General features: G+C 67.9%; 46 protein-coding genes. 17 read left to right on the top strand and 29 right to left on the bottom strand.

Features of this window, described 5'->3' with window-relative positions; genetic code table 11:
- Positions 1–155 precede the first annotated feature (155 nt).
- The 3 genes from tyrS to ACM6LR_RS38185 are packed head-to-tail and all read right to left on the bottom strand — an operon-like array spanning position 156 to position 3,532.
- A complete protein-coding gene (gene tyrS / locus ACM6LR_RS38195) occupies positions 156–1,430 on the bottom strand; it encodes a tyrosine--tRNA ligase (RefSeq protein WP_414942605.1) in 1,275 nt (424 codons plus the stop codon).
- A 32-nt stretch (positions 1,431–1,462) separates the two neighbouring features.
- Complete coding sequence (locus tag ACM6LR_RS38190; RefSeq protein WP_414942608.1) at positions 1,463–2,098, bottom strand: DNA-3-methyladenine glycosylase; 636 nt, start codon at positions 2,096–2,098, stop codon at positions 1,463–1,465.
- 18 nt (positions 2,099–2,116) lie between these two features.
- Positions 2,117–3,532 carry a serine hydrolase domain-containing protein gene (locus tag ACM6LR_RS38185; protein ID WP_414945526.1) on the bottom strand — a complete coding sequence of 472 codons (1,416 nt, stop codon included), beginning with the start codon at positions 3,530–3,532 and terminating at the stop codon, positions 2,117–2,119.
- 32 nt (positions 3,533–3,564) lie between these two features.
- Here ACM6LR_RS38185 and ACM6LR_RS38180 point away from each other — a divergent pair, with 32 nt between their 5' ends.
- Positions 3,565–4,257 carry a TetR/AcrR family transcriptional regulator gene (locus ACM6LR_RS38180; protein WP_414945525.1) on the top strand — a complete coding sequence of 231 codons (693 nt, stop codon included), beginning with the start codon at positions 3,565–3,567 and terminating at the stop codon, positions 4,255–4,257.
- A 202-nt stretch (positions 4,258–4,459) separates the two neighbouring features.
- Here the strand turns inward: ACM6LR_RS38180 and ACM6LR_RS38175 are convergent, their stop codons facing one another.
- From ACM6LR_RS38175 to ACM6LR_RS38165, 3 genes are all read right to left on the bottom strand, one after another.
- Positions 4,460–4,873 carry an Imm1 family immunity protein gene (locus ACM6LR_RS38175; protein ID WP_414945524.1) on the bottom strand — a complete coding sequence of 138 codons (414 nt, stop codon included), beginning with the start codon at positions 4,871–4,873 and terminating at the stop codon, positions 4,460–4,462.
- On the bottom strand, positions 4,870–5,436 hold the full coding sequence (locus tag ACM6LR_RS38170; protein ID WP_414945523.1) for a DddA-like double-stranded DNA deaminase toxin: 567 nt from the start codon (positions 5,434–5,436) through the stop codon (positions 4,870–4,872). Before ACM6LR_RS38170 ends, ACM6LR_RS38175 begins: the two co-directional genes overlap by 4 nt.
- Before the next feature lie 324 nt (positions 5,437–5,760).
- Positions 5,761–6,330 (bottom strand): XRE family transcriptional regulator, encoded by a 570-nt coding sequence (locus ACM6LR_RS38165; RefSeq protein WP_414945522.1) that lies wholly within the window; start codon positions 6,328–6,330, stop codon positions 5,761–5,763.
- A 50-nt stretch (positions 6,331–6,380) separates the two neighbouring features.
- On the opposite strand from ACM6LR_RS38165, the gene ACM6LR_RS38160 reads away from it, so the two are divergent.
- Complete coding sequence (locus ACM6LR_RS38160; RefSeq protein ID WP_414945521.1) at positions 6,381–6,539, top strand: hypothetical protein; 159 nt, start codon at positions 6,381–6,383, stop codon at positions 6,537–6,539.
- Positions 6,540–6,605: 66 nt separating this feature from the next.
- Here ACM6LR_RS38160 and argH read toward each other — a convergent pair whose 3' ends face one another.
- The 7 genes from argH to argC form a co-directional block, all read right to left on the bottom strand.
- A complete protein-coding gene (gene argH, locus ACM6LR_RS38155; protein ID WP_414942598.1) occupies positions 6,606–8,021 on the bottom strand; it encodes an argininosuccinate lyase in 1,416 nt (471 codons plus the stop codon).
- An 85-nt stretch (positions 8,022–8,106) separates the two neighbouring features.
- Positions 8,107–8,628 (bottom strand): arginine repressor, encoded by a 522-nt coding sequence (locus tag ACM6LR_RS38150; RefSeq protein WP_414942597.1) that lies wholly within the window; start codon positions 8,626–8,628, stop codon positions 8,107–8,109.
- The gene (argF, locus tag ACM6LR_RS38145) at positions 8,625–9,551 is read right to left on the bottom strand and encodes an ornithine carbamoyltransferase (RefSeq protein WP_414942596.1); all 927 of its coding nucleotides are present in this window, start codon (positions 9,549–9,551) and stop codon (positions 8,625–8,627) included. Before argF ends, ACM6LR_RS38150 begins: the two co-directional genes overlap by 4 nt.
- Before the next feature lie 15 nt (positions 9,552–9,566).
- The gene (locus tag ACM6LR_RS38140; RefSeq protein ID WP_414942595.1) at positions 9,567–10,760 is read right to left on the bottom strand and encodes an acetylornithine transaminase; all 1,194 of its coding nucleotides are present in this window, start codon (positions 10,758–10,760) and stop codon (positions 9,567–9,569) included.
- Positions 10,757–11,677, bottom strand: a complete 921-nt coding sequence (gene argB, locus ACM6LR_RS38135; protein WP_414942594.1) for an acetylglutamate kinase — start codon at positions 11,675–11,677, stop codon at positions 10,757–10,759. Before argB ends, ACM6LR_RS38140 begins: the two co-directional genes overlap by 4 nt.
- Positions 11,674–12,834: a bifunctional glutamate N-acetyltransferase/amino-acid acetyltransferase ArgJ gene (gene argJ / locus ACM6LR_RS38130; RefSeq protein WP_414942593.1), complete on the bottom strand. Its 1,161-nt coding sequence runs from the start codon at positions 12,832–12,834 to the stop codon at positions 11,674–11,676. The genes argB and argJ overlap by 4 nt, the downstream gene beginning before the upstream one ends.
- Positions 12,831–13,859 carry an N-acetyl-gamma-glutamyl-phosphate reductase gene (gene argC / locus ACM6LR_RS38125; RefSeq protein WP_414942592.1) on the bottom strand — a complete coding sequence of 343 codons (1,029 nt, stop codon included), beginning with the start codon at positions 13,857–13,859 and terminating at the stop codon, positions 12,831–12,833. The genes argJ and argC overlap by 4 nt, the downstream gene beginning before the upstream one ends.
- A gap of 101 nt (positions 13,860–13,960) precedes the next feature.
- On the opposite strand from argC, the gene ACM6LR_RS38120 reads away from it, so the two are divergent.
- Entirely contained in the window at positions 13,961–14,926 is a 966-nt protein-coding gene (locus tag ACM6LR_RS38120; protein ID WP_414942591.1) for a helix-turn-helix transcriptional regulator, read from the top strand.
- 42 nt (positions 14,927–14,968) lie between these two features.
- Here ACM6LR_RS38120 and ACM6LR_RS38115 read toward each other — a convergent pair whose 3' ends face one another.
- Positions 14,969–15,463: a helix-turn-helix domain containing protein gene (locus ACM6LR_RS38115; RefSeq protein ID WP_414942590.1), complete on the bottom strand. Its 495-nt coding sequence runs from the start codon at positions 15,461–15,463 to the stop codon at positions 14,969–14,971.
- 494 nt (positions 15,464–15,957) lie between these two features.
- The gene (locus ACM6LR_RS38110) at positions 15,958–17,547 is read right to left on the bottom strand and encodes an alpha/beta hydrolase (protein WP_414942589.1); all 1,590 of its coding nucleotides are present in this window, start codon (positions 17,545–17,547) and stop codon (positions 15,958–15,960) included.
- Between the two features lie 185 nt (positions 17,548–17,732).
- On the opposite strand from ACM6LR_RS38110, the gene ACM6LR_RS38105 reads away from it, so the two are divergent.
- On the top strand, positions 17,733–18,425 hold the full coding sequence (locus tag ACM6LR_RS38105) for a DNA alkylation repair protein (RefSeq protein ID WP_414942588.1): 693 nt from the start codon (positions 17,733–17,735) through the stop codon (positions 18,423–18,425).
- Here ACM6LR_RS38105 and ACM6LR_RS38100 read toward each other — a convergent pair.
- From ACM6LR_RS38100 to infC, 8 genes are all read right to left on the bottom strand, one after another.
- Positions 18,406–21,789, bottom strand: a complete 3,384-nt coding sequence (locus ACM6LR_RS38100; RefSeq protein ID WP_414945520.1) for a tetratricopeptide repeat protein — start codon at positions 21,787–21,789, stop codon at positions 18,406–18,408. The two genes, ACM6LR_RS38105 and ACM6LR_RS38100, sit on opposite strands and share 20 nt — an antisense overlap.
- A gap of 101 nt (positions 21,790–21,890) precedes the next feature.
- Complete coding sequence (gene pheT / locus ACM6LR_RS38095; protein WP_414942586.1) at positions 21,891–24,461, bottom strand: phenylalanine--tRNA ligase subunit beta; 2,571 nt, start codon at positions 24,459–24,461, stop codon at positions 21,891–21,893.
- Entirely contained in the window at positions 24,462–25,526 is a 1,065-nt protein-coding gene (pheS, locus tag ACM6LR_RS38090) for a phenylalanine--tRNA ligase subunit alpha (RefSeq protein WP_414942585.1), read from the bottom strand.
- Positions 25,527–25,764: 238 nt separating this feature from the next.
- Positions 25,765–25,944, bottom strand: a complete 180-nt coding sequence (locus tag ACM6LR_RS38085; RefSeq protein WP_414942584.1) for a hypothetical protein — start codon at positions 25,942–25,944, stop codon at positions 25,765–25,767.
- A gap of 16 nt (positions 25,945–25,960) precedes the next feature.
- A complete protein-coding gene (locus tag ACM6LR_RS38080; protein ID WP_414942607.1) occupies positions 25,961–26,803 on the bottom strand; it encodes a TrmH family RNA methyltransferase in 843 nt (280 codons plus the stop codon).
- Entirely contained in the window at positions 26,800–27,177 is a 378-nt protein-coding gene (gene rplT / locus ACM6LR_RS38075) for a 50S ribosomal protein L20 (protein ID WP_414942583.1), read from the bottom strand. The genes ACM6LR_RS38080 and rplT overlap by 4 nt, the downstream gene beginning before the upstream one ends.
- 62 nt (positions 27,178–27,239) lie before the next feature.
- Complete coding sequence (gene rpmI, locus ACM6LR_RS38070) at positions 27,240–27,434, bottom strand: 50S ribosomal protein L35 (RefSeq protein WP_005163285.1); 195 nt, start codon at positions 27,432–27,434, stop codon at positions 27,240–27,242.
- Positions 27,435–27,504: 70 nt separating this feature from the next.
- Positions 27,505–28,080 (bottom strand): translation initiation factor IF-3, encoded by a 576-nt coding sequence (gene infC / locus ACM6LR_RS38065; RefSeq protein WP_414942606.1) that lies wholly within the window; start codon positions 28,078–28,080, stop codon positions 27,505–27,507.
- A gap of 268 nt (positions 28,081–28,348) precedes the next feature.
- Here infC and ACM6LR_RS38060 point away from each other — a divergent pair, with 268 nt between their 5' ends.
- From ACM6LR_RS38060 to ACM6LR_RS38050, 3 genes are all read left to right on the top strand, one after another.
- The gene (locus ACM6LR_RS38060) at positions 28,349–28,708 is read left to right on the top strand and encodes a DUF1844 domain-containing protein (RefSeq protein ID WP_076157053.1); all 360 of its coding nucleotides are present in this window, start codon (positions 28,349–28,351) and stop codon (positions 28,706–28,708) included.
- Between the two features lie 138 nt (positions 28,709–28,846).
- Positions 28,847–29,476: a GntR family transcriptional regulator gene (locus ACM6LR_RS38055; RefSeq protein WP_414942582.1), complete on the top strand. Its 630-nt coding sequence runs from the start codon at positions 28,847–28,849 to the stop codon at positions 29,474–29,476.
- On the top strand, positions 29,473–30,468 hold the full coding sequence (locus ACM6LR_RS38050; RefSeq protein WP_414942581.1) for a 1-aminocyclopropane-1-carboxylate deaminase: 996 nt from the start codon (positions 29,473–29,475) through the stop codon (positions 30,466–30,468). Before ACM6LR_RS38055 ends, ACM6LR_RS38050 begins: the two co-directional genes overlap by 4 nt.
- Positions 30,469–30,537: 69 nt before the next feature.
- Here ACM6LR_RS38050 and ACM6LR_RS38045 read toward each other — a convergent pair whose 3' ends face one another.
- Genes ACM6LR_RS38045 through ACM6LR_RS38035 form a run of 3 tightly spaced genes read right to left on the bottom strand, consistent with a single transcriptional unit; the run spans position 30,538 to position 32,656 of the window.
- Positions 30,538–30,921 (bottom strand): RidA family protein, encoded by a 384-nt coding sequence (locus tag ACM6LR_RS38045; RefSeq protein ID WP_414942580.1) that lies wholly within the window; start codon positions 30,919–30,921, stop codon positions 30,538–30,540.
- The gene (locus ACM6LR_RS38040) at positions 30,918–31,682 is read right to left on the bottom strand and encodes an IclR family transcriptional regulator (protein WP_414945519.1); all 765 of its coding nucleotides are present in this window, start codon (positions 31,680–31,682) and stop codon (positions 30,918–30,920) included. The genes ACM6LR_RS38045 and ACM6LR_RS38040 overlap by 4 nt, the downstream gene beginning before the upstream one ends.
- Positions 31,679–32,656, bottom strand: coding sequence for a sugar kinase (locus ACM6LR_RS38035; RefSeq protein WP_414942578.1), 978 nt, complete (start codon positions 32,654–32,656; stop codon positions 31,679–31,681). Before ACM6LR_RS38035 ends, ACM6LR_RS38040 begins: the two co-directional genes overlap by 4 nt.
- Before the next feature lie 269 nt (positions 32,657–32,925).
- Between ACM6LR_RS38035 and ACM6LR_RS38030 the strand changes: the two genes are divergently transcribed.
- From ACM6LR_RS38030 to ACM6LR_RS37985, 10 genes are all read left to right on the top strand, one after another.
- Positions 32,926–34,230 carry an amino acid deaminase gene (locus tag ACM6LR_RS38030; RefSeq protein ID WP_414942577.1) on the top strand — a complete coding sequence of 435 codons (1,305 nt, stop codon included), beginning with the start codon at positions 32,926–32,928 and terminating at the stop codon, positions 34,228–34,230.
- A 33-nt stretch (positions 34,231–34,263) separates the two neighbouring features.
- Positions 34,264–35,856 carry an N-acyl-D-amino-acid deacylase family protein gene (locus ACM6LR_RS38025; RefSeq protein ID WP_414945518.1) on the top strand — a complete coding sequence of 531 codons (1,593 nt, stop codon included), beginning with the start codon at positions 34,264–34,266 and terminating at the stop codon, positions 35,854–35,856.
- Positions 35,857–36,033: 177 nt separating this feature from the next.
- Positions 36,034–37,422, top strand: coding sequence for a GntP family permease (locus ACM6LR_RS38020; protein WP_414945517.1), 1,389 nt, complete (start codon positions 36,034–36,036; stop codon positions 37,420–37,422).
- A gap of 27 nt (positions 37,423–37,449) precedes the next feature.
- Positions 37,450–38,580 (top strand): lactonase family protein, encoded by a 1,131-nt coding sequence (locus ACM6LR_RS38015; RefSeq protein WP_414945516.1) that lies wholly within the window; start codon positions 37,450–37,452, stop codon positions 38,578–38,580.
- A 12-nt stretch (positions 38,581–38,592) separates the two neighbouring features.
- Complete coding sequence (locus ACM6LR_RS38010; RefSeq protein WP_414942573.1) at positions 38,593–39,876, top strand: extracellular solute-binding protein; 1,284 nt, start codon at positions 38,593–38,595, stop codon at positions 39,874–39,876.
- Entirely contained in the window at positions 39,877–40,836 is a 960-nt protein-coding gene (locus ACM6LR_RS38005) for a carbohydrate ABC transporter permease (RefSeq protein ID WP_414942572.1), read from the top strand.
- Positions 40,827–41,693, top strand: coding sequence for a carbohydrate ABC transporter permease (locus ACM6LR_RS38000; protein ID WP_414942571.1), 867 nt, complete (start codon positions 40,827–40,829; stop codon positions 41,691–41,693). Before ACM6LR_RS38005 ends, ACM6LR_RS38000 begins: the two co-directional genes overlap by 10 nt.
- Before the next feature lies 1 nt (position 41,694).
- Complete coding sequence (locus ACM6LR_RS37995; RefSeq protein ID WP_414942570.1) at positions 41,695–43,101, top strand: beta-N-acetylhexosaminidase; 1,407 nt, start codon at positions 41,695–41,697, stop codon at positions 43,099–43,101.
- Positions 43,102–43,148: 47 nt separating this feature from the next.
- The gene (locus ACM6LR_RS37990; protein ID WP_414942569.1) at positions 43,149–43,751 is read left to right on the top strand and encodes a hypothetical protein; all 603 of its coding nucleotides are present in this window, start codon (positions 43,149–43,151) and stop codon (positions 43,749–43,751) included.
- A gap of 197 nt (positions 43,752–43,948) precedes the next feature.
- Positions 43,949–45,202, top strand: a complete 1,254-nt coding sequence (locus tag ACM6LR_RS37985) for a choice-of-anchor Q domain-containing protein (protein WP_414942568.1) — start codon at positions 43,949–43,951, stop codon at positions 45,200–45,202.
- A gap of 256 nt (positions 45,203–45,458) precedes the next feature.
- Here the strand turns inward: ACM6LR_RS37985 and ACM6LR_RS37980 are convergent, their stop codons facing one another.
- From ACM6LR_RS37980 to ACM6LR_RS37970, 3 genes are all read right to left on the bottom strand, one after another.
- Positions 45,459–46,007 carry a snapalysin family zinc-dependent metalloprotease gene (locus tag ACM6LR_RS37980; protein WP_414942567.1) on the bottom strand — a complete coding sequence of 183 codons (549 nt, stop codon included), beginning with the start codon at positions 46,005–46,007 and terminating at the stop codon, positions 45,459–45,461.
- 379 nt (positions 46,008–46,386) lie between these two features.
- Positions 46,387–47,055, bottom strand: coding sequence for a response regulator (locus ACM6LR_RS37975; protein WP_414942566.1), 669 nt, complete (start codon positions 47,053–47,055; stop codon positions 46,387–46,389).
- A complete protein-coding gene (locus ACM6LR_RS37970; RefSeq protein ID WP_414942565.1) occupies positions 47,052–48,668 on the bottom strand; it encodes an ATP-binding protein in 1,617 nt (538 codons plus the stop codon). The genes ACM6LR_RS37975 and ACM6LR_RS37970 overlap by 4 nt, the downstream gene beginning before the upstream one ends.
- Positions 48,669–48,946: the final 278 nt, after the last annotated feature.

Genomic DNA, 48,946 nt, shown 5'->3' with positions numbered 1-48,946 from the left:
ATCACCTTGAGGTGAGAGCTTGGTTCGTGTCCCGCGGCCACCCGGTTTCCCTGGCGACTTGGAGAACTTTACATGGCCCCCAGGGGCCCGAAACAGGGGGGTACCTTAACGACATTTACGCAGGTCAGGGCCCCTGTTTCGGGCCAGGGCCACGGTCAGCCCCCGACGCGCACACCGGCGACGTTGCGCTTGCCCTTGCGGACCACGAGCCAGCGGCCGTGCAGAGCGTCGTCCGCGGACGGCCTCCACTCCTCGTCGGCGATCTTCGTGTTGTTGACGTACGCGCCGCCTTCCTTGACGGTGCGGCGCGCGGCGCCCTTGCTGTCGACGAGCCCGGCGGCGATCAGCAGGTCGACGATCGTCGACTCACCGCTCGGGTCCGCCGTGCCGTTCGGCACCTCGGCCATGGCGGCGTCGAGGGTCGACGAGTCGAGTTCACGCAGCTCTCCCCTGCCGAAGAGCGCCTGGCTCGCGGCGATGACCTGCCGGGTCGCCCCCTCGCCGTGCACCAGGGTCGTGAAGTCCTCCGCCAGCTTCCGCTGCGCGGATCGCAGGTGGGGGCGTTGTTCGGTGTCCTCGGCGAGGGCCGCGATCTCCTCCTGCCCGAGGAAGGAGAACATCCTCAGGTAGCGGACGACGTCGGCGTCGGCGACGTTCAGGAAGTACTGGAACCACGCGTACGGCGAGGTCATCTCCGGGTCGAGCCAGACACTGCCGCCGCCGGTGGACTTCCCGAACTTGCGTCCCTCGGTGTCGGTGACCAGCGGCGCGGTCAGCGCGTGGGTGTGCCCGCCGTCGGTCCGGCGGATCAGGTCGACGCCGCCGACGAGGTTGCCCCACTGATCCGAGCCGCCGATCTGCAGCTTGCAGCCGTACTCGCGGTACAGGTGCAGGTAGTCCTGCGACTGGAGCAGCAGGTAGCTGAACTCGGTGTAGGACATGCCGTCGGCTTCGAGGCGGCGCTTCACCGTCTCGCGGTTCAGCATGGTGTTGACCGGGAAGTGTTTGCCGACATCGCGCAGGAACTCGACCACCGTCTGCTTCGCGGTCCAGCTCAGGTTGTTCTCGATGACCGCGCCGGTCGGCGAGTCGTCGAAGTCGACGAACCGCTCCAGCTGACCGCGGATCCGGTCTGCCCACTCGGAAACGGTGTCCAGTGTGTTGAGAGTGCGCTCACCGGTATCGCGTGGGTCGCCGATCATCCCGGTGGCGACGCCTGCCAGCACGATCGGCCGGTGTCCGGCGCGCTGGAAGCGCGAGAGCATCAGCAGTGGGACCAGGTTGCCGGCGTGCAGGCTCGGTGCCGTCGGGTCGAATCCGCAATAGAGCGTGAGGGGTCCTTGGTCGAGGTCTCGCCGCAGTGCGTCGGTGTCGGTGGATTGCGCGATCAGGCCGCGCCAGGTCAGCTCGTCAAGGATGTGCTCGCTCACGCCTGTAGATCCTCCCGCACCAGGTCAACCGACTATCGGCCGGGGGCCGCCGCCCGCCGCTTGCCGCCGCGGCGATACGCCGAGACCGCGGGCGAGCCGTCGATCCAGAACCGCCACGGCGTGTCCATCGCCATCGCGACGCCGACGCGCGGCCCGCTGCGGATGGACGATTCGGGAACGCGTTCACCGGTGTACAGCCGGACGGGTGACGCGGGGTCGGTCAAGTCGGCCCCGTTCTCGGCCCGGTCGATGCCGAGCACCGAAGTGAGGATGGCCGGGCCTTTGGCGAGTTCGCCGTTGCCCCGCGCCGACGGCCTGCGCGCCTTGGCGATGTCCGCGCCGGACACCACCTCTCCGGCCCGCAGCAGCACGGCGCCCGGTTGCCCGTCTTCGGTGCCGACGACGTTGGCGCAGAAGTGCATGCCGTAGACGAAGTACACGTACAGATGCCCCGCCGGCCCCCACATGACCGCGTTGCGCGGGGTCTGGCCGCGATAACAGTGCGACGCGGGATCGTCGAGTCCGCGATAGGCCTCGACCTCGACCAGGCGGACGGCGACCGTGCCGTCCGGACCGGTCGCTTCGATCACCGCGCCGAGCAGGAGCGTGGACAGCTCCACCGGATCCAGCGCCAGTTCCCGCCGGGTGAACTGTCTCCCGGTCACCACGTTCCGCACTCCCCGACCTTAACCGGAGGCTCCGACAGATTCGACACCCGCACGGAACGCCGGGATTCTCGGCGCCACTCGCATGCCGGTGTAGCAGTATTCGGTGCCGTCGGGGAGTCTCGAGAACAGCACCGGCATCCAGTCGTCGCCGAACATCGAGTTCCTCCCGGCGAAGACGTTCTTCGACACGGGCACCAGATCCGCCTCGATCGGCGGTGCGATTCCCTTGAGCGCATCAGCGAATTCGTAGACGAAGCGCAGCTTCCCGTCCTTCTCGGTGACGGTGATGATGACACCTTCGCGGCGATAGGTACCCGCGAAGGGTGCGACGTTCACCGAAGGCGGCGACGGCGGCGGAGCGAAATCGGCGGGCACCTGGACTCCGGCGAGTTCGCCGAGCAGTTCCCGTGACAGGGCGGTGTACAGCCGATCGGTCGTGCCGTGGTTGGTGAGCAGGGCGAAGGCTAGCTCGGCTTCCGGAACCACCCGCAGGTAGGAGCGCTGCCCGATCGAGGAGCCGTTGTGCCCGAAGCCGGGAACACCGTTCCAGTCGTAGATCGACAGGCCCAGGCCCCAGCCGTCGGAACCGAGCGTCCACTTGTCGGGTACCTCGACCTCGCGACGCCGCATCGCGGTCACCGTCTCCTCGGCGAGTACGCGAGTCCCGTCGGCCGCGGTGCCATCGAGCAGCATCAGCGCGAAGCGGACCACGTCACCGGCGGTGGCGAGGACCCGGCCGTAGGGACCGGCGTTACGCGGCATGAGATCCCAGGCGGCCGTCGGCTCCGGGTCCTGCCCGAGATGCCCCATCGCCACCCGGAACCGCAACGCCTCTTCGGGCAAGGTCATCGTCTCGGCGAGCCCGAGAGGCGCGACGAGCCGTTCCCGCAGGGCGTTGTCCCAGGTCAGACCGGTGAGTACCTCGATGATCCTGCCGAGCACGTTGTACCCGACACTGCTGTAGGACGCCGCCGTCCCCGGCGGGCAGTCCATCGCCACACCCCTCGCCGCTTCGACGTACTTGGCGAGACAGTCGTCGCCGCGCCCGGTGTCGTCGGTGAAGTCGCAGGTGAGGCCGCTGGTGTGGTTCAGAAGCCGCCGGGCGGTGATCGTCTTGGTCGCGTCCGGATCGACCGTCGCGAACTCCGGCAAGACCTCGACCACCGGTGCGTCGAGATCCAGCCGTCCCTCTTCGGCCAGCCCCATCACCAACGCGGCCGTGTAGACCTTCGCGACCGAGCCGAGCTGGAAGACCGAGTCGGTGGTGGTCTCGACGCCGGTCCCCCGGTGCAGGATCCCGCTCGCGAGTTCGTGGATCTCGCCGTCGGTGAGTACGGCGAGGGTCGCACCGGGAACGCGGTGTTCGGCCCGCAGGGCATCGAGGCGGGACTGCCAGTGGGCAAGGTCGAATGATGTCCGTACACTGTTAGGCATAATGAACACTGTACGGGAAGGTGAGACAGCGAATGTCGGTCTGGGCTCGTCCTCCGAAACGAAAGCGTGAGCAACCGTCGCTGAACAGGGAACAGATCGTTTCCGCGGCCATCAAACTGCTCGACGCCGAGGGCATCGACGCGCTGAGCATGCGGAAGCTCGGGATCCGGCTCGACGTGGCCGCCGCGTCGATGTACACCCACGTGGCCAGCAAGGACGAACTGGTCGAACTGGTAGTCGACGAGATCTACGGCGAAGTCGCACTCCCGGAGTCCGGTCCGTGGCGAGCGGCGGCGACGCGGTTCGCGCGAGACCTGCGCTCGGTGTTCCTCCGCCATCCCTGGATCGGCTCGCTGCTCGGCGAGGCGGGGGTGGCGTATCTGGGACCGAACGTCCTGCGGTTGTCCGAGGCGGCGCTGGCGCTGTTCGAGGACGCCGGGTTCTCGCTGGACGACGCCGATCTGGCGTTCAACACGATCATGGCGTTCGTCGTCGGGCGGGCCACCAGCGAAGCCGCGTGGCTCACCACGCTCAAGCGCAGCGGGCAGAGCGAGCAGGAATGGAAAGATCGGCTGTGGCCCGCCGCCGAGCAGGCCGTGCAGGACCACCCGCGGCTGAAGAAGCTGTACGCGGCCCAGCGGGAACGGAAGCCCGGCGAGACCAACGACTCCGACTTCGAGCGTGGCCTTTCCTGCGTCCTCGACGGTTTGGCGGTCAACGCGTGAAGGCCCCCTTCTCTCGGTTCAGCGAGGGAAGGGGGCCTTCTGTAGTGCCTGTTTCTGATCTGCGCAAAGGCGCCAGATGGGTCGGTGACGAGCGAAAATCGAACCTATTAGTACCGGTCGCTACCGGCCCTTATCGGTACGCCGGTGTACCCAGCGTGTACCGGCACGCAAACCGTTGGCCCCCGCCTTTGACGGCCAAGTGCTACAGCGGACCATGCTGCTCGGTCCAGTTCACGCCGGACGGCCGTTGCCCGCCGGAAGTCAGGAAGTCATGGGCGGCCTGCCGGGCGACGTCTACGGGGATCTCCGCGTCGTCCGGGTACTCCCGAGGGTTGTTCATAAAGTAGTAGAGAACCTGTCCGCCCGGCGGTAGCGGGAACGTCCCGCTCTTCGAGTGCGCCCCGTTCGGTGCGTCGTCTCCGACGTACTTCAGGCTTGCCCGTTCGCCGTGGAGGCCGATCTCAAGCCATGACTTCTCCGGGTCGCCGTCCGTGTACAACTCGGCGAGCGTCGGCCCGTCCATGGTCGCCACGGCGTCTAGAACGCGGTCGAGATCGGCCCCAGTGGTGACCGTGGTCGCTCTGGTCACCGTGCCGTCATACCAAGCTTCGATCATGGCTTCTTTCTCTGTCCGAGGTAGGTGGCACCGATGGGCTGCCCGTCTGGCATGGTCCCGTACACGGTGAGCGCGCTGCCTTGAGGAAGGATCTTGAGAATCAACGTCTCACAGCCGAACGGGCCTTTGCACACCTCGTTGTTGACGACGACGGTTGCACTGGTGATGCCCTTGTTCTGCATGCGAACGGCTAGCTTGACCTCGACGTCGGCAGTCGTGGAAGGCATCCGCCGGGCGCCCTGGTCCTTGAAGAACTGGACGGCTGCGGCTTCCATGTCGTCACGACCGCTCACGATGTACCCGGCATCCCCTTCGCCTGAGTCCGTGACCCACTGCCCGTGTGTCTTCTGCCCCTCCCGACGGTCGACGCGCGGCGGAAGATCTCGCTTCAGTTCATCCACGCGGTCTTGTGAAACCGGGTCGGGCTTCGTCTGCGTGGTTGTGGTGTGCACACCAGGCCGGCCGCGGGCTCCCTCTTCCCGCTTCGGACCTGTGAACTCGCTGTTTGCAGGTGTTGCCGATGCGCCGATCTTGCCGAGATATGCCGAGATGTTCGCCTTCACGGTCCTGAAGTGGCTGACCGCCTGCTCTGCGGACTGGCGTAGCTCGTCGTACCGGCCAGGCAAAGCTCCTATCTCAGGGTTAGCGGTGCCGTAGACGGCCTGCCCTAGATGCTCGGCAGATTCTCCGAAGCCCCCGGCGGCCCGCTGCGTTGCCTGCTCTGCCTTTTCAAGGGACGCGACGGCAGCCCGCAGCGCTGCGGCGACTTCTTCGATTTCGCTCCAGTCGCACCCCTGTCTCCCCGTGTCGGATCATGACACGGGTATGACCGAGGGGGCGAATCAGCCGAGAACCGGGGCTAGCCGCTGTAGCAGCCAACCGGCGATTCAGCGAGATTCGGTGTCCTTCGGGTCGACGGCCTCTTTCGCCAGCTTCGCTCCAAGTTTCTTCGCGTTCGGCGCCGTCGTCGGGTCGTCAGCGACCTGTAGCGACGTCGGCCAATCCCACTGCAACAGCCGGGAAACCTCGGACGCTACGCAGAGCCTCCGAACCTTCAGGTCCGTGTCTAGCGCCCGCGCTACTACTTCGGCGTTCTCTCTACCCGGCAAGAAACCCAACACGGAAATCGCGTTGGCCCGCAGGGTCGATGTCTTGCCCTCGATCGCCCAAGTCCGGAAGTGGCCGATGGCGTTCTCGGACAAGTTCGGGCAGATCGCCGCATCGATAGAGCTGGACGTCGGCCCTTGGGCGAACACGTCAGGCTCCCCAACATCGACGGCCGCCAAGACGCGTTCGCGCTCCTGCGGAGTGTCGATCTTGATCAGGCGAGGATGGACAAGGTCGGTCCTCTTCATGCCGTCTCCTAGCACTCGCTCGTACGCGGTCAGCAACTCCCCGCGATCAAGGCGGCCGAACTTGACACGGGCGGCGCCTACAGGATGCACAACCTTCGTCACTACTTCGCGTCCCGGCTGATCGAAGACGGTCCGCCCATCGGGGCGCCTCCATGGAACTGGTCCGCGACTACCTGGGACACGCTTCCATCATCACCACGTCCGAGACGTGCGGGCACCTGTTCGAGCAGGCCCACGAACACGCCCGCTCGCTCATGGATGACGTGTTCTCAACTGTTGTGTACCCGCTGCGTACCGCCGAAGGCCAGTAACCGTGTTAGTGCAGGGCAGACGGCTACCGGCCTCCGGGGCTACAGAAGGGGGCCTCACGCGAGAGGTCAGCTCAGCCAGGCACGGTGTTCGGTGACCCGCGCGACCAGCCGGTCCCGCTGTTCGGCGACCCGCTCGGGAGCGGTTCCGCCACGGGCGTTGCGCGAGTTCACCGAGCCCTCGACGGTCAGCACCTCGCGTACGGCGGGCGTCAGCGCCGGGTTGATCTTCTCGAACTCTTCGTCGGTCAGTTCGTCGAGGCCGACACCGCGGCCTTCGGCGACGCGGACGCTCTCCCCCGCCGCTTCATGCGCGACACGGAACGGAACCCCTTGGCGCACAAGCCATTCGGCGATGTCCGTGGCGAGGGTGAACCCGGCGGGCGCCAGTTCGGCGAGCCGGTCGGTGTGGAAGGTCAGCGTCTCGAGCATGCCCGCGATCGCCGGGAACAGCAGTTCCAGCTGCTCGACGGAGTCGAAGACCGGCTCCTTGTCCTCCTGCAGATCCCGGTTGTACGCGAGCGGCTGCGCCTTGAGCGTCGCGAGCAGCCCGGTCAGGTTGCCGATGAGCCGACCGGCCTTGCCACGAGTCAGCTCGGCGACGTCCGGGTTCTTCTTCTGCGGCATGATCGAACTGCCGGTCGCCCAGGCGTCGTCGAGGGTGACGTAGCAGAATTCGGCGGTGTTCCAGATGATCACCTCTTCGGCGATCCTGGACAGGTTGACCGCGAGCATCGCGACGTCGAACGCGAACTCGGCGACGAAGTCCCGCGAGGCGGTGCCGTCGATCGAGTTGTCGACGCTGGTGTCGAAGCCGAGTTCCGCGGCGACGGCCTCGGGGTCGAGCCCGAGCGAGGAACCCGCGAGCGCGCCGGAACCGTAGGGCGACTCGGCGGTGCGAGCGTCCCAGTCACGCAACCGGGTGACGTCGCGCAGCAGCGACTGGCCGTGCGCGAGCAGGTGGTGCGCCAGCAGGACCGGCTGGGCGTGCTGCAGGTGGGTGCGCCCCGGAAGGATCGCGTCCGGGTGCCGCTTCGCCTGCGAAACCAGCGCGTCGACGACGCCGAGGGTGCCGGCGACCACCCGGCGGGCGGCGTCACGCAGCCACATCCGGAACAGCGTCGCAACCTGGTCGTTGCGCGAACGGCCCGCCCGCAGCTTGCCACCGAGTTCGGTACCCGCCCGCTCCAGCAGACCGCGTTCGAGCGCGGTGTGGACGTCCTCGTCGGCGACGGTCGGGGTGAACGCGCCCGAGGCGACGTCCTGCGCGAGCGTGTCCAGCGCGGCGAGCATGCCCGTCAGCTCGTCTTCGGTGAGAAGCCCGGCCTTCCGCAGCACTCGCGCGTGGGCCCTCGACCCGGCGATGTCGTACGGCGCCAGCCGCCAGTCGAAATGGGTCGACGCGCTCAGCGCCGCCATCGCCTCCGCCGGCCCGCTGGCGAACCGGCCGCCCCACAGCTGCACCGGCTGCTCATTCCCGCTCACAACACTCCTCGAATTCTTGGGTTTTCTTCAGGCGACTGACTGGTCGAACGTAGCGCCTGTGCTGAAGTCGTACAGTGTGCGCTCGTCAGGCGTCACCTTCGGTCTCCTCACCGCCGTCCGCTGTGGACGACCGTCGGGCCAGCGCCATGAAACGCTCGGCCAGGTCCTTGCCGGACAACGGTTCCCTCGCGATCACCGCGACCGTGTCGTCGCCTGCGATCGATCCGACGACCTCCTCCAGCGCCGCCCTGTCGATGGCGCTGGCGAGGAATTGGGCCGCACCCGGCGGAGTGCGCAGCACCGTCAGGTTCCCCGACGAGTCCGCCGAAACGAGCAATTCGGCGAGCAACCGCGAAAGCCGGGACGTGCCACCTTGCACTCCTCGTACCGGGCTGCCGTCCTCCGGGATCACGTACACGGGAGCGCCGGAGTCAGCGCCCCGCAGCTTGACCGCGCCCAGTTCGTCGAGATCCCGCGAAAGCGTCGCCTGGGTGACGTCGATGCCTTCCGCCGCCAGGAGCTTCGCGAGTTCCGTCTGGCTGCGGATGGCCATCGTCGACACGAGTTCGGTGATCCGGGCCTGCCGGGTGACTCTGCCGCCGGTCATCGTCGCTTCTCGTCCAGGAGCCATACCAGCAGCGCCTTCTGCGCGTGCAACCGGTTTTCGGCCTCGTCCCAGACCGCGCTCGACGGGCCGTCGATGACCTCGTCGGTGATCTCCCAGCCGCGGTGCGCGGGCAGGCAGTGCAGCACGATCGCCTCGTCCGCGGCTCGGCGCATCAGCGCGGCGTTGACCTGCAGTTCACGGAACGGGCCGACGCGGTCGAGGCCGTCGTTCTCCTGCCCCATCGACGTCCACGTGTCGGTGACGACGACGTCCGCGCCTTCGACAGCGGCGTACGGATCGGTGAAGACCGTGGTGCTGCCGCCGGTCTCGCTCGAACGGTGCTTGGCGTCGAGCATGACCTGCTGATCCGGCTGGAAGCCCTCCGGAGAGACGACGCGCACATGCATTCCGGCCGTGGTCCCGCCCAGCAGTAGCGAATGCGCCATGTTGTTGGCTCCGTCGCCGAGGTAGACCAGGGTGAGCCCGGCGAGCTTGCCCTTGCGTTCGCGGATGGTCATCAGGTCGGTGAGCACCTGGCACGGGTGGAATTCGTCGGTGAGCGCGTTGATCACCGGGATACCCGCCGCCGAGGCCATCGCGTCGATGCGCTTCTGGGCGAAGGTCCGCCACACGATCGCGTCCAGGTACCGCGAAAGCACCCGCGAAGTGTCCTCAATGGTCTCTTCGCGGCCGAGTTGCATGGAGCGTCCGTCGACGATGACCGGGTTACCGCCGAGCTGGGCGATGCCCACCTCGAACGAGAACCGGGTCCGGGTGGAGTTCTTCTCGAAGATCGCCGCGACGGACTTGCCCTCCAGCGCGCGGGAGCTCAGCGGCTCGGCCTTCAGCTGGTCGGCGAGATCCAGGATCTCGGCCTGTTCGGCCGGGTTGAGATCGTCGTCACGGAGAAAGTTGCGGAGCATGCGTTTGTCTCTGTCCTAGGTGGTGGTGGAATCGAGCGCCCCGGGAAGGGCTTCGAGGAATCCCTTGGCCTCGTCGGCGCTCAGGATCAGCGGTGGTGCCAGTCGGATGGTGTCCGGGGCGATAGGGTTGACCAGGTAACCCGCCTCCTGTGCGGCCTTGGCGACCGCCGCCGAGACCGGTTCGCGCAACGCGATGCCGAGCAGCAGCCCGGCGCCGCGGACCCCGGCCACCAGCGGATGGCCGAGTTCCTCGACCCCGGTCGCGATGTCCTTGCCCAGCGCGGAAACGTGGTCGTTCAGGTTGTCCTTGGCGATGGTCTTGAGCACAGCGAGTCCCGCGGCGCAGCAGATCGGGTTTCCCCCGAAAGTGGTCCCGTGCTGCCCCGGCTTCATGAGTTTACCCACCTCGCCGACGCCGATGACCGCGCCGATCGGCAGGCCACCGCCGAGTCCCTTCGCCAGGGTGATGACGTCCGGGACGATGCCGGTGTGCTGGAAGGCGAACCACGAGCCGGTGCGGCCGATGCCGGTCTGCACCTCGTCGAGGACCAGCAGGGTCCCGGTCGCCTTGGTGATCTCCCGCGCGGCCTGGAGGTAACCGTCCGGCGCCGGGACGACACCCGCTTCCCCGAGGATCGGCTCGAGGAACAACGCCGCCGTTTCGTTGTCCACTGCGGCGCGAAGCGCGTCGACGTCTCCGTAAGGAACGTGAACGACGCCGGGAACCAGTGGCTCGAACGCGTCGCGCTTCGACGGCTGACCGGTCAGTGTCAGCGCGCCCATGGTACGGCCGTGGAAGGCTCCCTCGCAGGCGACGATCTTCGTGCGCCCGGTGAGCCTGCTGATCTTCAGCGCGGCTTCGTTGGCTTCCGCGCCGGAGTTGACGAACAGCACCTTCGCGTTACCGGGCAGGCCAGCGACGTCCAGGAGGGTTTCGGCCAGTTCGACAACGACGGGGTTCACGTACAGGTTCGAGGTGTGCCCGAGTTTCGCGACCTGCTCGGTGACCGCGGCGACCACAGCGGGGTGGGCGTGGCCGAGCGCGTTGACGGCGATTCCGCCGAGCAGGTCGATGTACGGTTTGCCGTCGGCGTCCCAGACCTTCGCGCCCTCGCCGCGGACCAGCGTCAGCGAAGGGGTGCCGTAGTTGTCCATAAGGGACGACTTCCAGTGCTCCTGGCCGTCTACATTGGACTTGAGCGTGGTCACGGGAGCTCCGTTTCGGGGAAGACCATGGTACCGATGCCACGGGAGGTGAAGACCTCCAGCAGCACCGAGTGGGCGATCCGGCCGTCGATCACGTGTGCCCGGCGGACACCGCCGCGGATGGCGCGCACGCAGGCCTCCATCTTCGGGATCATGCCGCTGGCGAGACCGGGCAACAGGGTTTCGAGGCGGTCCACGCGGATGCGATCGACCAGCGAACCGCGATCCGGCCAGTTGGCGTAAAGGCCTTCGACGTCGGTGAGGACGACGAGTTTCTCCGCGCCAAGCGCGGCGGCCAGCGCACCGGCGGCGGTGTCGGCGTTGATGTTGTGCACGACGCCGTCGACATCCGGGGCCACGGTGGACACGACCGGGATCCGGCCGGCGTTGACGATATCGAGCACCGCGTCCGGGTTGACCTCGGAGATCTCGCCGACCAGCCCGATGTCGACCGGCACACCGTCCACAGTGGCCTGTTTGCGCTCGGCGGTGAACAACCGCGCGTCCTCGCCGGAGATACCGACCGCGTGTGGGCCGTGCGCGTTGATCAGCCCGACCAGTTCGCGGCTGACCTGGCCGGTGAGCACCATGCGGACGATGTCCATCGTCTCGGGCGTGGTGACGCGCAGGCCGCCCTTGAACTCGCCTTCGACGCCGAGCCGGTTGAGCATCGCGGTGATCTGCGGGCCGCCGCCGTGCACCACCACCGGACGCAGCCCGGCCATGCGCAGGAACACCATGTCCTCGGCGAAAGCCTGCTTGAGGCTCTCGTCGATCATGGCGTTGCCGCCGTACTTCACCACGACAGTGGCGCCGTGGAAGCGCTGCAGCCAGGGCAGGGCCTCGATGAGGATCGCGGCCTTCTCCGCGGCCGTCGCGAGCCGTTCGTCCGCGGGTACCGTGGATTCGGAAGGGCTCATGACGAGTACGCGCTGTTCTCTTCGACGTACGCGTGCGAGAGGTCGGTCGTGTAGATCGTCGCCTCGCCTTCGCCGAGCCCCAGGTCGACGACGATCCGGATGTCACGGCCGGAGAGGTCCGCCTCGGAACGGTCCGCGGCGGGGGTGCCCTTGGCGAACAGGGTGACGCCGTTGATCGTGATGGCGACCTTCTCCGGGTCGATCTCCGCGGGCACGCGGCCCAGTGCCATGGCGATGCGGCCCCAGTTCGGGTCCGAACCGAACAGCGCGGTCTTGACCAGGTTGTCCTCGGCGATCGTCCGGCCGACAGCGATGGCGTCCGTCTGGCTCGCCGCACCGGTGACCGTGACGTCGACGTACTTGGTCGCGCCTTCGGAGTCCGCGCGCAGTTGCAGCACGAGGTCGAGGCTGACGGCGGTGAGCAGTTCGGTCAGTTCGGCCTCGGTCGGCTCGACGCCGCTGGCGCCGGACGCGAGGACGAGCACGGTGTCGTTGGTGGAGGTCCCGCCGTCGACGTCGAGCCGGTCGAAGGTGACACCGGTGGCGGCGCGCAAGGCCCTGTCGAGGACCTCGGGCGTGACGACCGCGTCGGTGGTGAGGACCGAGAGCATCGTCGCGAGGTTCGGGGCGAGCATGCCCGCACCCTTGGCGAACCCGCCGACACTCCAGCCGCTGTCGTGCTTCGCGTCCGCCTGCTTCGGCTTGCTGTCGGTGGTCATGACCGCGGTGGCGGCGTTGAGATCGCTTTCGGCGCCGGTGCCGAGTTCCTTGAAGGCGGTGTCCACGCCGGAAAGCAGTGCTTCCATCGGCAGGCGCTCGCCGATCAGGCCGGTCGAGCAGACCGCGACCTCGATCGCGCCCGCCTCGCAGAGTTCGGCGACCTTCTCGGCGGTCTTGTGCGTGTCCTGGAAACCGCCGGGGCCGGTGGCCGCGTTCGCGCCGCCGGAGTTGAGGACGACGGCCTTGAGTCGCCGCTGCTTGAGCACCTCTTGCGACCACAGCACGGGCGCGGCCTTGATCACGTTGCGCGTGAACACGCCGGCCGCGACCCGCAGCGGGCCGTCGTTGACGATGAGCGTGAGGTCGAGCTTTCCGGCGGCCTTGATCCCGGCGGCGACGCCCGCGGCCCGGAATCCCTTCGGCTGGGTGACGGTCACGGAGCGACTCCTACGGTCGGAAGTCCGGTGGTCTCGGGGAGGCCGAGCGCGAGGTTCATGGACTGGACGGCACCGCCGGCGGTGCCCTTGGTGAGGTTGTCGATGGCCGCGACCACGATCAGGCGCCGGGGGTCGGCGTCGACGGTGACCTGCAGCTGGACGTTGTTCGAGCCGACCACCGATGCCGACGACGGCCACTGGCCAGGCGGCAGCAGCTGGACGAACGGCTCGGCGGCGTAAGCCTTCTCGTACACCTCGCGGGCGCCGTCGGCGTCCAAATCGGACTTGAGCGCGGCGCTCGCGGTGGTGAGGATCCCGCGCGGCATCGGGGCCAGCACGGGGGTGAAGGACACCTTGACCTGCTCCCCCGAGACCGCCGAGAGGTTCTGCGCGAATTCGGGCGTGTGGCGGTGGGCGCCGCCGACGCCGTACGCGGTGGCCGAACCCATCACCTCCGAACCGAGGAGGTTCGGCTTGAGGCTCTTGCCCGCACCGGAGGTCCCGGTGACGGCGACGACGTTGACCTCCGGTTGGACCAGGCCCGCGGCGAGGGCCGGGGCGAGGGCGATCGAACCGCCGGTCGGGAAACAGCCGGGGACCGCGATGCGCTTGGTCCCGGCGAGGCGCTCGCGGGCGCCGGGGAGTTCGGGGAGCCCGTACGGCCACTGCCCGGCGTGGTCGCCGCCGTACCAGCGCTGCCAGTCGGCCTCGTTCGCGAGGCGGTGGTCCGCGCCGAGGTCGACCACCAGGACGTCCGGACCCAGCTGGGCGGCGATGGCCCCCGAGTGCCCGTGCGGCAGGGCGAGGAAGACGACGTCGTGCCCGGCCAGGGTCTCCGGGGTGGTCTCCAGCAGGACACGGTCCGCCAGCGGAGCGAGATGCGGCTGGTGCTGGATCAGTGGGGTCCCCGCGGAGCTGGCCGCGGTCAGCGCGCCAATCTGGACTTCGGGATGGGTCAGCAACAGGCGCAGGAGTTCGCCACCCGCGTACCCGCTGGCTCCGGCTACCGCGATCTTCACCGTCATACGCATGATTATGCACAGGCGTGCAAGTTCAATCAAACATAGTCATGTGGGTCACCCGATATAGGCCAGCTCGTGTCCCTTATACGGGGCATCCTTGCCGCATGACAGACACGCCCGCCCGGTTGCTCAGCCTGCTGTCGCTCTTGCAGACACCCCGTGAGTGGCCTGGCAGCGAGCTCGCCGAACGGCTGGAGGTCAGCCAGCGGACCATCCGGCGCGACATCGACAGGCTGCGTGAGCTCGGCTACCCCGTCGAGGCGTCGCGAGGTTCCGACGGCGGCTACCGGCTTGGCGCGGGCGCGGCGATGCCACCGCTGCTGCTCGACGACGAGGAGGCCGTCGCGATCGCGGTCGGTCTCCGTGGCGCCGCCGGACAGGCGATCTCGGGGATCGAGGAGTCGTCGGTGCGGGCACTGGCGAAGCTCGAGCAGGTGCTGCCCTCGCGGCTGCGTTACCGCGTCGGCGCGCTGGGCGCCGCGACCGTGCCGCTGCCCGGCACCGGCCCCGCGGTGGACCCGGAACACCTCACCGTCTTCGCCGGCGCGATCGCCAACACGGAGCGGACACGCTTCGCCTACCGCACGGGCGACGGCACCGAATCCCGGCGGCACGTCGAACCGCACCGGCTCGTCTCGGCCGGTCGCCGCTGGTATTTGCTCGGCTATGACCTCGACCGCGACGACTGGCGGATCTTCCGTGCGGACCGGATCTCCGAACCGCGAGCGACCGGTGGCCGGACCACTCCCAGGCAGCCTCCCGCGGAGGACGTGGCGGCTTATGTCACCGACAGGATGTACAGCCTCCTTCCCACTTACAGCGCGCGCGTGACCCTGCACGCGCCGATGAACCAGGTCGCCCCCGCGATCGGGGACAACATCGGCGAAATCGAGCCGATCGATGACGAAAGCTGCGTCTGGAACGCGGGCGCGGACACCCTCGACTGGCTCGCGTTCCGTCTGCTGGGACTCGGCTGTGAATTCACCGTGCACGAGCCGCCGGAACTGATCGGCCACCTCCGGGAGATGGCGGCGCGGGTGAACCGCGGTATTTCGTCCACAGTGGACTGACGGCGGCCACGAGGGCCGGGTGACCCTCGCGCCCGCCTTCGTTCAGCCGAGTTCACCCACCTCTCGCTGACTTGGCGGGATCGGGAGATACGCGCCCCGGCGCTCCGGGTCGCAGCCGACCCTCGGCAGCCGGGCCCGGATCCCGCCCGGCGTCCGTTCGAACCGCCGCGCGATCTCCTCGACGCTTTCCCCGGCCAGCCAACGGCCTTCCAGTTCCGCGTCCAGTTCTTCGGACCACGGCAGGCCCTGGTGCGCGGGACGGTCGGCCGATCTTCGGCGGCCGTTCCGGCCGTTGCTCCGACCGGCGAACGCCATCAGCGTGTCGGAAAGGACGGTCGCCAAAGCCGGTACGGCCTCGGCGTCGATGTCGAGCCTGCCTTCGGCGACAGGCTCCTGTTGCGGTCCGGCTCCGCCGACCATGACGGTCACCCAGCGGTCTTCCCCGGCCGCGCCGCCACCCTCACGGGCGGCGACCTCGATGCGATAAACGGTGTCCTGCACGCGGATCTCGGTCCGGTGCTCTTCGACAATGGTCATGCCGGGAACGCTAATGGGCGGCCCCGACAATTCCCCGGCCCGGCGGCGGGAATTCGGGCCGGGACGGTGGATGACCGGTACTTTCAGTGCTTTTCGGGACGAGAGGGTGCCGGTCATGGCGGCCGCCAGCGCGTTTAGAGGACTAATTGCGGTTGGGGGACGGGCGGAGGTCCGAGGCGTGTCCTAGCGGAAACGTGTTCGTGAGCGAGACCGGCGACCTACGGCGACTCCGGGCCGGTGCGCCGACTGTGCGGATTTTGGGACGTCAGATGTCCAAAATCCACACAGTAGCGCGCCGCCAGACCGATCATGACGACAGGTGACCGGATACGCGGGGGCGTGTGGATATAGGGACACTCAACGTCCCTATATCCACACACCCCCCGCGACAGGCCATCTTCCCACCGCATTTAGAGGACTAATCGCGACGGGGCTCAAAGGAAATGCCCCGCTTCGGAACGAATCCGAAGCGGGGCGTCTCAAAGCGACCGGGCTCAGAAAGGCAGCGCCTGAGCCAGCGCCTCCTTCTTCACTTCGGCGATGGACGACGGCACGTCCGACTTCTTCGCGCCGGCCGACGAACCAGCCGGAACCGGCTGCGGGACCGGGGTGCACTGCACGTCCGAACCGTTGCCCGGCTTCCGCGCGGGCAGCGTTCCGGTCAGCAGGTAGTCCGCGATCTTGTCGTCCACGCAGGACACGCCGGACAGCGAACCCGAGTGCGTGGTGCCACCGGGTGCGCTGATCAGGCTGGAGTTCGGGTAGCGCTTGCGGACCTCGAGGCTGCCGGGGTACGGCGTCGCGGCGTCTTTCTCCTCGTTGACCAGCAGGATACCCGGCACCTTGCGGCCGTCGATCTCCACTGGCTTGCCCGACTTCGCCTGCCAGTTGAGGCACGGCGCGTTGAACCAGGCGTTGCCCCAGGTCTCGAACGGTGCCCGGAAGTGCGTGACCCAGTTGTCGAACTTCCAGCGGTTCCAGCTCTGCGGCCACGCGACGTCGGTGCACTGCACGGCCGCGTAGACCGCGTAACCGTTGTCCTGGCCCGGCGGGTTGGAGGCGTCGTACAGGCCCTTCAGGGTCTGCCAGTCTCCCTTGTGGACCCAGCCCGAGAACGCGTTCGCGATGTCTTCCCAGCCGAAGACGTAGTACCCGGCCTGCAGGAAGATGTCCGTCCACTCGGAGCCGCCGATGACGCCGCCCGCGGGCTTGTCGTACAGCTTCTTCTGCTCGGCGTACCACAGCTTCTCGACCGCGGACGCGGTCTTGCCGAGGTGGTAGACGTCGTCGTACTTGGCGAGCCAGCCGAAGTAGGTCTTGATGTTCTTGTCGAAGGCGATGTCCTGGTTCAGGTTCGCCTTGTACCAGACATCGCGGGGGTCGACGGTGCCGTCGAACACCATCCGCCGCACGTTCTGCGGGAACAGCGTGCTGTAGACCTGGCCGAGGTAGGTGCCGTAGGAGAAGCCGTAGTAGTTGATCTGCTTCTCGCCCAGCGCCTTGCGCAGGCTGTCGACGTCCTTCGCGACATCGATGGTCTTGATGTGCTCGAGGATCGCGCCGTTCTTGGCGCACGCCTTCGCGTAGCCCTTCGCCTTGTCGAACCACGCCTTCTCGAGGGCACGCGTGGTCGGCACGTACTGCGGACGGTTGTAGGAGGCGTAGTTCCCGTCGCAGGTCAGCGACGGCTTGCTCGCCCCGACCCCGCGCGGGTCGAAGCCGATCCAGTCGTACTCGTCACCCGCCTTCTTGGGGACGGCCCGGCCGAGCGTCGACAGGCCGAGGCCGGAGCCGCCGGGGCCACCCGGGTTGACCATCATGACGCCCTGCGATCGGGCGGACTTGTGCTTGACGCGCGAGACGGCGATCGAGATCTTCTCGCCGCCGGGCTTCGCGTAGTCGAGCGGGACCTCGAGGAAACCGCATTCCGCGCCGGCCTTGACCAGGCCCGGACGCGTGCAGGCTCCCCAGGAGATGGGCTTCGGATCGAAGTCCGACGCCGAGGCGGCCGTGGCGGAGGGAGCGAGCGCCATGGTGCCGACGCCGATCCCCGCGACCGCCAGGGCGGCAACGAATTTCTTCACTGTGTTCCTTTTCGTCCGCGTTCGACCCGTTCGGGCCGAAGCTACCGAGAACCGGCTTAAATCTCGCTGACCGACACGTTGACCGCCATCCTTCTTTAGTCGGTATCCGCGCCTCGATCCGGGCATATCAGTCTTGTCGGTCCCCTGTCGTACGCTCGCGGCGTCCACTGGGGAAAGGAGTTCGCGTGAACGAGGTGAAAAGCCTGGTTTCGGCGGTTCGCAACGGTTTGGCCGCGCTGGCCGATCCGGAGAAGGCGCCGGGCATGCGCGCGTACATGAAGTCGGAGATGCCGTTCCTCGGTGTCGCGTCACCCCCTCGGGCGGCCTTGCTGAGGAAGGTCTTCGCCGAACATCCGCTACCCGATCGTGTGAGTTTCTCCACCGCCGTCCTCACCTTGTGGCGTGAAGCGGAGTTCCGTGAAGAGCGGTACGCGGCGGTAGCCCTCTCCGGACACCGCGCCTATGCCCGCCAGCAGGACACCGCTTTGCTCGACCTGTACGAAGAGATGATCGTGACGGGCGCTTGGTGGGACTACGTGGACGAAGTCGCCATCCACCGCGTCGGGCCGATCCTGCGCGCGGAGCCGGAGACGGTGACGCCGTTGATGCTGACCTGGGCCTACGACGAGGACAGGTGGCGACGGCGGACGGCGGTGATCTGTCAGGTCGGGGCCAAGGGCGGCACCGACACCGATCTGCTCACCCGGGCGGTCGAGGCGAACATCGACGACAAGGACTTCTTCCTGCGCAAGGGAATCGGCTGGGCCCTGCGTGAGTACGCGAAGACCGAGCCGGACTGGGTGCGCGCGTTCGTCGCCGCGCATCCCGCACTGTCCCCCCTGTCTCGGAAGGAGGCGCTCAAGCACCTGGGCGGTTGAGCGCCGGCCGCGGGATCAGCGCGACGAGCTCCTCGATCACCTCGCCGAGTTCGGGCAACAGCTCTCCCGTCTCCTTCAGATCGCGAAGCAGGTCGAGCCGCACCTCCCGCGGCGGTTCTTCGCTGAGCAGGTCCGCGAGATTACGTTTCGCGTTTTCGGCGCGCCCGAGGGCAAGGAGGTAGAAGAGCGGCTGGGTCTTGGCGTCCCAATCGCCGGGGTCGGTCGTAGCATCGGCGACGGCTTCTTCGAGAGCTTCGCAGAAACGCCGCTGGGCTTCCTCGGTTCGCCCAATCTTCAGCCAGGCCAGCGCGAGAAGATTGCGCGCCCAGACGGATTCGGAGGCCAACGGCCGCAGGACCTGCATCGCCTCGTCCGTCCTCCCCGCATGCAGCAAGGCTTCCCCGAGGTTCCCGGAGTGGTCAGTGCCGTCCGGATCCAGGGCGACCAGTTCACGCAGTTCCCGGACGGCCTCTTCGTGGTCACCTGTCCGGCGATGGATCTCCGCACGCAGGACGCGGCTGCTCTCGTCGCCGGCGGCCAGCGCGCTGTCCACATCGGACAAGGCGCCGTCGAAATCACCGAACAGAAGGCGATGACGGGCACGCCGGTGGAAAGCGTATCCGTCCTGCCCCAACCTGGCCGCCTCGTCCAGTTCCGCCCGGGCTTCTTCGTGCCGATCCAAGTCCGCGAAATTGTCGCCCCGGAGGGTGTGTAAGAAGGCGCTCCCCGGGTTCGCTTCGAGTGCGGCATCGATGTCGATGAGGGCGGTCTCGTAGTCTTTCGAAGCCCGGTGGGCGAACGCTCGCCATACGTGAGCCCACTCGTTGGCTGGCTCGAGTTCGAGCGCGCGGTTCAGCGACTCCATCGCCTCGTCGCGCCTCTTCAGCGGCCGGAGCAGCACCATCCCCCGCCGCAGATGGTTCTCGGCGTCCTCGGGGGCAAGTTCGATCGCCCGTTCGAAGTCGGCGAGTGCAGCTTCCGGATCACCCTCGGCCGCGTGCACCTGGCCACGCATGTAGCACGCCCACTCGTAGTCCGGGTCCAGCCGAAGGGCGGCGGTGAAGCCGTCGATCGCGAGCCGATGCCGCTCGCCGCGATAGTGAAACGCCGCCCGGATCGCGTGAGACCTGGCGTTTTCCAGGTTCGCCGCGATGACCGCGTCGAAGGTCTTGGAAGCGGCGTCCTCGTCCCCGGTCTGCTCGAGGAACCATGCCAGCTCGGTCAGGTAGTAGACGTCCTTGGGCCGCAGGGCGACCGCCGCCCGGTACCCGGCGAGGGCTTCCTCGTTCTCCCCCAGTTCGGCCAGCAGCATCGCCCGCTGGCAGATCGCCCAGGCATAGTCGGGATCGAGCCGGACCGCGATGTCGAGTTCGCCGATCGCCTTCCGGAGTTCTTCGCGCTTGACGTACACCTCGCTCCGGGCGGTGTACGCCCACGCGTGGTCGGCTTCGAGGCGGACCGCCTCGTCGAGGTCGGCCATCGCACCGTCGAGATCACCGAGTCCGGCACGGGCGGAACCACGCCCTCGCCACGAGTAGGCGTAGGCGGGGTCGAGTTCGATCGCCCTGTTCAGGTCCGACAGCGCCCGTTCCCAGTCGCCTTCGTTGTGGAACAGATTGCCCCGGTCACTCCAGACGTAGGGATCGGCGGGATTGAGGTCGCAAGCCCGGTCATAGTCCCGCTTCGACCGCTCGATCTCGTCCTGGCTCTCGTAGGCCCAGGCACGACGGCGAATCACCGTCGAGAGCCGGGCCGTGTCGAGTTCGCCGGCACCGGCGAGCAGGTCGAGCACCGGGATCTTCCGCGAGCCGTCGCCGTCCCCGATGGCGGCTGTCAGCCGCTGCGCCCAGTCCAGTACAGCGGGCGCGTCCGCGTCGACGCCCGCCTGCTCCATCATCCGCGCCCAGGCCCGCGCGGCAGCGGTACCCGAAGTGATCATCTCGGCGGCCCCGAGCAGTGCGTCCGGCAGCGCTTCCGCCGGATCGCCGCAAAGCCGGTGGTAGGTCTGCTCGAGCTTCCTCCGCTGCCAGCCTTCGTCGCTCCAGGCGTCGCGATGGCGGCTGAGTCCGAGTTCGGCGCACCGGCCTTCGTAGTACTCGCTGAGCCGCCGGTGGTGTTCGGCGAACGCCGCCGGCGAGCGCCCGCGTTCCAGGCGCACCATCGGACCGCGGACCACCGGGTGATAGCGCACCGGAAGCTCGCGCCGCCCGACGAACGGCAGTTCCCGCAACCAGCGAAAGGTCTCCCCCGCGGTTTCCTTCCCGGTCAGGACGCCGAGGACGTCTTCGTCCAGGACACGGGGAAGCGACGCCGTGGCGGCGATCTCCTGCTTGGCCTTCTCGGGAACCCAATGCAGGAAGCGTTTGACCGCGTCGTCGCTGGGATCCCCGACGGCGCCCGCTTCGGCGGGCTTCCCCCGTGCCAGCATGGCGACCAGGACGGGCAGGCCGTCGGTCAGCCGCAGCACGATCTCGATCACCTTTTCGTCGGTGATCCCGTGTTCGGCGAGCAGACGCCGTGCCTCCGGTTCGGTGAACGGCCGGAGTTCGACCTCGTGCACCAGCGGCGCGTGCCTGTTCCACTTCGCCTCGTCCAGCGGGAACTGCCCGGCCGTGGTGAGCACGAGGTTCTGCGGCAGGTCGCCGTACAGTCCGCCGAACAGGTCGAGCAACCACGTCTCCAGTACTGGCGCCGTCCGCTCGAAGGTGTCGAAGAACAGCGCGATCTGCCGGGATTCGGGAACACGCCAGAGATCCTCGACGAACGGCTTGGTCAGTTCCTCCGCCGGATCGAGGAGCAGCCGGACATCGGCTTTCCGCTTGAACTTCGCCGCGAGATAGCTCTGCAACTGTTCCAGCTGTTTCGCCGTCGCGTCGGCGTCGATCGCGTCGGCGGCGATGCTTCCGCCGGGTAGGGTCTTCGCCATGCCGAGACCGGCTCTCACCACCGTCTTCGTCACGAGCGCGCGGCCCGCGGCCGGGGCCTGCGGATCGCTGTGGAGCCGTTCCCTCGCCTTGAGGTAGAACTCGTGGCGTTTCTCGAACCGGCGCATCTCGTGTCCGCTGCGGGCGAGGTCCTTCGCCAGTTTGACCAGTGTGGCCGGCAGATCCTGCTGCCGGTCGTCCGTGAACCCGACGGCGGCACGGGCTTCCTCGGCGATCCCGCGAAGTTGTTCGAGGAGGAAGGACTTGCCAACGCCGGCGAGACCGTGCACCGAGTACAGGTACCGGCGGCGCCGGTCGCTCCCCGGCAACCCCAGATTGACCCGGAACTCCTCGCGTTCCCCGACTCTGCCGACGAAACCGTCGCTCAGCCGCGCACGGGCGATGTCTTGGATACTGGACCGACCGTCTGGACGTGACACGAGTCCTCACTTTGCCACATCCACGACGCGTAAAAGGCCCCTTCCCTCAGCTGGTCATTGAAAACCATAGCCGAGGGAAGGGGCCTACACGGGACCACAGGTCAAGCTCGCAGGCTCGCGCCGAAGCGCTCACCTGCGATCGCGACGGCGGCGTCGCGGGCCTTGGTGGCCTCGTCGACGGTCAGCGTGCGGTCCGCGGCGCGGAACCGGAGCTTGTACGCCACCGAACGCTTGCCCTCGCCCAGCTGCTCGCCCTGGTAGGAGTCGAACAGCGTGATGTCTTCGAGCAGTTCGCCCGCGCCTTCGCGCAGCGCCTCGGCCAGGTCGGCCGACGGCACACCCGCCTCGGCGACGAGGGCGACGTCGAGCAGCACCGGCGGGTAGGCCGAAATCCGCGGCGCCGGACGTCCGTCCGGGATCGGGATCGCGTCCAGGTCGAGTTCCATCGCGACGGTGCGCGGCGGGAGGCCGAGCGCCTCGACGACCTTCGGGTGCAGCTCACCGGCGTAGCCGACGGGCCACTGCCCCACTCGCAGCTGCGCGCACCGGCCGGGGTGCCACGGCGGCTGGTCCGCCGCGGCCGTGGTCAGCTCGACACCGGCGGCCTGCGCCACCAGCCGGGCCGCCTGCACCGCGTCGGCCCAGTTCGCTTGCTCGCCTTCGCCCCACCAGCCCGCGCGGCCCCGCTGGCCGGCGAGCACGACGGCGACGTGCACCGGCTGCGGCGGGACGGCCGCCTCCAGTACCGCGAGCTCCTCGTCGGCCGGGCGCCGGTCCACCCCGAGCGAAGGCATCGGGATCGGCTTCGGTCCCGGCAGGACCACCTGTCCGATGTGGAACAGCGAGACGTCCTTGAAGCCACGGGAGACGTTGCGCTGCACCATTTCCAGCAGACCGGGCAGCAACGTGCTCGCCATCCGGTCCTTGTCCGTCTCCAACGGGTTGCGGACCTGGACGGTCTTGCGGCGGAGGTCGTCCTCGGGCAGCCCGAACGAATCCCAGACCGAGTCCGAGATGAACGGGAAGGGCAGCACCTCGACGTAGCCCGCCTCGGCCAGCGCACGCGCGACCGAGCGGCGACGACGCTGGGTGTCGGTGAGGCCACGGCCCGCCGGGGCTTCGGGCAGCACCGACGGGATGCTGTCGTAGCCCTCCAGCCGGAGCACCTCCTCGACCAGGTCGGCAGGCTGCACCAGGTCACCGCGCCAGCTCGGCGGGACCGCGGTCACCAGCGCGATGCCGTCCTCGGACGAACCCACGTTGACCTTGCAGCCGATCTGCGACAGCCGCCGGACCGTGACACCGCGCTCGTATCGCACCCCGGCCACCTGGTCGGGAAGGCTGATCGGCATGGTCACCGGCTGGTTCGGCTCGACGCCGCCCTCGTCGGTGCGGCCGGGCAGGATCGAGCCGTCGCCGTACTGGCGCAGCAGACGCGCGGCGAATTCGACGGCCACCGCGCACAGCTGCGGGTCGGTGTAACGCTCGAACCGCTTGGCCGCCTCGGAGAACAGCTTGTGACGGCGGGCCGTCCGGCTGATCGACGAGGGGTCCCAGTGCGCCGCTTCGAGCAGTACGTCGGTGCTCTCCGACGTGATCTCGGTCGACGCGCCGCCCATCGTGCCCGCCAGCGAGATGACCCCGGTGTCGTCGGCGATCACCACGTCGTCGACGTCGAGCGTGCGCTCGACATCGTCCAAAGTGGTCAGTTTTTCACCCGGCTTCGCCTTGCGCACCACCAGGTCGCCCTTGACCGACCCGGTCGCGAACGCGTGCAGCGGATGCCCGAGCTCGATCATGACGTAGTTGGTCACGTCGACCGCGAGCGAGATCGAGCGGATGCCGGCCAGCATCAGACGGCGGTGCATCCACCACGGTGTCGGCGCGGTGGCGTCGAGGTCCTTGATCCGGCGCAGCACGAACCGCTTGCAGCCCTCGGTGTCCTCGAGGTGCACCGGCCACGCGACGCTCTCGGCCGCCGGGACCTCGATGGACGCCGGGTCGCCGAACGGGACGTCGAGTGCGTTCGACAGCTCGCGGGCCAGCCCGCGGACCGACAGGGTGTACCCACGGTCCGGGGTCGGCGTCACCTCGAGGACGGTGTCGTCGAGGCCGAGCAGCTTGTTCGCGTCCTCGCCAGGGCTGGCGGTGCTCGGCGGCAGCACGAGGATGCCGGAATGGTCGTCACCGATGCCGAGTTCGCTCGCGGAGCAGATCATGCCGTCGCTGAGCCGGCCGTAGGTCTTACGCGAACCGATCTCGAAACCGCCGGGCAGCACCGTGCCGGGCAGCGCGACGATGACCAGGTCACCCTCGGCGAAGTTCGTGGCACCACAGATGATCCCGCGAGTCCGGATCCCCGTCGGGCCGTCGTCCTCGAAAGGACCTTCGTCATCGTCGTCATCATCGGCGTCGACGTTCTCGTCGGGCTTGTCGGCGTCGTCCTCGGACTCGCCGACATCGACGCGGCAGAAACGGACCGGCTTCTTGAACTCGGTCAGCTCCTCGATCTCGGCCACGCGGCCCACCACGAGCGGGCCGGTGACCGGTTCGAGCGCGCGGACCTCGTCGACCTCGATGCCGATCCGCACGAAGGCGTCGGCCAGATCCTGGGCCGTGACCTCCTCGTCGACGTCGAGGTGCTCGGTCAGCCAGCTGGCTGGGACCTTCACTCAGGCCTCCGTTCCGAAGGGCAGGGTGAACCTGATGTCGCCCTCCACCATGTCGCGCATGTCCGGAATTCCGTTGCGGAACTGCAGGGTGCGCTCGATACCCATGCCGAAGGCGAAACCCGAATAGACCTCCGGGTCCACGCCGCAGGCACGCAAAACGTTGGGGTTGACCATGCCGCAGCCGCCCCATTCGACCCAGCCCGCTCCACCCTTCTTCTGCTCGAACCAGACGTCGACCTCGGCCGACGGCTCGGTGAACGGGAAGAAGTGCGGGCGCAGGCGGGTCTTCGAGCTTTCGCCGAACATCGCGCGGGCGAAGGCGTCGAGGGTGCCCTTGAGGTGTGCCATCGTCAGGCCCTTGTCGACCGCGAGCCCTTCGACCTGCGAGAACACCGGAGTGTGCGTGGAGTCGAGCTCGTCGGTCCGGTAGGTACGGCCGGGGCAGACGACGTACACGGGCGGATCGCGGTGCAGCAGCGTGCGGGCCTGCACCGGCGAGGTGTGCGTCCGCAGCACCAGCCCGGAGTCCTCCTCGCCGACGTAGAACGTGTCCTGCAGCTGGCGCGCGGGGTGGTCCTTGCCGAAGTTCAGCGCGTCGAAGTTGAACCACTCGGCCTCGAGTTCCGGACCGTCGGCGACCTCGTAGCCCATCGCGACGAACGCGTCGGCGATCCGCTCCGAAAGGGTCGCGATCGGGTGCCGGGCGCCGCGAGGGACGCGGTCCCACGGAAGCGTGACGTCGACGGTCTCCTCACGGAGCACCTTTTCGTCACGTTCCACCTGGAGCACGGCACGGCGCGCGTCGAAAGCCGCCTGGATGCCTTGCCGCGCTTCGTTGACCCGCTTCCCAGCCTCGGCCTTCTCCTTCTTCGGCAGGGCACCGATCTCGCGGCGCGCGAGCAGCAGCGGAGACTGGTCCCCGAGGTGGGCGGGTTTGACCGCGGCCAGCGCGTCGAGATCCGCCGCGGCCGCGAAATCCGTCTCGGCCTGCTTGACGGCGGCTGTCAACGTATCCGGCGCGAGCGCCCCCGCCTGGGGGTCCTGCTTGTCGTTGGCTTCGGACATAACTCCTCGGCGTCCGCTGGGACTGGTCCGGTGCACGCGAGCACACACATGGGTTTAGCAGCTGCTGAATTCTATGGGACAGCGAACAGCGGCCCCCGATCACCCTCGGGCTGGGCATACCGTCACTCAGAAGCGCGAAGAACGCGGATCTACGCCGTAAACAAGGTGCTGGAACGAACGATGCGTTCCATGAGAACTCCCTTGGTGTCGTGGTTCGAACAGCGTAGTACCCACGACTCTACGTGGTGGTACGCCGCAGGGCCATCGAATTCCGCGCTCGGCGTCCGGCGAAAGCGCCTTCGGAGTCCACTTTTCCGAACGCCTCCGGAACAACGCCGTCGGCGGCGAAGCGGCACAAGGCGGTCTGGTAGATCCCGGCCAGGGTCGTGCAGACGATGGAGACCAAGAACCCCCACACGAGTGGAATCCGCAGCTCAGCGACCCCGGTGCGGCGCCATCGCGTTGGTGTACACGCAGATCGCCGCGGCTGTCGCGAGGTTCAGGCTTTCGGCCCGGCCGTACATCGGGATCTTGACCGCGAGGTCGACGGTGCCGAGCACACGCTCGGGCAATCCGTGCGCTTCGTTGCCGAACACCCAGGCGGTGGGCTGGTCGAAACTCACCTGGTCGAGTTCGGTGTCGGCGTACCCGTGCGCGCCGAACGTGCGGAGACCGGCGGCGGAGCAGGCCTTCAAGGCCGCGTCGACGTCCCGGATCCGGGTGATGGCGGGGTGGAACAGGCTGCCCGCGGCCGCGCGGACGCATTTGCCGTTGTGCGGGTCGACACTGTCGCCCGCGAGGACGACCGCGTCGGCGCCGGCTGCGTCCGCGACCCGGATCACGGTGCCCGCGTTCCCGGGATCCGCGACGTCGACGAGGACGACGACGAGCTTCGCGCCCGGCTTGAGGACGGTCTCTTGTGGACGGTCGACGAGTGCGCAGACCGCGACGATGCCTTGCGGCGTCACGGTCTCGGAAAGCCCGTCGGCGGCGCGATCGGTGATCGGCGAAACCGGGACACCTGCCTCGTGCGCGGCGACGAGCAGACGCTCGTGCTGCGCGGCGGCGCGTTCGGTCACGAACAGCTCGTGCACCGTGCCATCGTCTTCGAGGGCGTGGGTGAGCGCGGCCTCGACCGCGTTCGCGCCCTCGGCGAGGAACCGGCCCGCTTTTTCGCGCTCGGCCCGACGGGTGAGCTTGCGCGCGGAAACAACCCGGGGCGTCCGTTCGGTGAACGGAGCCGCCCCGGGTTGCGGAAGAGCGCTGTAGCCGGTCAGGCCGACTTCTTCTCTTCGGTGTTCACGTTGGCCTTGGCCAGCTCCGCCAGCGCGGTGAAGGCGGCGGCGTCGTTGACCGCGAGGTCCGCGAGGATCTTGCGGTCGACCTCGACACCCGCGGTCTTCAGGCCCTGGATGAACCGGTTGTAGGTGACGCCGTTGGCGCGGGCAGCCGCGTTGATGCGGGTGATCCACAGCTGGCGAAAGTCACCCTTGCGGGCACGGCGGTCCCGGTAGGCGTAGTTCAGCGAGTGAAGCGTCTGCTCCTTCGCCTTGCGGTACAGCCGCGAACGCTGGCCGCGGTAGCCGCTGGCGAGCTCGAGAGTCGCGCGACGCTTCTTATGGGCGTTGACAGCCCTCTTGACGCGTGCCACTGGGTCCATCCTGTCGATCTGGGGGCGCGCTGGCGCGCCCGGCGTTTACAAAGTGCGGGGTGTCAGCGGCCGAGAAGGCGCTTGACGCGGCCGACGTCGTTCTTGGCGATCTCGGTGGTGCCTTCGAGACGACGGGTGAGCCTGTTGGACTTCTTCTCCATCAGGTGGCGGCGACCGGCCTTCTGGCGGCGCAGCTTGCCCGTGCCCGTGACGCGAACTCGCTTCGACGTCCCGCTGTGCGTCTTCATCTTCGGCATTGCGTTGTCCTCTTTCGTGCGGCGGCACACCGGGAAATTCCGGTGTGCCGCGACAGGTGCTTGTCGGCGCTTACGCGTCGGCGGGCGGCTCGGACGACTCGTCCTTGGCCGCCTTCGCGGCCTTGGGCGGCTTCACGTTCTTGTGCGGGGCCAGCACCATGATCATGTTGCGACCGTCCTGCTTCGGCGACGACTCGACGAAACCGAGTTCGGTCACCTCGTCGGCGAGCTTCTGCAGCAGGCGGAAACCGAGTTCCGGCCGGGACTGCTCGCGACCGCGGAACATGATCGTGACCTTGACCTTGTTGCCAGCCGCCAGGAAGCGGGACACGTGACCCTTTTTGGTCTCGTAGTCGTGCTGGTCGATCTTCGGCCGCAGCTTCTGCTCTTTGATGACGGTGAGCTGCTGGTTGCGGCGGGACTCGCGGGCCTTCTGCGCACTCTCGTACTTGAACTTGCCGAAGTCCATGAGCTTGCATACGGGCGGGCGTGCCTGAGGAGCAACCTCGACGAGGTCGAGATCGTTCTCCTGTGCCAACCGCAGCGCATCTTCGATCCGGACGATGCCGACCTGTTCACCGGCTGGTCCGACAAGGCGGACCTCCGGTACCCGGATTCGTTCGTTGATGCGTGTCTCGGAACTGATGGGGCCTCCCTGGTTCGAGGTAAATTCTTCTACCGTTTCGACCTGGTGCCCACATACCGAAGGCCTCGGTACCGTGAGGTACACGAGGCCCACTCATTCCGATCGCGTTCAGTCTCCAGAACCGAACGCACCGCCTCGACACCCGAAATCGTCTTGGCGAGACCGGACCCGGACACCTGGTGTTACGGCAGTGACACGGGTGGGAGCGGGGCTCCACTTGCCGCCCCCGATCACTCGGGGGCTGGTCGCTCGTGGAAGGGTACCAGACGTGTCAGACGAACCCGTTCAGCAGCCCCCGTATTCCCCGGACGTCCGCGACTTGGAGGACATCCCGAGCGTCGAGGTGATCAGCAGGGCGGCCGTCATGCTGCTCTCCGCCGGCGCCGAACGCCTCGGTCTAGCCGACGAGGATCCGGCCGCCTCACCCCACCGCGACCTCGACGAGGCCCGCCGCCTGATCACCGCTCTCGCCGGGCTGGTCACCGCTTCCGCAGAGTACCTCGGCCTGCACGCCGGCCCATTGCGTGACGGCCTGCAGTCCCTGCAGAAGGCGTTCCGCGAGGCTTCGGCCGTGCCGGACGCCCCCGGGCAGGGGCCGGGCGAGAAGTACACGGGCCCGGTCTACTAGGTGCCGGATCCCGCTCCCCGATGCTATGAACGGTCCGTTACTTGCAAATTTTGCGAGTAACGGACCGTTCATAGCATCGGGACCTACCCGAAAAGACGGGTAGCAGCTAACATTTTAGATGTGACTGGGTTTGCGAAGGTGCCTAGGTCCCTCCTTCGGGACGAGGCGTACGAGAACATCCGGCGGGCGATCATCGACGGGACGCTTCCGCCGGGGACGAACCTGCGCGACGGGGACCTCGCCGACCAGCTGGGCCTGTCGCGGGCGCCGGTGCGCCAGGCGCTGCTGCGCCTCATCGAGGACGGCCTCGTCGAGTCGAAGCCGCAGAGCTACACGCGCGTCGCCGGGTTCGTCGCGGACGACGTCCGGGACGCCCTGCAGCTGGTCCGTGCGCTGCACGAGTTCGCCGTCCGGGTGGGCACGCCGCGGGTGGGACCGGCCGGAGTCGCGGCGATGCGCGCGGCCAACAGCCGGTTCGCCGACGCCGTCGCCGCCGGGGACATCGCGGCCGCGATCGCCGCCGACGACGAACTCCACGACATCCCGGTGACCGCCGCGCGCAACCGGGCCGTCGCCGCGACGCTGGCCCGCTACACGCCGCTGCTCCGTCGTCTCGAATACGCCCGCTTCGGCTCTCTGCCCGCGCACCGGTCGGTGCAGCGCCACGCGGAACTGGCCGACGCCATCGAAGGGGGCGACGTCGACTCGGCCTGCTCGATCACCGCCACGATCTGGACCGAACTCGAAGCCCTATTGGAGACTCCATGACCCTCGCCGACTTCCCGCGCTACCCGTTGCTGTTCGGCCCCTCCCCCGTGCACCCGCTCGAACGGCTCACCGCCCACCTCGGCGGCGCGAAGGTCTGGGCGAAACGTGAGGACGTCAATTCCGGCATCGCGTTCGGCGGCAACAAGACACGGAAGCTCGAATACCTGGTCGCCGACGCGCTCGCCTCGGGCGCGGACACGCTGATCTCCATCGGCGGCGTCCAGTCGAACCACACCCGCCAGGTGGCCGCGGCCGCCGCGCGGGCCGGGCTCAAGGCCGTGCTGATACAGGAGAGCTGGGTCGACTGGAACGACCCGCTGTACGACAAGGTCGGCAACGTCCAGCTCTCGCGCATTCTCGGCGCGGACATCCGGATGGTCGAAGCCGGGTTCGGTGTCGGTTTCAAGGAAAGCTGGGAGAACGCGGTCAAGGAGATCGAAGCGGACGGAGGCAAGCCGTACGCGATCCCGGCGGGCGGGTCGGACCACCGCCTCGGCGGGCTCGGTTTCGCGAACTGGGTCGTCGAGCTCGAAGCGCAGGAGGCCGAACTCGGCGTCTACTTCGACACGGTGGTCGTCTGCTCGGTCACCGGCAGTACGCAGGCCGGGATGGTCGCCGGGGCCGCGCTTTCGGGGAAGCCGCGACGGATCCTCGGCATCGACGGTTCGGCGAAGCCGACTGAGACCCGCGCTCAGATCACCCGCATCGCGCGGGCCACCGCGGAGCTGATCGGCGCCGGTGAAATCGGCGAGGTCGAACTGGACGAGCGGTACCACGCGGGAATCTACGGTATCCCCGACGAGTCCACTTTGGACGCCATCAGGACACTGGCGCGGCTGGAGGGCGTGCTCACCGATCCGGTGTACGAGGGTAAGTCGATGGCGGGGCTGATTGACCTCGTCGGCCGGGGTGAGATCCCGCGTGAGTCGAACGTGCTCTTCGCGCACCTGGGCGGTCAGCCCGCGCTCAACGGGTACACGAGCGTGCTCTAGCGGAAGCTGTCAGGAACGGACCTTTCATAACGAGAGATGTTATGAAAGGTCCGTTCCTGACACGCGGGATCAGTCCACGACGGCCAGGACGTCGATCTCCACCAGCAGGCCGGCGGGCAGGCCGACGTACACGGTGGTGCGGGCCGGGTGCGGCGCTTCGCCGATCAGCTTGTTGTAGACCTCGTTGAACACACCGAAGTGGTCGACGTCGGTCAGGTACACGCGCACCATCAGGGCGTCGCCCAGGCTGGCACCGGCGGCCTCGAGCACCGCTTCGATGTTCTTGAAGGTCTGCTCCGTCTGCTCACCGACGGTCTCGCCGACGATGGCGCCGGTGGCCGGGTCGAAGGCGACCTGGCCTGCCACCTGCAGGAGGTTGCCCTTGCGGACCGCCTGCGAGAACGCGGCCACCGGCTTCGGCGCGTTCTCCGTGCTGATCGCGGTCTTGCTCATTCCAACTTCCCCTTTCGGTTCCCCGTCCATCCACTGTGGACGGAAGCTTCTTCGGCGGCGGCGACCAGTTCGGGCACGAGCCCCATCAGGCCGTCGTAGTCCAGCAGTACCTTCGGCACCGAGATCGACGCGGCGGCGAGTACCATGCCGCCCGGGCCGCGGACCGGTGCGGCAATGCAGTGGATGAAGTCCTCGTGCTCGGCGTTGTCCACCGCGTAGCCGCGGTCGGCGACGAGGTCCAGTTCGGTCTCGTAGGCCGACGGCGTGGTGATCGTGTTCGGGGTGCGGACGAAGAAGTCGATCCTCGAGACCACGTCCGCCCGCTTCTCCGGCGTCATCGCGGCGACGAGCACCTTGCCGACGGCCGTGCAGTGCAGTGGGGCGCGCTTCCCGATGCGGGAGTACATCCGCACCGAATGCCTGCCCTCGAACTTGTCGATGTAGACGACCTCACCGTCCTCATAGGACGCGAGGTGGATGGTGTGTCCGGTGCGCGCGTTGAGCCCGGCCATCGCGGACTGCGCGCTGCGGCGGACGTCGCGGTCTTCCAGTGCCTGCTGCGCGAGGTCGAAGAGGGCACTGCCCAGCCGGTAGTGCCGCTGCCCTTCCCGGCGCACGAAATGGTGCGACTCCAGGGTGCGCAGCAGTCGCAGCACGGTCGACTTGTGCACGCCGATCTCCTCGGCGAGCTGATCCAGCGTCTTCGCCTCGCGGGCGAGTCCGCCCAACAGGGTGAGCGCCCTGTCCAAGCTCTGACTCATACGCTCACCAATCCCTTGTCCGTCAGTTTCGCCGCCGCCCAGGATGCCTCATCCGCACCGATCAGAGCCTCGACGACGGACTCTGGCAACGGCGTCCCCACATCGTCGTGGGTCAGCAAGGTGGCAGCGGCCTGCAGATGCCCGCGCCGCAGGCGGGTCTCGGGGTCGTCACCGCGCAGAGTGGCGGCGAGGAAGCCCGCCGCGAACGCGTCACCGGCACCGACCGGCTCCACGACGTCGACCCGCAGGGCGGGCGCGAACAGTGGCGCCTCGTCGCCGTCGATCAGCGTCACCCCGCGTTCCCCGTGTTTGACGACCAGCGTCTTCGGCCCGGGCACCGCGACGCGCAGCCGCTCGGGATCACCGGTCCCCCACACCCGCTCGGCTTCGTCGTCACCTGCCAGGACGATGTCGGCGCGGGCGGCCAGTCCGGCCAGCACCGACGGGTCGCGACCGGTCCACAGCGTGGGCCGGAAGTTCACGTCGAACGACACCAGCGTGTCACCACGCGGCCGTTCCAGCAGGGCTCGCACCAGGTCGAGACAGCCGTCCGAAAGCGCGGGCGTGATCCCGGACAGGTGGATCACGCGGACCCCGTCGAGTTCGAGTTTCCCCAGCAACGTGGCGTCCATTCCGGACGCCGCGGAACCCTTGCGGTAGTAACGCACGGGGCTGCCGTGCGCGCCGCTTTCCTTGATGTAGAGCCCGGTCGGGCGGGTCGGGTCGACCACGACCGCGCTGACGTCCACCCCCGCTCCGGCGATCTCGCGCACGAGCGCGCGGCCGAACGGATCGTCGCCGACGGCGCTCACCCAGGCGCTGGTGAACCCCAGCGCGGGGAGGTGGCAGGCGACGTTCGATTCGGCTCCGCCGATGGTCCGTACCCACTCCCGTACCTCGTCGGGCGGCCCTGGTTCGGCCGGTACGAACAAGGCCATCGACTCCCCGATGCACAACACGTCAGTGCTCTTCATCGCGCCGACCGCCATCCCGCCGCCAGGGCGCACGTCTCGGGATCACGGCACCTCTCGGCCGAAGATCGCCCTGCCATCGCGATAGCGGGACCTCCGGCCAAAACGGCGCGACCCCAAAAAATCAAGAGATTCCCGGGCGGCCAAGGCTCACCTGTCACTTCCGCGTCTCCTCGTCGTCACCCCGTTGACCTCTAGCGGACCGGATGCTACACCTATCCCACGCAATATGCGCAACGTCCGTTGCAACATACGCAACCGAGGTGAACCTCATGTTCGAAGCCGGCACCATCGATTCCGCCGCGGTCGCGGCCGTCCGGGAGGAGCGCGTCGACTGGCGCTTCCGCTCGGTGGCGCCTTCGCTGTCCGGACTCACGATCGGCGAGGCCGCCGCCCGCGGCGCGAAGCTGTTCGACGACGGCTTCTTCGGTCCGTTCGTCGTGCTCGACGCGGAAGCCGTCGAGCACAACGTCCGCACGATGGCCGACTGGTGCGCCGAACGCGGGATCGCGCTGGCCCCGCACGGCAAGACGACGATGGCGCCGCAGCTGTTCGAGCGGCAGCTCCAGCACGGCGCATGGGGCATCACCTGCGCGAACGCCGGGCACCTGCGGATCTACCGTGCTTTCGGCGTCTCCCGGATCCTGCTGGCGAACCAGCTGGTCGACCCGTCGGGTCTGGAGTGGCTCTCCGCGGAATTGGACGCCGACGACGACTTCGAGTTCGTCTGCTGGGTCGACTCGGTCCATGGTGTCGACCTGATGACCGAGGCCCTGCGCGGCGCTCGGCGCAAGGTCGACGTCCTGGTCGAACTCGGTGCCGAAGGTGGCCGGACCGGGGTCCGTGACACCGATACCGCGCTCGCCGTCGCCGAAGCCGCCCACGCGAGCCCGGCCCTGCGCCTGCGTGGTTCCGGCGGTTACGAGGGCGCGCTTTCCCACCACACGGACGAAAAATCGCTGCGACTGATCAGTTCCTATGTGGACGGTCTGCGCGAACTCGTCTTCGTCTTCTCCGAAAAGGGCCTGCTCGACGACGCCGGTCAGATCATCGTCACCGGCGGCGGCAGTGCCTACTTCGACCGGGTCGCCGACGAGCTCACCAAGGACTGGGGTGGCCTGGACGTCCTGCCGATCCTGCGCGGCGGCGCGTACGTCACTCACGACGACGGCTTCTACCGGGTGATCTCGCCGCTGGGTGAAAGCCCGCGCATCGACGGCGTGGCTTCGTTCCTTCCCGCTCTGCGCGCTTGGGCGCAGGTGACGTCGAGGCCGACGGACGAACTCGCGCTGCTCACCATCGGCAAACGGGACGCGTCCTTCGACGAAGGCATGCCCGAGCCGCGCCTGATCCGCAAAGGTGACGGGCCACCGTCCGCGCTCGAAGGTCATTCCATCCAGAAGATGAACGACCAGCACGCCTTCCTCACGCTGCCCGCGTCCTCGCCGGTCGAGGTCGGCGACTGGATCGCACTCGGCCTGTCGCATCCGTGCACCGTGTTCGACAAGTGGCCCCTCATTCCGGTCGTCGGCCCCGACGGCGAGACCGTACTCGATTTCGTCCGCACCCATTTCTGATCCGTCCTCAACCGCCGCAGAGGAAGAATCGCCATGGACATCGTTGTCCGCTCCGTACTGGTCGCCGACGGCACCGGGGATCCGCTCACCAGGCACGACGTGGGCATCACCGACGGCCGGATCGCCAGTGTCGCCGAACCGGGCTCGCTCGCGGGCCGCCGCACCATCGACGCCGAAGGACTCGTGCTCGCACCCGGGTTCATCGACATGCATTCACATTCCGACCTCCAGCTGCTCGCGAACCCTGATCACTTCGCGAAGCTCTCGCAGGGCGTCACGACCGAAGTGCTCGGGCAGGACGGCCTCTCCTACGCACCCGTGAACGACGACGTCCTCACGGCGCTGCGCCAGCAGCTCGCCGGCTGGAACGACGACCCCGCCGGATTCGACTGGAACTGGCGTTCGGTCGGGGAATACCTCGACCGGCTCGACGCCGGGGTCGCGGTCAACGCGGCCTACCTGGTGCCGCAGGGTACCGTCCGCATGCTCACCGTCGGCTGGGACGACCGTCCGGCGACCGAAGCCGAGATGAACGCGATGAAGGAACTCATCGTGACCGGGCTGGCCGAGGGTGCGATGGGTATGTCGTCCGGCCTCACCTACACGCCGGGGATGTACGCGACCACCGAGGAACTCGTCGAGCTGTGCCGGGTCGTCGGGGAGAACGGCGGCTTCTACAGTCCGCACCACCGCAGCTACGGCAAAGGCGCGCTCGAAGCGTTCGGCGAGATGGTCGACGTCTCCCGCCGTTCGGGCTGCCCGCTGCACCTCGCGCACGCCACGATGAACTTCTCGGTCAACAAGGGCAAGGCGCCCCAGTTGCTGGAGCTGCTCGACCAGGCGCTCGACGACGGCTGCGACATCACGCTGGACACCTATCCCTATCTCCCTGGCGCCACTTACCTTTCCGCGCTGCTGCCCAGCTGGTCGGCCGAAGGCGGGCTGGACGCCACCCTCGCCCGATTGTCCGATGTGGACGCTCGCGAGCGGATCCGCGCCGAGATCGAGGAGACCGGTTCCGACGGCGCCCACGGGGTGCCGATCGACTGGGAGGCCATCGAGATCAACGGCGTCCGCCGCGACGAAAACTCGCACCTCGTCGGGCATTCCGTCGCCGCTTCGGCGCGGCGCGCCGGGAAACCGGCCGCGGAGCTGTACTTCGACGTCCTGCTCTCGGAAAAACTCGGCACGTCCTGCCTGATGCATGTCGGGCACGAGGAGAACGTCCAGGCGATCATGCGGCACCGCACGCACACCGGCGGCAGCGACGGGCTGCTCGTCGGCGCGCGGCCGCACCCTCGCGCCTGGGGCACGTTCCCGCGTTACCTCGCGCGCTACGTCCGCGAACTCGGCGTCCTCGACCTCGCCGAATGCGTCTCACATCTCACCGGCCGCGCGGCGGAGCGCCTGCGGCTGACCGACCGGGGCCTCGTCCGCGCCGGCTACGCGGCGGACCTCGTGCTGTTCGACCCGGAAACCGTCGCCGACACGGCCACGTTCGACGAACCGCGGCAGCAGGCCGCCGGTATCCCCTATGTCTTCGTCAACGGCGTCGCCGCCATCGACGATGGTCGACCGACCGGCGCGCTCGCCGGCCATTCACTGAGAGCTTGTCGGCGGAGCTGATATGTACCTGATGAAAGTGACCATACGCATGAACCCGCCTCGGCCGAAGGCCCCGCTATCGCGGTGGCAGGGCGCACTGTCCGCGCACCGTGACGATCATGACCAGGCGGCGTCCTGCCGACGTCGATCGCGGTCGCGGGTTCACCAACAGACACTGCGCGACCCCGGGAGTGCCCGATGATCGATTGGCTCCAACATTCGACGGGAGGTCTCCTGACCCTCGCCGCCGTCTCGATCGCGGTTTTGCTGTTCCTCATCATCAAGGTCAAGCTCGAACCCTTCATCGCGTTGATCGTGGTCGGCCTGCTGACCGCGCTGGCCGCGGGCCTGCCGGTCGGCCAGATCGTCGGCTCCGCGCAGAAGGCGTCGGAATCCCTGCTGGAAAAGGGTTTCGGCGGGATTCTCGGGCATATCGCCGCGATCATCGGACTCGGCACCATCCTCGGGTCCATTTTGGAGCGTTCCGGCGGGGCGAAGGTGCTCACCGGCGCACTGCTGCGGGCCATCGGCGAGAAGCGGGCCCCGCTGGCGATGGGCCTCGCCGGGTTCGTGTTCGGTATCCCGGTCTTCTTCGACATCGGCATCTTCGTGCTGGCGCCGCTGGTCTACGTCGCCGCCAAGCAGGGCGGCCGTTCGCTGGTGCTGTACGCGCTGCCCCTGCTCGCCGGTCTTTCCATCACGCACGCGTTCCTCCCGCCGCACCCCGGCCCGGTGGCCGCGGCGGGCCTGCTGCACGTGGAACTCGGCTGGATCATCCTGATGGGCCTGGTCTGCGGTATCCCGGCGTTCCTGATCGGCGGTGTCGCGTACTCGACCTGGATCGGCAAGCGCGTCGACGTTCCGGTCCCCGCGGAATTCCTGGTCGCGGAAGGCGAAGGGGAAAAGGAAGAGAACCCGCCATCGCTCAAGCTGGTGGCGGCGATCATCGCGGTCCCGCTGGTGCTGATCCTCGCCGGGACCTTCGGCAGCATCTGGCTCCCGAAGAACTCCGCTCCGGCCGGTGTCGCCGCGTTCATCGGCACCCCGGCGGTCGCGCTGACGATCTCGGTGCTGCTCGCGTCCTGGCTGCTGGGCCTGCGCCGAGGCTTGACGGGCAAGGATTTGAGTGAGCTTTCGGCGAAGTCGCTCCGCCCGGTCGCGATGATCCTGCTGGTGGTCGGCGCGGGCGCGTTCTTCGGCGCCGTGCTGTCCGCGACGGGGATCGGCAAGGCTGTCGCGGGTTCGCTCGACAACGCCGGTCTCCCGGTCATCCTGGCGGCCTACGTGATCAGTTGCGGAATGCGGATCGCGCAGGGTTCGGCGACCGTCGCGATCGTCACCACCAGCGGCATCGTCGCGCCGACGGTGGCGACGCTTGGCTACTCACAGATCCAGCTCGCGCTGCTGGTCGTCGCGATCTCGGCCGGGTCGATCATCGCCTCCCACGTGAACGACGGTGGCTTCTGGATCATCTCGCGGTACTTCAACATGACGGTGCCGCAGACCCTGAAAACCTGGACCGTCCTGGAAACCGTCCTTTCCGTTTCCGGTTTCGGCGTGGCAGCATTGCTCATGGCAGTGGTTTAAACCACCTGAAAGCTGGGAGAGATCACGATGACCGGACTCGATCGACGCACCTTCCTCGGCGCCGTCGGAGCGGCTGGACTCACCACCGTTCTCGGTTCCCACCTGGCCAATGCTTCCGAACAGCTCTGCGGACCGAAGGGAACCGGGGCCATTTACCTCAGCAGTTACACCAGTTCCGGGCACGGACTCGATGTCGCTCACCGGGACACGACCACGAACGCGCTGGTCGTCGACCGGACGATTCCGGGGGTCAGCAACGCCTCCTGGTTCGACATCAGCGCCGACCGCAAGACGCTGTACGTGACCAACGAGGACGAGAACGGTCAGATCTCCGCACTGAGCCTTGCCGATCCGGCGAAACCCAAACTGCTCAACAAGAAGTCGGCCAAAGGCAAGCACCCGACGCATCTGACCGTCCATTCGAGCCAGAAGTACGTGCTGGCCGCGAACTACAGCAGTGGCAGTGTCGTCGTGCTCCCGATCCTCGCGGGCGGGAAACTCGGCGACGTCGTCGATCTGGCCCAGCACAAGGGCGCCGAGCGGGCCGCGCACGCGCATCAGGTCGTCAACGACCCGACCGGCAAGTGGGTGCTCTCGGTCGACCTCGGCGCGGATTCGGTCTACGTCTACAAGCTCGACACCACGACCGGGAAACTCAAGCTGAATCAGCAGCTGAAGCTCCCGTCGGGCCCCGGGCCCCGGCACCTCGCTTTCCACCCGAACGGCAAGTACGCGTACATCCTCGGTGAGTTGCGAGCCGAGGTGACCGTCGCGGCGTGGAACCCGGCCACCGGGAAACTGTCCGCCGGGCAGGTGGTCCCGGCCGTTCCGGCGGGGACGCCCGGCGCACAGTACCCGGGCGAGATCACCACGTCCAAGGACGGCAGGTTCGTCTACGCGTCGGTGCGCGGTTCCGACACGATCGCTTCGTTCGGTGTCGGCGAGGGCGGGAAGTCCCTGAAGCTGCTGAACAACGCGCCCGTCGGCGGAGTGTACCCGCGCCACATCACGCTCGATCCGACCGAACGCTGGTTCTACGTCTCGAGCGACAAGTCCGGCACACTCAGCTGGCTGCCGCGCGACCCCGCCACCGGTCTTCCGGGGGCGGTCGCCGGGAAACTCGCGCTCGCCCAAGTCAATTCCGTCTTTTTCGCATAAGGAGAAACTCCCATGAGAACTCGCGTCCTCATCGCGGGCCTCGCGGCGGTCGGCCTCGTCGCGGGCTGTGCGCCTGCCCAGAACACCCCCGCCGCGGGCGGCGGTGACGAGAAGACCGGCACGGTCCGGGTCTGGCTGTTCGACGAGGCCAACCGCGCACCGAAGGAAGCCGCGGTCAAGGAGGCGATCGCCGAGTTCAAGGCGGCGCATTCGGGTGTCGAGATCGACGTCCAGTGGATCCCGGTGGAAGGCCGCGCGGACAAGTTCTCCGGCGCCTTCAACGACCCGGCCAGCGCGCCGGACGTCGCCGAGTTCGGCAACACCGACGTCTCCAGCTACGCCGCCACCGGCGCGCTGGCCGACCTGACCGGTGACCTGTCGTCGTGGAAGGAGGGTTCCGACCTCCTTCCCGCCGTGCTGGAAACGGCCAAGTCCGGCGGCAAGACGTACGGCCTGCCGTGGTTCACCGGCATCCGCGCGTTGTACTACCGCACGGACCTCTTCGCCGAACTCGGCCTCAAGCCGCCCGCGACGCTGGCGGAACTGACCGAGACCGCGAGGACGATCCGTGCCAAGAAGCCGGAGCTGTACGGTATCTCCGTCGGTGGCAAGTACACCTACGCGATGCTGCCGTTCCTGTGGGCGCACGGCGGCGAGATCGCCAAGCAGGACGGCGACAAATGGAAGTCCACTATGGACTCCGAGCAGACCAAGGCCGGAGTGGCCGCGTACGCGAACCTGCTGAAGGCGGACATCTGCCCGCCCGAGCAGTGCGCCAACCTCACCGGAACGCAGAGCATCACGGCCTTCGCGGGCGGCAAGGCCGGCATGTCGATCGGTGGTGACTTCAACCGCAAGGCCGTCGAAGCCGGTCAGGTCAAGGGGAAGTACGCGATCATCCCGATCCCTGGCACCGAGGCGGGCAAGATCGCCCCGGCGTTCGCGGGCGGGAACCTGCTCGGCGTGTTCAACGCGACCAAGCGCAAGAGCCTCGCGGTCGAGTTCACCGAACTGCTCGGTGGCGCGAAGTACCAGGAGAAGATGTACATCGCCATGGGCAACCTGCCCACGCTCGGCGGTGTCCAGCAGAAGGTCGCCGCGAGCGACCCGTCCGTCAAGCCGTTCGTCGACACGCTCACCGCGGGCACGAAGTTCGTCCCCGCCACCGCGGCGTGGTCGAAGATCGACGCACAGAACGTGCTGCCGACTGCGATCCAGCAGATCGCGACCGGCGGCAAGGACCCCGCGGCCGCACTGGCCACCGCGTCCGCCGAGATGAACAAGGCGTTCGGCTAAGTGGTCACGAAAGAGATTCCCCGCACCACGGCTCCGGCCGTCCCGGCACGGCGGTCCCCCCGCCGTCGCCGGGACGGGCGGGCGGCCCTGCTCTACCTCGCTCCCGGCGGCATCCTGCTGCTGGCGATGCTGGTCTACCCGATCTACCAGCTCGTCCTGATCTCGTTCTACGACTACGGCCAGCCGCAGGCCGTCGGCAACGCGCCGTTGGTGTTCCTCGGCTTCGGAAACTACGTCGACCTGCTCGAGAACATCCAGTTCTGGGAAGTGCTGGCCAAGACCCTCGGCTTCACGGCGGTCTGTGTCGTCGGCAGTCTCGCGCTCGGGACGGGGCTGGCCGTCCTGGCGACCCGGGTCCGCACCTGGGCACGGGTCCCGCTGTTCCTGGCGGCACTGGCCGCATGGGCGACACCGGCGATGGCGGGCTCGTACGTCTGGCTGTTCCTGTTCGACTCGGACTTCGGCCTGGTGAACGAGGTGCTCTCGGGCCTCGGGCTCACCGGGATGGCGAATCACTCCTGGACCTTCGGCACGTTCAGCACGTTCGGGCTGGTGGCCGCCGAAGTCATCTGGTGCTCGTTCCCGTTCGTCATGGTGACGATGTACGCGGGGCTCAAGGGAGTGCCGGAGGAGGTCGTCGAGGCCGCGTATCTCGACGGCGCGTCGACCTGGCGCACCACGTGGTCGATCACGCTGCCGATGGTGCGGCCGCTGCTGACCATCGCCACGATCCAGTCGATCATCTGGGACTTCAAGATCTTCACCCAGATTTACGTGATGACCAATGGTGGCGGCGTGGCCGGGCGCAACCTCGTGCTCAACGTCTTCGCCTATCAACAGGCCTTCGCCGGACAGGAATACGGTCTCGGCGCGGCACTCGGAGTAGTGATGACCTTGCTGCTGCTGTCCATCACCGGGCTGTACGTCCGGTCGCAACGCCGGAGCGCGGGATGGGTGTGACCGCGGGCCGTCGAGTTCACAAGCCCGGCAGGCTGATCGCCGAGATCATCTGCGTGGTGATCGCCGGGATGGTCGCGTTCCCGGTGTACTGGATGGTGCTTTCGGCGTTCAAACCCACCGGGCAGATCCAGGCGGAGAACCCGCGGCCGTGGACGCTCACGCCGACGCTGGAGCACTTCGAACGGGTGCTCAGCGGCGAGGGATTCGCGCTGTTCTTCCTGAACAGCGTGATCGTCGCCGTCGTGGTGGTGGCGTTGTCGCTGCTGCTTTCGTTCCTTTCGGCGGTCGCGCTGACCCGGTTCAACTTCAAGGGCAAGACCGTCCTGCTCGTGATGGTGCTGGTGGCGCAGATGGTGCCGGTCGAGGCGCTGACCATTCCGCTGTTCTTCCTGATGCGATCGGTCGGCGACGTCGCGCCGGCGTTCGGCACCAACCATCTCGGCTCGCTGATCCTGGTGCACCTGGCGTTCAGCCTGCCGTTCGCGATCTGGATGCTGCGCGGCTTCGTCGCCGCGGTGCCGCAGGAACTGGAAGAGGCGTCGAAGATCGACGGGGCGAGCCGCATGCGGTTCACCTGGCAGATCCTCTTCCCGCTGGTGGCGCCCGGACTGGTGGCGATCAGCGTGCTGGCCTTCATCCACGCCTGGAACGACTTCCTGTTCGCCAAGACGTTCATCATCTCCAACACCGAGAACCAGACGCTCCCGCTGGCGATCCTGGTGTTCTTCAAACCGGAGGACACCGACTGGGGCGCGGTGATGGCGGGCTCGACCCTGATGACCATCCCGGTGCTGGTGTTCTTCATCCTCGTGCAACGACGACTCGTGTCCGTCATGGGCGGCGCGGTGAAGGGCTGACATGCCTGGCTTCGAAACTCTGCTCCCCCGTCCCGTCTCGGTGGAATCGCTGCCGGGAGAGTGTTCAGTACCGTCCGAAGTGGACGTTCGCATCGATGCCGGGCTGCCCGCCGAGGGCTACCGGCTGGAGATCGACCCGTCCGGCGTGACACTGCGCGCGGCCGACGCGGCGGGCGAGCTGTACGGCCGCCAAACGCTCCGGCAGCTCATCGGCCCGGACGCGTTCCGGGCCGCGTCCATCCTCGGTGGAGAGGCCACGATCCCGTGCGGGGTGGTGACCGACCACCCGCGCTTCGGCTGGCGTGGTTGTTTACTCGACGTGGCAAGGCATTTCCGGACCAAGGCCGAGGTGCTGCGGTTCATCGACCTGCTGGCGGCGCACAAGCTCAACGTGCTCAACCTGCACCTGACCGACGACCAGGGCTGGCGGATCGAGATCCCCGAGTTCCCCAGACTGACCGAGGTCGGCGGCTGGCGGAAGTCGTCCATGGTCGGGCGGCACGACGGCCCGGAACGCGACGGACGGCCGCACGGCGGGTTCTACCCGACCGACGACCTGCGCGAGATCGTCGCGTACGCCGCCTCGCGCTCGGTGACCGTGGTCCCGGAAGTCGACATCCCCGGGCACGCGCGGGCCGCGATCGCCGCCTATCCCGAACTCGGGCCGGAGACCGCCGAACCGTGGGAGGTCTGGACGAGTTGGGGTATCAGCACGTCACTGCTGAACACGGAGAAGTCCACTGTGGACTTCTTCAAGGGCGTCTTCGACCACGTGCTGGAGATCTTCCCGTCCGAGGTCATCGCGCTCGGCGGCGACGAGGTACCCGGCGCGACCGGGGAACACGGCCGGTTCGTCCGCGAGATCGCCCGGCATCTGGTCGAACGAGGACGTCGTCCGCTCGGCTGGGACGAGGTGCTCGAAGCGGGCGACCTGCCCCCGATGGTCATCGGCTCGTGGCAGAGCGAGGCGGCCGGAGCGCGTGCCGCCGCGGCCGGGCACGACGTCGTCATGTGCCCCGAGGAGCACGTGTACCTGGATCACCGGCAGTCGGACCACCCCGACGAACCGATCCCCGTCGGCTATCTGCGGACACTGGAGGACATCTACGGCTACGAGCCGGTGCCCGCGGATTTCCCCGCTGACCGGACGATTCTCGGCACCCAGGCGCAGGTGTGGGCGGAGCATTTGGACACCATGCGCCGCGTCGACTACGCCGCCTTCCCGCGGTTGAGCGCTTTCGCCGAGGTGGCGTGGAGCAGCCCGGAAGGCCGGGACTACGCGGAATTCCTGCCGCGCCTGCGGGACCACCACCTGCCGCGGCTGGACGCGTTGGGAGTCGAGTACCGGCCGCTGGACGGGCCTCATCCGTGGCAGACCCGGCCTGGGGTTCCTGGACGGCCGCGCTAGAAGCCCTTATTTGCGCCTGGCGCAGGTAAGGGGGCCATCATGTACTGATGAGTGATCAGTCCGCGCGGTGGGTCGACGCCACCCAGCTCCCTGAAGAACTCGTCGTACTCCTCGACTCCCTCGGCCCCGGCGAGGAAGTGCGCATCATCCGGAACGGCAGGACGATCGGGACGATGACGGGCACGGTTCACGAAGACCGATTCCCAGCGACGGACGCCGAGGACGTCACGGTCGTGGCCACCGCCATGAAGCTGTCGGAGTCGGCGCGGTCCGCGTTGTCCGATCGGCTCGGCCCCGGTTACATCGTGCTGGACCTGCACTCGGCCCCCACCAGCATCGACGTCCTGCTGGTACCACCGGTCAGCCCGCAGTTGATCGCGAACTTCCGGGCGCTGTACCCGAAGGCACGGGTGGTGATCGCGGAAATCGAGGACGCCGAACTCGGAGTGCGTTACGAAGGCCCCGTCCGCCGCCTGCTCGACGCCGGCGCGGAGGTCTATCTCCCGTCCAGCACGATCCCGCGCCTGGCCGAGCAGCTGGACCGCACCATGACCCAGCTGCGCCAGCTCACCGGCGACACGTCGGTTCCCTTGACCATCGAATCGCCGCGGGACCGCGCCTCGACTGAGCACCGGTCGGGCGGCACCTGACGCAAGTAGTCCTCTAGTTGCGGTCGGTGGGCGTGAGTGAGCTTCCCCGCTCAGACCCTCCACTTCACCATCCGGCGCGAGACTCCTACCGGCGGCCAGTCGATCTCCACGTCGCCATGGTCGAGTGAGTTCACGTTGTACGACACCGTCGGCGTCTTTATACGAGCCTTGTGCGGCAGGTGGTTACGGTCCGCGGAATGTCCTGGAAACTGCTTTCCGTGAGCCTGCTCGCCGCAGTCGCGTGCACCGGATTCACGACGGCCGAAGCCGCTTCGAAGACCTACTACGTCGACCAGGTCTCCGGCAGCGACACCGCGAGCGGCACCTCGCAGCAAACCCCGTGGAAATCGCTGTCGAAGGTCTCCGCGACCTCGTTCGCCGCGGGCGACACCGTTCTGCTGCGCCGCGGCTCGGCCTGGCCCGGCGGCCTCACCGTCAAGGGATCAGGCGTCACGATCGGCGCGTACGGCACCGGTGCCCGCCCGATCGTCAAGGGCAACACCGAAGCGTGCGTCGATCTGCCAGGCAACGACAACCGCGTGCAGAACCTGCAAATCGGCGTCGCCGCCGACGCCGGGCGCTGCTCGTGGGCCGGGGTGAAGGTGTCCGGCGACCGCAACAAAGTGCTGTCGAACCTGATCACCGGTGCCGGCGCGGGCGTGTACATCGCGCCGTCTGCCGACCACACCGAGGTCACGCAGAACGACCTCGTCGACAACAACCACATGACCGTCGTGACCCCGGGCGGTGACGACGATTCCGGCGCGTTCGCCGTACTGGTCCAGGGCAACGACTCCGACATCGGCTGGAACCGGATCAGCGGCTCGATCGCGAAGTCCGACGACTTCGGCGGCCTCGACGGCGCCGCGGTCGAAATCTTCTACGGGTCACGCAACGTCATCCACCACAACATCTCCGAAGACAACGAGACCTTCACCGAACTCGGCACGGACGCCGACGATCCCGACGGCGTCTCGACCGGCAACGTCTTCGAGTACAACGCGGTCTTCGGCGTCAAGACTCGCGGCGGGATCATCACGCGCGGAGCCGAGGACGGGAACGGGCCGGTGCTCGGGACGGTGTTCCGCAACAACTCGCTGCGGCTCTCGAACGCCGAGTCGGAGGGTTTCGTCTGCTACGGCGGCTGCACGAACCAGATGCTGAGGATGACGCAGAACGTCGTTCAGGCCGCGTTGAAGGTCGGCTACGCGGACCCGGGCTTCACCGCGACGGACCACAACGTCTACTTCGGCGGGCTGCGGCAGTTCACGGCGGGCGCGACGGACAAGGTCGCCGATCCGAAGTTCACGTCGGCGACGAACCTCGTGTTGAAGGCGGGAAGCCCGGCGATCGACCTCGGCACCACGAGGTACGACGACCGTGACGTCGACGGCAATCCGGTCCACGCCGGTGCCCGGGTCGATGCGGGGGCCTACGAGTTCCAGGGCTAGAACGCCGTGAAGGCCTCCTTTCCTACCTCGAGAGTCAGGGTCTCGGCGACGTCGCGGAGCTGCTGGTCAGCGCTGTGTTGACGAAGCTCCGCGACCGGTGTGCCTCCGCGACGATGAAGGAATGGGGATACTCAACGTCCCCATTCCTTCATCAACAGCCTCATACAGCGACGAAGGGCCGCCTGCTCTGCAAGACCTCAACCTTGCCGGGTCCCTGCGCCTAGCGCAGGAAAGGAGGCCTCCAGGGACTTCAGCGTCAGTTGTAGATGCGCTGGATGGCGCCCGCCGCGACGAGCCCGTTGGCCCACAGCGAGTTCACCCGCGAGACCTCCTGGGCGTTCGGGTTCGCGTTGGTGCAGGACGGGCCGGGGCCGCCGCCGGACATCAGCTCGGAGCACGGGCCCTGGTAGTGGTCCGGCAGGCCGAGCGCGTGGCCGGTCTCGTGCGCGGCGATCCGCGTCTGGTCGTACCGCTGCGCCTGCGTGTAGTCGATGAAGATGGTGCCGCGGCCGTGGCCGTCGGTCTCGGCGTACGAGCCAGAGGGGTCGTTGCCCTCGGTGTAGCGCAGCGTGGCCCCGGAGGAGCTCTCCCGCAGCTTCACGTTGGACACCGAGTTGTTCCAGTTCGCCGCACCCGCCTGGATGGCGGCACGGAAGCTGGGCGCTCCCGAGGCGTCGTAGTAGACCGTGGTCACCGCGGCGGTTTGCTGAGCAGGCTGGACCGCGGCCGCAGCCTGACCCGCGGTGACCGGGACGGCGAGCAGCGCCAAACTCACGGACGCGGAGACGAAGAACTTCCTTGCCATGGAACCACTCCTTGTGCGGACAACGGAATGGTTCGTGAATCTAAGAGCGAAATCCGGGAACGGGCACCAACTTTCGTCGCTTCCGCCAGCTGGTGATTTACCAACACTTTCGCCCTATTGACATTCATGGCTTCGCATACGACCATGTCGCGACCACGGCCGCAACACCAGCTTGCCAGCCGATTCCGCGAGCGCCTCGGCCCGTCCGCGAGGTCGTAAGCCGTCGGTTCGCCCGGCGAACAGACCCCGGCGGCGATGAGGTCGCGGTAGCCGTTGCCTTCGCGACCGGGCCGGATCAGGCCCACTGACCCCGGTCCTCCGCGCGAGTTCGCCGATTTTCACCTGATCCGAGGCAGCCATCGGGCCGCCGAATAGATCGTCATACGGTTTTGGGTTTGTACCAGACCTCAGGGCGGCCGACCTGTCCGTAGCGGGGCTCGCGCTGGGCGAGGCCGTTGTCGGCCAGGTATTCGAGGTAGCGCCGCGCGGTGACCCGTGAGGCGCCGATCGCGGTCGCGGCCGCACCGGCGGACAGGCCGTCCGCGGCCGAGGCGAGGACCTCGGTGATCGCCTTCAGGGTCTGCCCGCTCATCCCCTTCGGCAGCACCTGCCGCTCGGTGGTGCGCAGCGTGCCGAGCGCCCGGTCGATCTCGGCCTGTCCGGTGACCTCGCCCGAAGCGCCGTGGAATTCGGCGTAGCGCTCGAGTTTCTCACGCAAGGAAGCGAAGGTGAACGGTTTCAGCAGGTACTGCACCACGCCGACCGACACGGCGGCCTTGACCAGCGCCAGGTCACGCGCCGAGGTCACCGCGATGACGTCGATCGGGAGCCCTGCCGCCCGCAGCGACCGGCAGACCGCAAGCCCGTGCGTATCCGGCAGGTAGAAGTCCAGCAGCACCAGGTCGACGGGCTCGCGTTCGCAGAACCGCAACGCGTCACCGCCGGAGTGGACGACGCCGGACACGGAGAAGCCGGGCATTCTCTCGACGTACACCCGGTGCGCGTCGGCGGCGACGGGTTCGTCCTCGACGACCAGCACCTTGATCATCGTCTCGACTCCTTCGGCGGCGTCGTCAGCGGCAAGCGCACGGTGAACACCGCGCCCTCGTCGCGGCCGACGTCGATGGTCCCACTGTGCCGCCGAACAGCCTGACCCACCAGTGCCAAGCCGAGCCCGTGGCCGTCCTCGGGTTTGGTGGACCAGCCGCGCCGGAAGACGTCCTCGACGTCGTCCACGCCGGGGCCGGTGTCGGCGACCCGCAGCAGCAACCCGTCGGCGTCGGACCGTACGGTGACCTCGACCCCGGGCCGTCCGCCGTCTCCGGCGGTGCCCGCCGCCGCGTCGATCCCGTTGTCGATCAGGTTGCCGAGGATGGTCACCAGGTCCCGCGGCGGCACGCCGGTGTCCGAGTCCTCCATGACCGTGTCGGGCGTGATCGTGAAGTCGACGCCGCGTTCGCTCGCCTCCGCCGCCTTGCCCAGCAGCAGCGCCGCGAGCACGGGCTCGGCGACCGCGCCGACCACCCGGTCGGTGAGTTCCTGTGCCAGCGCGAGTTCCTCGGTCGCGAACTCGACGGCCTGTTCTGGGCGCCCGATCTCGACCAGCGAAACGACGGTGTGGAGCCGATTCGCCGCCTCGTGCGCCTGCGATCGCAGCGCCTCGGCCAGTCCGCGCACGGTGGTCAGTTCACCGGTCAGCGCCTGGAGTTCCGTGTGGTCGCGCAGGATCACGACGGTGCCCATCGCCTCGCCGCGCGACCGCACGGGTGCGGTGCTGACCACGAGCACCCTGGCTTCGGTGAGGTGGAGTTCGTCGGTGCGCTCCTCCCCCGAGGTGAACGATTCGACGAGGTCTTCGGGAATGTCCAAGGCGGACAGTTCCAGGCCGACGGGGTCACCGTCGACGCCGAGCAGTGCGCGGGCGCCGTCGTTGCACAGCACCACCCGCCCGTCGCCACCGACGAGCAGCAGTCCCTCGCGCATCGAACGCAGGACGGCTTCGTGGTACTCGAACAGGTTGCTGAGTTCCTCGGGCGCGATCCCCCTGGTCTGCCGCCGGAGCCGGGCGCTGACCAGATAACTGCCGATCCCGCCGACCACCAGCACCGCCGCCGCGACACCGATCAGCGGCCACAGGCGTTCGCGGAGTTCGGCGTCGATCGCCTCGACGGTGATGCCGACCGAGACCAGCGCGACGACCTGTCCTCCGGTGCCGAGCACCGGGACCACGACGCGTTCGGACGGGCCGAGCGAACCGGCGTAGGTCTCGAGGACCTTGCCGCCACGTTGCGCCTCGCCGATGTTCCCGATGAACGGCTGCCCGATCAGCTCCGGATTCGGGTGGGTGTAGCGGATCCCGTTCGTGTCCATGATGGTCACGAAATCCACTTCCGTGTCCGCGCGGACACTCTGCGCGAACGGCTGCAGTGTCCGGCTGGGCTCCGATGTGGACAGTGCGGCGAGCACGCCGGGTGCGTCCGCCACCGCTTCGGCCACCGCGGTCACCTTGTCCCGCGCCCGGTCTTCGGTGGCCCTGACGGAATCGAGATAGGCGAAGGCCACGCCTGCCGCGACGAGCACGAAAAGCACCACGAGCTGGAGAATCAGCAGCTGGCGGGCGAGAGAACCACGCCTGGTCCGAATCCGCGTCGTCGAGGGCACGGACCCATACCAGCACACCGGCACACCGGCCGCTCGGTCCGCCCGGCCGGAATTCCCCGGAAACCACTCGCGCGAACTCAATGAACACAACCGTGACCCAGCTCACCAGGCCGGGTGATAGTGACCGGCGATCCCGGACACCCCCTGAGCTGGAGGCAAAGGTGCCTACACCGCCCGATGCGGCGCCGCGTCGCCGAGACAAGATGCATTACCTGTACCTGGCTGTGATCGCGGCGGTGGTCCTCGGCGTCATCGTCGGGTTCGCCGCGCCGGGTCTC

The organism is Amycolatopsis sp. cmx-11-32 (assembly GCF_047608695.1).
Taxonomy (GTDB): domain Bacteria; phylum Actinomycetota; class Actinomycetes; order Mycobacteriales; family Pseudonocardiaceae; genus Amycolatopsis.
Note: the sequence above shows the minus strand (reverse complement) of the source record. Positions and strands in the feature narration are given on the sequence as shown.

Coding starts and splice junctions, on each gene's coding strand:
- ACM6LR_RS38015 (WP_414945516.1), top strand. CDS start 37,450: ATGACCGGACTCGATCGACGCACCTTCCTCGGCGCCGTCGGAGCGGCT.
- ACM6LR_RS38000 (WP_414942571.1), top strand. CDS start 40,827: ATGGGTGTGACCGCGGGCCGTCGAGTTCACAAGCCCGGCAGGCTGATC.
- ACM6LR_RS37985 (WP_414942568.1), top strand. CDS start 43,949: ATGTCCTGGAAACTGCTTTCCGTGAGCCTGCTCGCCGCAGTCGCGTGC.
- ACM6LR_RS38115 (WP_414942590.1), bottom strand. CDS start 15,463: ATGACCATTGTCGAAGAGCACCGGACCGAGATCCGCGTGCAGGACACC.
- ACM6LR_RS38185 (WP_414945526.1), bottom strand. CDS start 3,532: ATGCCTAACAGTGTACGGACATCATTCGACCTTGCCCACTGGCAGTCC.
- ACM6LR_RS38150 (WP_414942597.1), bottom strand. CDS start 8,628: ATGACCGGCGGCAGAGTCACCCGGCAGGCCCGGATCACCGAACTCGTG.
- ACM6LR_RS38050 (WP_414942581.1), top strand. CDS start 29,473: ATGACCCTCGCCGACTTCCCGCGCTACCCGTTGCTGTTCGGCCCCTCC.
- ACM6LR_RS37980 (WP_414942567.1), bottom strand. CDS start 46,007: ATGGCAAGGAAGTTCTTCGTCTCCGCGTCCGTGAGTTTGGCGCTGCTC.
- ACM6LR_RS38010 (WP_414942573.1), top strand. CDS start 38,593: ATGAGAACTCGCGTCCTCATCGCGGGCCTCGCGGCGGTCGGCCTCGTC.
- ACM6LR_RS38120 (WP_414942591.1), top strand. CDS start 13,961: ATGACAGACACGCCCGCCCGGTTGCTCAGCCTGCTGTCGCTCTTGCAG.
- ACM6LR_RS38025 (WP_414945518.1), top strand. CDS start 34,264: ATGGACATCGTTGTCCGCTCCGTACTGGTCGCCGACGGCACCGGGGAT.
- argF (WP_414942596.1), bottom strand. CDS start 9,551: ATGCTCCGCAACTTTCTCCGTGACGACGATCTCAACCCGGCCGAACAG.
- ACM6LR_RS38160 (WP_414945521.1), top strand. CDS start 6,381: ATGGAACTGGTCCGCGACTACCTGGGACACGCTTCCATCATCACCACG.
- pheS (WP_414942585.1), bottom strand. CDS start 25,526: ATGTCCGAAGCCAACGACAAGCAGGACCCCCAGGCGGGGGCGCTCGCG.
- ACM6LR_RS38045 (WP_414942580.1), bottom strand. CDS start 30,921: ATGAGCAAGACCGCGATCAGCACGGAGAACGCGCCGAAGCCGGTGGCC.
- ACM6LR_RS38030 (WP_414942577.1), top strand. CDS start 32,926: ATGTTCGAAGCCGGCACCATCGATTCCGCCGCGGTCGCGGCCGTCCGG.
- argB (WP_414942594.1), bottom strand. CDS start 11,677: ATGAGCCCTTCCGAATCCACGGTACCCGCGGACGAACGGCTCGCGACG.
- ACM6LR_RS37975 (WP_414942566.1), bottom strand. CDS start 47,055: ATGATCAAGGTGCTGGTCGTCGAGGACGAACCCGTCGCCGCCGACGCG.
- argC (WP_414942592.1), bottom strand. CDS start 13,859: ATGACGGTGAAGATCGCGGTAGCCGGAGCCAGCGGGTACGCGGGTGGC.
- ACM6LR_RS38180 (WP_414945525.1), top strand. CDS start 3,565: ATGTCGGTCTGGGCTCGTCCTCCGAAACGAAAGCGTGAGCAACCGTCG.
- ACM6LR_RS38175 (WP_414945524.1), bottom strand. CDS start 4,873: ATGATCGAAGCTTGGTATGACGGCACGGTGACCAGAGCGACCACGGTC.
- ACM6LR_RS38035 (WP_414942578.1), bottom strand. CDS start 32,656: ATGAAGAGCACTGACGTGTTGTGCATCGGGGAGTCGATGGCCTTGTTC.
- ACM6LR_RS37995 (WP_414942570.1), top strand. CDS start 41,695: ATGCCTGGCTTCGAAACTCTGCTCCCCCGTCCCGTCTCGGTGGAATCG.
- ACM6LR_RS38040 (WP_414945519.1), bottom strand. CDS start 31,682: ATGAGTCAGAGCTTGGACAGGGCGCTCACCCTGTTGGGCGGACTCGCC.
- rpmI (WP_005163285.1), bottom strand. CDS start 27,434: ATGCCGAAGATGAAGACGCACAGCGGGACGTCGAAGCGAGTTCGCGTC.
- ACM6LR_RS38020 (WP_414945517.1), top strand. CDS start 36,034: ATGATCGATTGGCTCCAACATTCGACGGGAGGTCTCCTGACCCTCGCC.
- ACM6LR_RS37990 (WP_414942569.1), top strand. CDS start 43,149: ATGAGTGATCAGTCCGCGCGGTGGGTCGACGCCACCCAGCTCCCTGAA.